Source organism: Nocardia sp. NPDC050799, assembly GCF_040654015.1.
Taxonomy (GTDB): domain Bacteria; phylum Actinomycetota; class Actinomycetes; order Mycobacteriales; family Mycobacteriaceae; genus Nocardia.
In genome coordinates this window covers 114,176-170,174 of the sequence record NZ_JBFAHF010000013.1, presented here as the reverse complement: position 1 = coordinate 170,174, position 55,999 = coordinate 114,176, and the positions used below count along the sequence as shown (strand labels likewise).

General features: G+C 68.8%; 56 protein-coding genes, 3 pseudogenes and 1 riboswitch (1 of these 60 only partly in view). Of the genes and pseudogenes, 24 read left to right on the top strand and 35 right to left on the bottom strand.

Translation table 11 applies throughout. The features are described 5' to 3' along the window. The 9 genes from AB0H42_RS16165 to AB0H42_RS16125 form a co-directional block, all read right to left on the bottom strand. Positions 1–272, bottom strand: partial view of a hypothetical protein gene (locus AB0H42_RS16165; RefSeq protein ID WP_357056011.1) — the beginning only. Its footprint begins 652 nt before the window's first position; only the first 272 of its 924 coding nucleotides appear in the window; it begins with the start codon at positions 270–272; the stop codon falls past the left edge of the window. Beyond that, entirely contained in the window at positions 269–940 is a 672-nt protein-coding gene (locus AB0H42_RS16160) for a hypothetical protein (RefSeq protein WP_357056008.1), read from the bottom strand. The genes AB0H42_RS16165 and AB0H42_RS16160 overlap by 4 nt, the downstream gene beginning before the upstream one ends. Before the next feature lie 88 nt (positions 941–1,028). Then, positions 1,029–1,856 (bottom strand): enoyl-CoA hydratase/isomerase family protein, encoded by an 828-nt coding sequence (locus AB0H42_RS16155; protein WP_357056050.1) that lies wholly within the window; start codon positions 1,854–1,856, stop codon positions 1,029–1,031. A 30-nt stretch (positions 1,857–1,886) separates the two neighbouring features. Further along, positions 1,887–2,657: an SDR family oxidoreductase gene (locus AB0H42_RS16150; protein WP_357056005.1), complete on the bottom strand. Its 771-nt coding sequence runs from the start codon at positions 2,655–2,657 to the stop codon at positions 1,887–1,889. 390 nt (positions 2,658–3,047) lie between these two features. Next, a complete protein-coding gene (locus AB0H42_RS16145; RefSeq protein WP_357056002.1) occupies positions 3,048–3,677 on the bottom strand; it encodes a class I SAM-dependent methyltransferase in 630 nt (209 codons plus the stop codon). 60 nt (positions 3,678–3,737) lie between these two features. Beyond that, complete coding sequence (locus tag AB0H42_RS16140; protein ID WP_357055999.1) at positions 3,738–4,454, bottom strand: MBL fold metallo-hydrolase; 717 nt, start codon at positions 4,452–4,454, stop codon at positions 3,738–3,740. A gap of 190 nt (positions 4,455–4,644) precedes the next feature. Continuing rightward, complete coding sequence (locus tag AB0H42_RS16135) at positions 4,645–5,232, bottom strand: hypothetical protein (protein WP_357055996.1); 588 nt, start codon at positions 5,230–5,232, stop codon at positions 4,645–4,647. 560 nt (positions 5,233–5,792) lie between these two features. Next, positions 5,793–6,485 (bottom strand): SGNH/GDSL hydrolase family protein, encoded by a 693-nt coding sequence (locus tag AB0H42_RS16130; RefSeq protein ID WP_357055993.1) that lies wholly within the window; start codon positions 6,483–6,485, stop codon positions 5,793–5,795. Further along, positions 6,482–7,885 (bottom strand): MFS transporter, encoded by a 1,404-nt coding sequence (locus AB0H42_RS16125; RefSeq protein WP_357055990.1) that lies wholly within the window; start codon positions 7,883–7,885, stop codon positions 6,482–6,484. The genes AB0H42_RS16130 and AB0H42_RS16125 overlap by 4 nt, the downstream gene beginning before the upstream one ends. Positions 7,886–7,977: 92 nt before the next feature. On the opposite strand from AB0H42_RS16125, the gene AB0H42_RS16120 reads away from it, so the two are divergent. Beyond that, the gene (locus AB0H42_RS16120) at positions 7,978–8,586 is read left to right on the top strand and encodes a TetR/AcrR family transcriptional regulator (RefSeq protein ID WP_357055987.1); all 609 of its coding nucleotides are present in this window, start codon (positions 7,978–7,980) and stop codon (positions 8,584–8,586) included. A gap of 41 nt (positions 8,587–8,627) precedes the next feature. Here the strand turns inward: AB0H42_RS16120 and AB0H42_RS16115 are convergent, their stop codons facing one another. From AB0H42_RS16115 to AB0H42_RS16105, 3 genes are all read right to left on the bottom strand, one after another. Then, positions 8,628–9,761 (bottom strand): NAD(P)-binding domain-containing protein, encoded by a 1,134-nt coding sequence (locus AB0H42_RS16115; protein WP_357055984.1) that lies wholly within the window; start codon positions 9,759–9,761, stop codon positions 8,628–8,630. A gap of 112 nt (positions 9,762–9,873) precedes the next feature. After that, on the bottom strand, positions 9,874–11,481 hold the full coding sequence (locus AB0H42_RS16110) for a HAMP domain-containing sensor histidine kinase (RefSeq protein WP_357055981.1): 1,608 nt from the start codon (positions 11,479–11,481) through the stop codon (positions 9,874–9,876). After that, positions 11,474–12,151, bottom strand: coding sequence for a response regulator transcription factor (locus AB0H42_RS16105; RefSeq protein ID WP_357055978.1), 678 nt, complete (start codon positions 12,149–12,151; stop codon positions 11,474–11,476). The genes AB0H42_RS16110 and AB0H42_RS16105 overlap by 8 nt, the downstream gene beginning before the upstream one ends. 120 nt (positions 12,152–12,271) lie before the next feature. Here AB0H42_RS16105 and AB0H42_RS16100 point away from each other — a divergent pair, with 120 nt between their 5' ends. Both AB0H42_RS16100 and AB0H42_RS16095 read left to right on the top strand, forming a co-directional pair. Further along, on the top strand, positions 12,272–12,649 hold the full coding sequence (locus AB0H42_RS16100; protein ID WP_357055975.1) for a PepSY domain-containing protein: 378 nt from the start codon (positions 12,272–12,274) through the stop codon (positions 12,647–12,649). Positions 12,650–12,818: 169 nt separating this feature from the next. Further along, complete coding sequence (locus AB0H42_RS16095; RefSeq protein ID WP_357055972.1) at positions 12,819–13,520, top strand: dienelactone hydrolase family protein; 702 nt, start codon at positions 12,819–12,821, stop codon at positions 13,518–13,520. 546 nt (positions 13,521–14,066) lie between these two features. On the opposite strand, the gene AB0H42_RS16090 is transcribed toward AB0H42_RS16095, so the two are convergent. From AB0H42_RS16090 to AB0H42_RS16070, 5 genes and pseudogenes are all read right to left on the bottom strand, one after another. Beyond that, the gene (locus AB0H42_RS16090) at positions 14,067–14,231 is read right to left on the bottom strand and encodes a hypothetical protein (RefSeq protein ID WP_357055969.1); all 165 of its coding nucleotides are present in this window, start codon (positions 14,229–14,231) and stop codon (positions 14,067–14,069) included. A 126-nt stretch (positions 14,232–14,357) separates the two neighbouring features. Then, positions 14,358–14,681 (bottom strand): winged helix-turn-helix transcriptional regulator, encoded by a 324-nt coding sequence (locus AB0H42_RS16085; RefSeq protein WP_357056048.1) that lies wholly within the window; start codon positions 14,679–14,681, stop codon positions 14,358–14,360. Between the two features lie 59 nt (positions 14,682–14,740). Continuing rightward, on the bottom strand, positions 14,741–15,706 hold the full coding sequence (locus AB0H42_RS16080; protein ID WP_357056046.1) for a carboxypeptidase-like regulatory domain-containing protein: 966 nt from the start codon (positions 15,704–15,706) through the stop codon (positions 14,741–14,743). Positions 15,707–15,796: 90 nt separating this feature from the next. After that, positions 15,797–17,332, bottom strand: a pseudogene (locus tag AB0H42_RS16075) (MFS transporter); the annotation flags it as partial. After that, a complete protein-coding gene (locus AB0H42_RS16070; protein WP_156058617.1) occupies positions 17,325–17,816 on the bottom strand; it encodes a MarR family winged helix-turn-helix transcriptional regulator in 492 nt (163 codons plus the stop codon). The pseudogene AB0H42_RS16075 and the gene AB0H42_RS16070, both read right to left, overlap by 8 nt. Before the next feature lie 197 nt (positions 17,817–18,013). On the opposite strand from AB0H42_RS16070, the gene AB0H42_RS16065 reads away from it, so the two are divergent. The 3 genes and pseudogenes from AB0H42_RS16065 to AB0H42_RS16055 all read left to right on the top strand — a co-directional run bounded on the left by AB0H42_RS16065 (position 18,014) and on the right by AB0H42_RS16055 (position 21,477). After that, complete coding sequence (locus AB0H42_RS16065; RefSeq protein ID WP_357056043.1) at positions 18,014–18,664, top strand: nitroreductase family protein; 651 nt, start codon at positions 18,014–18,016, stop codon at positions 18,662–18,664. A gap of 323 nt (positions 18,665–18,987) precedes the next feature. Next, a pseudogene (locus tag AB0H42_RS16060) lies at positions 18,988–19,895 on the top strand (cyclase family protein). A gap of 184 nt (positions 19,896–20,079) precedes the next feature. Continuing rightward, a complete protein-coding gene (locus AB0H42_RS16055; protein ID WP_357055966.1) occupies positions 20,080–21,477 on the top strand; it encodes an AMP-binding protein in 1,398 nt (465 codons plus the stop codon). Between the two features lie 206 nt (positions 21,478–21,683). Here the strand turns inward: AB0H42_RS16055 and AB0H42_RS16050 are convergent, their stop codons facing one another. From AB0H42_RS16050 to AB0H42_RS16025, 6 genes and pseudogenes are all read right to left on the bottom strand, one after another. Next, the gene (locus tag AB0H42_RS16050; protein ID WP_357055963.1) at positions 21,684–23,054 is read right to left on the bottom strand and encodes a phosphotransferase family protein; all 1,371 of its coding nucleotides are present in this window, start codon (positions 23,052–23,054) and stop codon (positions 21,684–21,686) included. Beyond that, a complete protein-coding gene (locus AB0H42_RS16045; RefSeq protein ID WP_357055961.1) occupies positions 23,045–24,223 on the bottom strand; it encodes an acyl-CoA dehydrogenase family protein in 1,179 nt (392 codons plus the stop codon). Before AB0H42_RS16045 ends, AB0H42_RS16050 begins: the two co-directional genes overlap by 10 nt. Continuing rightward, entirely contained in the window at positions 24,220–24,594 is a 375-nt protein-coding gene (locus AB0H42_RS16040) for a nuclear transport factor 2 family protein (protein WP_357056040.1), read from the bottom strand. Before AB0H42_RS16040 ends, AB0H42_RS16045 begins: the two co-directional genes overlap by 4 nt. 59 nt (positions 24,595–24,653) lie before the next feature. After that, positions 24,654–25,574 (bottom strand): annotated as a pseudogene (locus AB0H42_RS16035) (hydroxymethylglutaryl-CoA lyase). After that, complete coding sequence (locus tag AB0H42_RS16030; RefSeq protein WP_357055958.1) at positions 25,571–26,830, bottom strand: CaiB/BaiF CoA-transferase family protein; 1,260 nt, start codon at positions 26,828–26,830, stop codon at positions 25,571–25,573. The pseudogene AB0H42_RS16035 and the gene AB0H42_RS16030 overlap by 4 nt, the downstream one beginning before the upstream one ends. Positions 26,831–26,945: 115 nt before the next feature. After that, a complete protein-coding gene (locus AB0H42_RS16025) occupies positions 26,946–27,578 on the bottom strand; it encodes a TetR/AcrR family transcriptional regulator (RefSeq protein WP_357055954.1) in 633 nt (210 codons plus the stop codon). A gap of 109 nt (positions 27,579–27,687) precedes the next feature. Between AB0H42_RS16025 and AB0H42_RS16020 the strand changes: the two genes are divergently transcribed. The 5 genes from AB0H42_RS16020 (at position 27,688) to AB0H42_RS16000 (ending at position 31,961) form a co-directional block, all read left to right on the top strand. Beyond that, positions 27,688–28,254: a VOC family protein gene (locus tag AB0H42_RS16020; protein ID WP_357055952.1), complete on the top strand. Its 567-nt coding sequence runs from the start codon at positions 27,688–27,690 to the stop codon at positions 28,252–28,254. 18 nt (positions 28,255–28,272) lie between these two features. Further along, positions 28,273–28,911 (top strand): carboxymuconolactone decarboxylase family protein, encoded by a 639-nt coding sequence (locus tag AB0H42_RS16015; protein WP_357055949.1) that lies wholly within the window; start codon positions 28,273–28,275, stop codon positions 28,909–28,911. An 85-nt stretch (positions 28,912–28,996) separates the two neighbouring features. Continuing rightward, positions 28,997–29,821, top strand: a complete 825-nt coding sequence (locus AB0H42_RS16010; protein ID WP_357055946.1) for an NADPH-dependent oxidoreductase — start codon at positions 28,997–28,999, stop codon at positions 29,819–29,821. 274 nt (positions 29,822–30,095) lie between these two features. Further along, positions 30,096–30,833: an SDR family oxidoreductase gene (locus tag AB0H42_RS16005; protein ID WP_357055943.1), complete on the top strand. Its 738-nt coding sequence runs from the start codon at positions 30,096–30,098 to the stop codon at positions 30,831–30,833. Between the two features lie 96 nt (positions 30,834–30,929). Continuing rightward, positions 30,930–31,961: an aldo/keto reductase gene (locus tag AB0H42_RS16000; RefSeq protein ID WP_357055940.1), complete on the top strand. Its 1,032-nt coding sequence runs from the start codon at positions 30,930–30,932 to the stop codon at positions 31,959–31,961. Positions 31,962–31,976: 15 nt separating this feature from the next. Here AB0H42_RS16000 and AB0H42_RS15995 read toward each other — a convergent pair whose 3' ends face one another. Beyond that, entirely contained in the window at positions 31,977–33,056 is a 1,080-nt protein-coding gene (locus AB0H42_RS15995; RefSeq protein WP_357055937.1) for an LLM class flavin-dependent oxidoreductase, read from the bottom strand. A gap of 256 nt (positions 33,057–33,312) precedes the next feature. Then, a riboswitch (SAM riboswitch) is annotated at positions 33,313–33,426 on the top strand. A 45-nt stretch (positions 33,427–33,471) separates the two neighbouring features. Between AB0H42_RS15995 and AB0H42_RS15990 the strand changes: the two genes are divergently transcribed. Further along, positions 33,472–34,785 carry an aminotransferase class V-fold PLP-dependent enzyme gene (locus AB0H42_RS15990; protein ID WP_357055934.1) on the top strand — a complete coding sequence of 438 codons (1,314 nt, stop codon included), beginning with the start codon at positions 33,472–33,474 and terminating at the stop codon, positions 34,783–34,785. 99 nt (positions 34,786–34,884) lie between these two features. Continuing rightward, a complete protein-coding gene (locus tag AB0H42_RS15985; RefSeq protein WP_357055931.1) occupies positions 34,885–36,081 on the top strand; it encodes a GNAT family N-acetyltransferase in 1,197 nt (398 codons plus the stop codon). Here the strand turns inward: AB0H42_RS15985 and AB0H42_RS15980 are convergent. Next, positions 36,062–36,949 (bottom strand): polysaccharide deacetylase family protein, encoded by an 888-nt coding sequence (locus tag AB0H42_RS15980; RefSeq protein WP_357055928.1) that lies wholly within the window; start codon positions 36,947–36,949, stop codon positions 36,062–36,064. The genes AB0H42_RS15985 and AB0H42_RS15980 overlap by 20 nt on opposite strands. A 62-nt stretch (positions 36,950–37,011) precedes the next feature. Between AB0H42_RS15980 and AB0H42_RS15975 the strand changes: the two genes are divergently transcribed. Together AB0H42_RS15975 and AB0H42_RS15970 are read left to right on the top strand one after the other, a co-directional pair. Continuing rightward, positions 37,012–37,386 carry a MerR family transcriptional regulator gene (locus tag AB0H42_RS15975; protein ID WP_357055925.1) on the top strand — a complete coding sequence of 125 codons (375 nt, stop codon included), beginning with the start codon at positions 37,012–37,014 and terminating at the stop codon, positions 37,384–37,386. A gap of 150 nt (positions 37,387–37,536) precedes the next feature. After that, the gene (locus AB0H42_RS15970; RefSeq protein WP_357055922.1) at positions 37,537–38,058 is read left to right on the top strand and encodes a YdcF family protein; all 522 of its coding nucleotides are present in this window, start codon (positions 37,537–37,539) and stop codon (positions 38,056–38,058) included. Between the two features lie 21 nt (positions 38,059–38,079). On the opposite strand, the gene AB0H42_RS15965 is transcribed toward AB0H42_RS15970, so the two are convergent. Together AB0H42_RS15965 and AB0H42_RS15960 are read right to left on the bottom strand one after the other, a co-directional pair. Then, the gene (locus AB0H42_RS15965) at positions 38,080–38,373 is read right to left on the bottom strand and encodes an MTH1187 family thiamine-binding protein (protein WP_357055919.1); all 294 of its coding nucleotides are present in this window, start codon (positions 38,371–38,373) and stop codon (positions 38,080–38,082) included. Between the two features lie 144 nt (positions 38,374–38,517). Next, entirely contained in the window at positions 38,518–39,447 is a 930-nt protein-coding gene (locus AB0H42_RS15960) for a DMT family transporter (RefSeq protein ID WP_357055916.1), read from the bottom strand. Between the two features lie 268 nt (positions 39,448–39,715). Here AB0H42_RS15960 and AB0H42_RS15955 point away from each other — a divergent pair, with 268 nt between their 5' ends. The 4 genes from AB0H42_RS15955 to AB0H42_RS15940 are packed head-to-tail and all read left to right on the top strand — an operon-like array spanning position 39,716 to position 41,757. Beyond that, positions 39,716–40,108 carry a hypothetical protein gene (locus tag AB0H42_RS15955; protein ID WP_030519775.1) on the top strand — a complete coding sequence of 131 codons (393 nt, stop codon included), beginning with the start codon at positions 39,716–39,718 and terminating at the stop codon, positions 40,106–40,108. Further along, complete coding sequence (locus AB0H42_RS15950) at positions 40,098–40,892, top strand: hypothetical protein (protein ID WP_357055913.1); 795 nt, start codon at positions 40,098–40,100, stop codon at positions 40,890–40,892. Before AB0H42_RS15955 ends, AB0H42_RS15950 begins: the two co-directional genes overlap by 11 nt. After that, positions 40,889–41,359 (top strand): roadblock/LC7 domain-containing protein, encoded by a 471-nt coding sequence (locus tag AB0H42_RS15945; protein WP_357055910.1) that lies wholly within the window; start codon positions 40,889–40,891, stop codon positions 41,357–41,359. Before AB0H42_RS15950 ends, AB0H42_RS15945 begins: the two co-directional genes overlap by 4 nt. A 26-nt stretch (positions 41,360–41,385) precedes the next feature. Next, the gene (locus AB0H42_RS15940) at positions 41,386–41,757 is read left to right on the top strand and encodes a hypothetical protein (RefSeq protein WP_357055907.1); all 372 of its coding nucleotides are present in this window, start codon (positions 41,386–41,388) and stop codon (positions 41,755–41,757) included. Between the two features lie 19 nt (positions 41,758–41,776). On the opposite strand, the gene fadD11 is transcribed toward AB0H42_RS15940, so the two are convergent. From fadD11 to AB0H42_RS15905, 7 genes are read right to left on the bottom strand one after another with little or no spacing between them, the layout of a single operon-like run. Next, positions 41,777–43,603, bottom strand: coding sequence for a fatty acid--CoA ligase FadD11 (gene fadD11, locus AB0H42_RS15935; RefSeq protein ID WP_357055904.1), 1,827 nt, complete (start codon positions 43,601–43,603; stop codon positions 41,777–41,779). 17 nt (positions 43,604–43,620) lie between these two features. Next, the gene (locus AB0H42_RS15930; protein ID WP_357055901.1) at positions 43,621–44,553 is read right to left on the bottom strand and encodes an alpha/beta hydrolase; all 933 of its coding nucleotides are present in this window, start codon (positions 44,551–44,553) and stop codon (positions 43,621–43,623) included. After that, positions 44,550–45,428, bottom strand: a complete 879-nt coding sequence (locus AB0H42_RS15925; RefSeq protein WP_357055898.1) for a short-chain dehydrogenase/reductase — start codon at positions 45,426–45,428, stop codon at positions 44,550–44,552. Before AB0H42_RS15925 ends, AB0H42_RS15930 begins: the two co-directional genes overlap by 4 nt. Beyond that, positions 45,425–46,891: an NAD(P)/FAD-dependent oxidoreductase gene (locus AB0H42_RS15920; RefSeq protein WP_357055895.1), complete on the bottom strand. Its 1,467-nt coding sequence runs from the start codon at positions 46,889–46,891 to the stop codon at positions 45,425–45,427. The genes AB0H42_RS15925 and AB0H42_RS15920 overlap by 4 nt, the downstream gene beginning before the upstream one ends. Further along, on the bottom strand, positions 46,888–47,394 hold the full coding sequence (locus tag AB0H42_RS15915; RefSeq protein WP_357055892.1) for an SRPBCC family protein: 507 nt from the start codon (positions 47,392–47,394) through the stop codon (positions 46,888–46,890). The genes AB0H42_RS15920 and AB0H42_RS15915 overlap by 4 nt, the downstream gene beginning before the upstream one ends. Before the next feature lie 21 nt (positions 47,395–47,415). Further along, entirely contained in the window at positions 47,416–48,408 is a 993-nt protein-coding gene (locus tag AB0H42_RS15910) for a PDR/VanB family oxidoreductase (protein ID WP_357056037.1), read from the bottom strand. A gap of 32 nt (positions 48,409–48,440) precedes the next feature. Then, complete coding sequence (locus tag AB0H42_RS15905) at positions 48,441–49,322, bottom strand: metal-dependent hydrolase (RefSeq protein ID WP_357055889.1); 882 nt, start codon at positions 49,320–49,322, stop codon at positions 48,441–48,443. Between the two features lie 97 nt (positions 49,323–49,419). On the opposite strand from AB0H42_RS15905, the gene AB0H42_RS15900 reads away from it, so the two are divergent. Next, positions 49,420–50,031 carry a helix-turn-helix domain-containing protein gene (locus AB0H42_RS15900; protein ID WP_357055886.1) on the top strand — a complete coding sequence of 204 codons (612 nt, stop codon included), beginning with the start codon at positions 49,420–49,422 and terminating at the stop codon, positions 50,029–50,031. A 33-nt stretch (positions 50,032–50,064) separates the two neighbouring features. On the opposite strand, the gene AB0H42_RS15895 is transcribed toward AB0H42_RS15900, so the two are convergent. After that, positions 50,065–50,832, bottom strand: a complete 768-nt coding sequence (locus tag AB0H42_RS15895) for an IclR family transcriptional regulator (protein ID WP_357055883.1) — start codon at positions 50,830–50,832, stop codon at positions 50,065–50,067. Between the two features lie 284 nt (positions 50,833–51,116). Between AB0H42_RS15895 and AB0H42_RS15890 the strand changes: the two genes are divergently transcribed. The 4 genes from AB0H42_RS15890 to AB0H42_RS15875 are packed head-to-tail and all read left to right on the top strand — an operon-like array spanning position 51,117 to position 55,973. After that, positions 51,117–52,178: an aldo/keto reductase gene (locus AB0H42_RS15890; RefSeq protein ID WP_357055880.1), complete on the top strand. Its 1,062-nt coding sequence runs from the start codon at positions 51,117–51,119 to the stop codon at positions 52,176–52,178. Positions 52,179–52,213: 35 nt separating this feature from the next. Further along, positions 52,214–53,674: an NtaA/DmoA family FMN-dependent monooxygenase gene (locus tag AB0H42_RS15885; RefSeq protein ID WP_357055877.1), complete on the top strand. Its 1,461-nt coding sequence runs from the start codon at positions 52,214–52,216 to the stop codon at positions 53,672–53,674. A 3-nt stretch (positions 53,675–53,677) separates the two neighbouring features. Next, positions 53,678–55,105, top strand: coding sequence for an LLM class flavin-dependent oxidoreductase (locus AB0H42_RS15880; RefSeq protein WP_357055874.1), 1,428 nt, complete (start codon positions 53,678–53,680; stop codon positions 55,103–55,105). 13 nt (positions 55,106–55,118) lie between these two features. Continuing rightward, positions 55,119–55,973 (top strand): ABC transporter permease, encoded by an 855-nt coding sequence (locus tag AB0H42_RS15875; RefSeq protein WP_357055871.1) that lies wholly within the window; start codon positions 55,119–55,121, stop codon positions 55,971–55,973. The last annotated feature ends 26 nt before the right edge of the window (positions 55,974–55,999 follow it).

Sequence of the window (55,999 nt, the reverse complement as noted above, 5' to 3'; positions counted from 1 at the left end):
TCGGCCGGCGGGACGTGGCCGTCCAGTGGTGCCGTGGATATCACGTCGTAGCCATCGCTCAGCAGCTCCGGTAGCACGCTGCCCGGTATGTCCGCGGCGATCTCGGTGAACGTCGGCACGTAGACGACGCATGCCGTGCCCTCCGGGGGGGACCGCAGGGTTTCGATCCGCGCGGATACCTCGAGATGTGCTCGCGCGCGGATCCGGTCGGCGATCCGGTCGGCGAAGGGGCCGGTGCCGAGCACCGCGACCGCGAGCGTGGGTGAACTCATGACGACTCCAGAAGGTAGTGAGGACGCAGGTCCGGCGTGACCACACCGGGAGGTGCGGCACACAACTCGGGAACCACGCCCGCCATTGCGGCGACCGAGATATCGGTAACAGCGGACCAATCTCCGCTATAGGCCTCGTCGTCCATTTCGTTACGCATTTCGATGACACCGGGGTTGCCGTCGCGAGTGATCACATGGCCGCCCGCCGGGCTGCGCGGATGATCCTGCCCCAGATGGGCATTGCCGGCCCCGACATGCCGGCACTCCTCGTTGGTCATGAAGAGATCGTCACCGATGGATTCCCGGTAGGTCATATGGATCGCGCCGACCGTGCCGGGTTCGATGACGGTGCCGCCGGCCTGCACCCGGACGCGCGCCGGAACCGGGTAGAGGTGGCGAACGACTCGGACCGCGTCCGATCCGACCCCGTACAACGTGTGCGCGACATTGCCCAGCACGGCATCGAAGTAGAAATGCTGCATCAGTCCGATCGCGTGGTCGGAGTCCACTGCCGCCAACGGCATTCCGAATCCGAGACTTTCCAGACCACCCCACATACCGTCGGGCGCGGCGGACAGGTCGCCGACCTCCAGGAAACGCACCTCGTGTACCTCGTCGAGCGTTCCGGCCAGGCGGAGCAGCAGTTGTTTCGAGCAGCGCGACGCCATCGTCGTCGGCGCCCTGGATCAGCGCCGGAGTGGTCGGCGTGTGGACGACACAGTCGGCGTCCAGGGCCAGAATATGCTCGTCCTGTAATCAGAGCGGGCCCGCGGTGGGTTGGGTGCCGGCGCGGAAGGCCGCGAAGGAAGCGTCGAGTTCGCCGGTGGCGCTGCACATCACCTGGGTGCGGTTCTCCAGGTCGAGCGCATGACGCAGACTCGGGGCGTCCACGGTCTGCCACATCGTCTCTTTCGTCATCCACACCGCGAGCGGGGAATTGCGGGCGATCTCCTCTGCTTTGGCGACGGCGCGCGCGAGCAGATCACCGGACTCGACGACCTCGAGTACCAGCCCGATCCGCGCGGCCTCCTCGGCGTCGAAAACACGGCCGGTGAGCAGCAGTTCGGCCGAGCGCGCGGCGCCGACGAGTCGCGGCAGATGATAGCTGGTACCCATATCGCACGCCGAGATCCCGTGCCGGATGAACACCGCGCCGAAGCCGGCGCCGCGGGCTGCGTAGCGGATATCGCAGGCCAGCGCCAGCGCGAACCCACCGCCGACCGCTGCCCCGTCGACGGCGGCGATCACCGGCTGGCGCAGCCGGTGGATCTTCTCGAACGCCGAGGCCATCAGTTCCTGCGCGGCGTAGATCCGGGCGATCGGGGAGTGGACCGCGCCCAGCAGCGCCGCGGCCGGGGCGGACCCGGTGGCGGTGAAGTCCTCCGGCTGCGCCTTCAGATCGGCGCCGGCACAGAACGCGCCGCCGGCGCCGGTGATGACGAGCGCCCGGACCTCCGGTTCGCCGTTGATCTCGTCGAGCATGGTGTGCAGTTCGGCGACCGTCTGATTATCGAGCGCATTGCGCCGGTGCGGGCGGTCGATCGTCAGCACGACGACCCCGGAGGGCAGGTATTCGGTGGACAGCGCGGACACGGTAACTCCTTCGGATCGGGTTCAGCGGGCGACGGTACCGCCGTCGATCAGGAAGGTCTGACCGGTGACGAAACTGCCGGCGTCCGAGCACAGCAGGAGCGCGGTACCGACCATCTCGTCGGGTTCGGCGATCCGGCCCAGCAGCGTGGCTCCGGCCATGGCCGCGACGAATTCCGGCGGATTCTTACGGACCATATCGGTGTCGACGGCGCCGGGAGCCATGGCGTTCACCCGGATGCCGTCGGCGGCGAATTCGGCGGCCATGGAGCGGGTGAACGACAGCAGGGCCGCCTTGCCCGCCGCGTACATCGACAGCGCGGGCGCGAACTGCAGGGCCGCGACCGAGCCGAGATTCAACACCGCCGCGTGTTCGCTGGCCCGCAGATACGGCAGGGCCGCCTGGACCAGGAACAGCGGTCCATGCACATTGACACCGAAGGATTTCTCGACCGCCGCGGGTTCCATGGTCGCCAACGGCTGGGCGAGGGCGTTGGCCGCGTTGTTGACGACGATATCGATCCCGCCGAAGGTGTCGGCGGCGGTCTGCACCAGCGCGCGCAGTGCTTCGACGTCACCCAGGTGGGTCGGTACACCGATCGCTTCCGCGCCGAGTTCCCGCAGCCGGGCCGCCGCCTGCTCGCACGCCTCCGGTTTACGGCTGGCCACCACGAGTCGCGCCCCCGCACAGGCGAACCCCTCGGCGATGGCGAGACCGATGCCCCGGGTGCCGCCGGTGACGATCGCGGTCCGCCCGCTCAGGTCGAACAACTTCTGAAAGGAGTTGCTGTCCACTGGATCAACCTTTCGATCGGCGGGCCGCGACCCGCTCGGCGGCCATAGGGTTCACTACGGCCGCAGGCATTTGTATCAGTACTCGGAGCGGTGCCGAACGAGCGGTCCCGGTCGGTGCGACCGCGCGACGCCCGGCTTCCGGCACGGTCCCGCGGTGCCGTGCCCGGTTCACCACACGAGCCGCGAGGTAGCGGCGGGAGTACTCGCGTACCGCAGGATGGCGCCAGGAGACGCCGATCTCGACCTCGGCCGCCTCGGGTGGTAGCAGCGCCGAGCGCATACCGAGCCCGGCCCAGTACATCGGGAAGGACTGCCCCCGGACCCGGCGGACGCGGTCACCTTGCCGATGAAGTAGCCGATCGCGCCGCCGGGCCGCGACCGGCGCGGCGCTCAGTCCGCGCGGGAGAACACCGCGACCAGGAACTCCGAGGAGTCGGTGAACGGCCGCAGATCCCAGGTCGACAGCAACAGATCGGCGGTGAGGCCCTGCTCGGCGGCATCGGCGCGGAACTCCGCGAAGTCGTAGCCGCGGCCGGCGCCGAAACCGGTGACCACGCGGCCCTGTGGTGCCAGATGCCGGGCGAAACCGGACAGCACCGCGGGCCGGGTCGGCGGCGCCAGGAATGTCATCACATTGCCCGCGCAGACGATCACATCGAAACCGGCGGTCACGCCCCGGGCCGGCAGATCCAGTTCGGCGAGATCGCCGACCAGCCAGGTGGGGCCGGGGTAGTCGGCTTCGGCGGCGGCGATCAGCACCGGGTCGACATCGACGCCGACCACGGTGTGACCGGCATTGTGCAGGTGGCCACCCAGGCGGCCGGGTCCGCAACCCGCATCGAGTACCCGGCCGCGCCGGCCCAGCATGGCGTCGATCAGCCGGGCCTCGCCGAATATGTCGTGGCCTTCCGCCACCAGCGTCCGGAACCGCTGCACATACCATTCGGAATGCGCGGGGTCGGCCGCGGTGAGTTCCTCCCAGCGGCTCCGTATGCGGCCCGGCGGGATGTTCGCGCTCATCCAGTTCCTCTCGCGTCGGCTCACCCGGGGCGGTGGCACCGGATCGAACCATACGTGCCGTCAGCCCGCCAGCCGGCGCTCGTAGACCGCCGCGAGGTCGCGCAGGGCGGCGGACCCGTCACCGGTGAAGCTGGAGCCGTGCATCACGGCCAGTGTGGTCGGCTGTAACCCGGCCAGCCGGCGCAGTGTCGCGGGTACGGCCGGCCCCAACGACGTGGCGTGGAAAACGTCCTCGGCCACCTCGGCCGGTCCCACCAGATCGGTGCCGGTGAGGGCCGGTCCGTCGCCGAGCTGGGTCATCAGGTCGCCACAGAACAAGACGCCGGTGGACTCCTCGTACAGCACCCGCGCCTCCCAGTTGTGCGGTGCGTGTGGCGTATCGAAGTGCTGGATCCGGCGGTCACCGAGATCGATGATCTCGCCGTCGGCCAGGCGCCGCGGCCGCCGATCGGCCAGATCGTCCAGCGAGACCTGGCAGCCCACGGCGCCGTGGGCCACCTGGGCGTACGGCGCCGCGCCCAGGAACAGATTCATCGCCCCGCTCTCATCGGCCTCCACATGGCCGAAAGTGATCCAGCGGAGATCTGCCACGGGTCGTATGCGCCCGATCGCCGCCGACACCGAGGGGAACAGTGCCCGCATACCGGTGTGGAACAGCAGGGGTTCCGCGGCGTCGACGAAGAACTGATTGAACGTGAAACCGGTGGGGCCCACCTCGGGGACGAAAGTGGAGAAGCGGTAGACGCCGTCGGCGATCTCGTCTGTTCGGATATCCATCACAGCAGTCCTGGTAGCGCCATCCCCCGCCGAGTCTCGGACAGAACGCGTATTCGAGCAGCGGATCCCAGTGTATCTCCGCTGGTCGGCATCGAACAGGGCCGGAATATCCGGTCCGGGGCCGGGCAGGGCGCGCGTGGCCTCACACCCGGGGTGAGGCCACGCATGCCGGTAGCCGGACGCGGTGCCGCTACACCTCGGCGACGCAGGTGACGAGCTGACGCTCGTCATAGGTGTAGTAGCTGGTGGCCTCCGCGGGGCACCCGGATTCGTCGGTGGTACCGGTCAGAATTTTCAGCACATGCACGGTATCGGGCTTACCCGGCGTACAAGGGCTGTGCGTGGGGCTGTCGCTACCCGACGGAACGGTCATGCACTGACCTTCGACCCAGTCGATGTCCAGGCACAGCGCGCCCTGTTCCTGGCCGGCCAGGGTCACATAGTAGGTCTGGTCGACGTCGGACGCGCAGTCGTCCTGGGTGGGGGCCTTGGCGACCACCTTGTAGTTCGAATTCTCCGAACCGCACACGGCGTGGTCGATCTCCGCGTCCATCATCGTCCCCGACAGCGTGACACAGTCACCGATGGCGGCGTCGAAATCGACATCCCCGCCCTCGTCGGTTCCGTTCTGTCCGGGCACGGTGGATACCGCGCTCGCCGACGAACTCTGCGCCGAGTCGTTGCCGGTACACGCCGACAGGGTCAGCACCGCACAGCCGAGTACAACGAGGCCTGCCAGCACACCGGGGATCCGGAACCCGGGCGAACGTCTGGACATGCGAACTCCTTCATGGAAATACGTGAGGGTAAACAGTGTTCGGGCAGTACATGATTCGGAATGGGTACCCGGGAATGCGGTGTCCGCGGGAAACGGAGCCGGGCAGGCTCCGGCCCCGGTGACCGCCGCCGGGAGTACCGGCCGTGCCGGGTTGCCCGGACATCGCGACCCGCCCCCGGCGGCCGATGACGGTCACCCGGGGGTCGGTTTACTTCGGTGCCGCACCGCCGGACGACGGCGGTGCGAGTGATGCCCGGCCGGCGTGGCCGAACGCGGCGGCGACGAGATCGCCTGTGGCGGTATGCCGTTGTCCCGATGGACCGGCCACATGCGAATGCTCGCGTGAGCTTACCGGTCGACCCCCCGACCCGCGGTGACCTCGGGGACGGTTACCCGTGCCCCGAATCCCCGCCGCGCCCGTGACCTACGGCCGTAGCTTCCCACGTCGGTACCTACTCCTCCTCGCTGGTGCCCGGCGCAGATCTTAACCGTTCGCGCCGACAAAGTGGATCCCCCGGGCAGAGTCGTCTGTCCGGGGCCGGAGGAGGGATCGCCGATCGTCAGAACGATCCGGCGGCGGCCGAGATCCGCGCGGCCAGGGCGCGAATCATCTCCGTCGCGACAACCGCGTGCCCGCTGGTCGTGAAATGAATGAGGTCCGTGCTCATGAGATCCGGGCGCAATCGCAGCGGATGCTCCCAGAAGTCGACCAGCACCGCGTCGTACCGGCCGGCCACATCACGGACGATCGTGTTGAGCTCGGCCATCCGCGGCCGCATCGGCCGCATCGGCGCCATCCGTTCGGTCTCCCAGACATCGGCCACGGTGAACGCGCACAGTTGGGCGCCGGTAGCGGCCAGCGCGGAGAAGGCGGTGTCGAGATTCCCGCGCAGCCGATCGGGATCGCCGCCGGGATGGAACAGGTCGTTGCCGCCGCACGCTACGTGCACGAGGTCGGGCCGGAAGTCCAGTACCGGCGCCAGCTGTTCGGCGAGCAGCTGGTCCGAGGTGGCGCCGATCCGCCCGGTGTTCAGATAGGCCGCCTCGGGGTGCACCGAGGCGAGGACCTCCGCGACGCGGTCGGCCCAGCCGATGTCGCGGTAGCCCGCAGACGCATCACCCACTCCCTGGGCGATGGAATCACCGAGCACGGCGTAGCGCCGCCAGGGCGCTTCACGCAAGAGGGCGCGGGCACCGGCGGAGGAGATCAGCATCGGGTCGTCGGATTCGGTACGGCCGTGGTGGTCTGTCATATCGACTCCTGTCGGGACGGAACGGCGATCAGGCAGGCCGATACGGCGGCGAACCCGGCGCACAGCAGGAACAGGGTGTGGAACCCGGCGAGCGGGTCACCGGGATGGGCGGCGAGCACCGCCGCCAGTACAGCGATACCGAGCGCGCCGCCGAGCTGGCGCGCCGTCAGATTCATCCCGGTACCGGCCGCGAAGCGATGGGGCGGTATCGCATTCGCCGCGGTGGCGCCCAGTACGGTCACCACGATCCCGACACCGCCGCCACCGAGTATTCCGGCCGGTATCCATGCCGACCACAGTGCCGGAGTGGGGCCGAACATCCCGGTGCTCATCCAGGCGAGCGTCGCGAGGAACATCAGTACTCCGAGGACCCCGGTCCAGCGCCGGGGGCCGGGCGCGGTGACGCGGCCGGTGAGCGTCGCGGTCACCATCGAGGCCACCGCGCCCACGCTCAGCGCCGCGGCCGCACCCAGGACGGAATATCCCCACATCGCGTCGAGGAACATCGGCCCGGCCAGCAGCCATGCGAACATGGCGGCGCCGAACGCGAACGAGGCGGCATTGGTCAGCGCGAACGACCGGTTCCGCCAGAGATCCACGGCAAGAGCGGGATTCGGGTGCCGGAGGGACCGGCGTAGAGCGGCGACCGTGAGCAGAGCGCCCAGGCCGAGGGCCCCGAGCGTGCCGGGCGAGGTCCAGCCCCAGCGCTGCCCCTCGGTGAGTCCCGCGACGAGCCCGCCCAGACCCGAGGCAAGCATGATCGTGCCCACCGGGTCCGGCAGGGCGCCGCGTGTCTGCTCGGTGTCGGGTTCCAGAATGCGGAAGGCCAGGCCGGCCAGAGCGAGCGCGATCGGCACATTGATCACGAAAATGGAGCGCCAGCCGAACAGTTCGACCAGCGCGCCGCCGAGCGCGGGACCCACGACTGCGGCGAAACCCCCGGCCGCCGACCAGGCCGCGATGGCGCCGCCGATCCGTGTGCGTGGGGTGACGGCGAGCAGAGCGCCGAGGGCCGAGGGCACCATCAACGCGGCAGTCGCCCCCTGGCCCACGCGGGCGGCGATGAGCAGGCCCGCGTTCGGTGCCAGCCCGCACAGCAGGGAGGTGAGCGCGAAACCCGCCAGGGCGGAGAGGAAGACCGTGCGTCGTCCCACCGCGTCGGCGAACCGGCCGCCCGGGGTGAGCAGTGCGGCGAACGCGACCGCGTAGCCGCTGACCACCCAGGTGAGGGTGGTCGTCGAGGTGGCCGGATGGTCGCGGGCGAGGGAGGGGAAGGCGATATTGACGACCGACAGGTCGAGGAAGGCGAGGAAGGCCGCGCCACTGGCGACGAGAAGTACGCCGGGGCCGCGTGCGGGGGTGGACTGCGGGCCGGGGGCCCGCACAGGCGATTCGGTCATGGGAATCCTGGAAGCCGAGGGAAACAAAACGTACGAACGTTCGTAAAGAAAATACGACCGATCGTTCGTATTGGCAAGAGGGCGGTGTCAGAATGGGACGTATGACGGAGGCGATAACGGATCAACGGCTGGTCAAAGGGGCCCGATCCCGGGCGGCGATCGCACGGCGCGCCGCCGATGTGGCATCGGTCGAAGGGCTCGCGGGCGTCAGCCTGGGCAAACTGGCGACCGATCTGGGCATCAGCAAGAGCGGCATCGCCACCCTGTTCAAAACGAAAGAGGCGCTCCAGCTGGCCGCGATCCGGGCCGGCCGCGACGTCTTCGTCGAACAGGTCATCACACCCGCCCTGCGCGTACCGCGCGGTCTACCCAGAGTGCACATGCTGGTCGAACGCTGGCTCGGTTACATCACCGACCCGGTGTTTCCCGGCGGCTGCTTCCGGGCCGCGGTGCTCGCCGAATTCGACAGCCGGCCGGGGCCGGTCCGTGACGCCGTCGCCGCGGACCACGAGGACTGGATGACCTTCCTGACCGGGGAGATCCGCAAGGCTCAGGAACTCGGTGAGCTGACCGGTCGGAACGCGGCGGCGCTGGCCTTCGAGATCGACGCGATCGTCGGCGCCGCCAATGTCGCCCGCCAGCTCGGCGACGACGAACGGGTCCTGATCGCGCGCCGGATCGTGGAGGATCTCCTGCGCTGACCGCTCGGGAAGGGCCGGTCGTGGCGTTGTGGCGGAAGCCCTTACTCGTGGAGAGCGCCCCGTGGGAGGCCCAGATAGCCGGTGAGTTCGGCCACGGCGGCCCGTCCGGCCCTGTTCGCGCCGATCGTGCTGGCCGACGGCCCGTATCCGATCAGATGGATTCGCGGATCCACCGCGACCCGGGTGGCGAGCGCGCCGTTCATGGAGATTCCGCCGCCCGGACCACGGAGCCGCAGTGGGGCCAGATGGTCCAGCGCACTGCGAAAACCCGTGGCCCACAAAATAACCTGCGCGGCCTGGAAACTACCGTCGCCCCAGCGCACACCATCGGGCTCGATATGGTCGAACATCGGCCGCCGCCGCAGGACGCCGCGGTCCCGGGCGGCGCGGAGCCGGTCGTCCAGCGGGAGACCGGTCACCGAGACCACCGAGCCGGGCGGAAGCCCCCGGCGTACCCGATCCTCCACGATCGCCACCGCCCGGCTGCCCGCGTCCACGTCGAACGGCGCCTCTCGGAAGGCGGGTTCCGAACGCGTCACCCAGGTGGTGCCGGTGACCCGGGAGATCTCGTCGAGCAACTGGACCGCGGAGATCCCACCACCGACGACCACCACGTGCTGTCCCGCGAACTCCGCCGGATCACGGTAATCGCGCGTGTGCAGTTGCCGCCCGGCGAAGGTCTCCGCGCCGCGATAGTGCGGTACGAAAGGGTGCTCCCAGGTCCCGGTGCCATTGATCAGACCGCGCACCCGAAGCGTGCCCGCCCGGTCGGTCTCGGCGTGCAGGAGGCCGTCGTCTCCGGATCGATCGCACACCACCCGCACGCTCACCGGCCTGCGTACCCGCAGCTCGAAATGTTCCTCGTAACGCTGGTAGTAGCGCGGCACCGCGGTCGCCGCCGGAACCTCGGCGCCGGCGGCACCCGGGTCGGTGTGCTCGGCGAAGGACATACCGGGCAGGTCGTGTATCCGGTTCACGGTGCTGAGGGTCAGTGACGGCCAGCGGAACTGCCAGGCGCCGCCGGGGCCGGGCGCATGGTCGACGATGAGGAAATCCTGCCCCGGCACGAGCCCGTGCCGCCGCAGGTGGTATCCGGCCGACAGACCGGACTGTCCGGCCCCGATCACCAGTATCGGGAAATCCGGTGTCGCCGGATGCACTGCCTGCTGCGCCATGGTCGCCGATGCTAGTGCGCCCGCGACACCGGGGACCGCCGGCCGCACACCCGGTGGCCCGTCCCCGCCCGAGCCGGCCGCTCGCCCGCCACGATGGTGGACATCCGGGCCCTCAGCGGGCCACCGGGAGTTCCACCACGAATCGCGCACCACCGGAGTCCGCGGGCTCGACCCGGATCGTCCCCTCGTGCCGTCCGACCACATCGCGCACGATCGCCAGGCCCAGGCCCGCACCTCCTTCGTCCCGGCTGCGGGCGTCGTCGAGGCGCACGAAACGCTGGAATATCCGCTCCCGATCGGCCTCGGGCACCCCCGGGCCGTCGTCGGCCACCGCGAGTACCGCCCGGTCACCCCGCCGTTCCAGCGTCACCCGCACCGTCGTCGCGGCATGCCGTTGCGCGTTGTCGACGAGATTGCCCAGCACACGGGCCAGTTGGGTCCGGCTGCCGGTGACGGCGAGTTCATCCACGCCGAGACCGGCGCCGACCGATAGGCGGTCACCGACCCGGTGGGCCAGTTCCTCGCGGACCAGCGCCGGGAGCTCGATCCGGTCCGCCCGGGGCTGTTCGCCCGCATCGAGCCGGGCCAGCAGCAGCAGATCGGCGGCGAGATGTTCCAGCCGTACGGTGTCGCCGAGCAGGCCGTCGAGTTCGAGCAACCCCGGATGCGCCTGCGCCACTTCGAGCTGGGTGCGCAGACTCGCGATCGGGCTGCGCAGTTCGTGTGCGGCGTCGCCGATGAACCGGCGCTGACGTTCCGCGGACTGCTCCAGCGCCGCCAGCGTGTCGTTGGTGGTGACCGCCAACCGGGCGATCTCGTCACGGGCGGCGGGTTCGGGAACCCGGCGCGACAGGTCGCCGTGCATGATCTCGGCGAGCTCGGACCGGATGGACTCCACCGGCCGCAACGCCCACCGGGTGACCAGCCAGGTCATCGCGGCGACCACGGCGAGCAGCACCGGCAGGCCGATCAGCATCGCCCGCCGCACATCGGCGACCGCGCTGTCGGCGGTATCCAGCGACGCGCCCGCGTAGATGGTTACCGGTTGCCCGTCGGGGGCGGTGCCACCGAATGCGGCGACGCGATAGCTGTCGGGCCCCGAATCACCTACTGCCAGTTCGATCTGTCCGAACACCGGTTCGGTGGCCGCGGAAGCGCCGACGGCCCGCGGGGTTCCCGCCTCGCCGGCGCCGGCCGCGCTGCCGGTGCCGAAGCCGGACGCGGCGTCCCCGGAGTGGGACGACTCGTCCTCGGCTGCGTCCTCGTCCTCGTCCTCGTCCTCGTCCTCGTCCTCGGATTCCGATTCGGATTCCTGGTCCTCGTCCGCTGCTTCGCCGGATTCGTCGTCCGCGGAATTCGCGCCGTCTCCGGACCGTGCCTCCGTATTCGGCCCGAAGTCGGCCATCGGGTCCCGGCCCCGCAGTTCCTCGTCGGAGGCGAGTACCCGCCCGTCCGCCGAAACGATCTGCACCGGGTCGTCGTCGGGATCCGGCAGCCGAAGTTGTGTAAGTGGCGTTCCCGCCTCCAGCTGCCCGGCGATATCGCGCGCGGTGTTCGCGGCCTGCAGATCCGCACTCTCGACGAGATTGCCGCGCAGGGCCGCGAGCAGGATGAGCCCGGTGGCGGTCAGGGCGATCGCGACCACCACGGTGGCCGCGGTCGTGGTCCGCGCCCGGACCGAATTCCACCAGGCGCCGCGGCGGCGCGTCCGCTCACCCACGCTCGGCCGCCATGCGGTACCCCGCGCCGCGCACCGTCAGGATGGTCCGGCAGCCGAAGGGCGTATCGATCTTGCGCCGCAGGGTGCTGATGTAGACCTCGACGATATTCGGGTCGCCGTCGTAGGCGAAATCCCAGACATGGTGCAGGATTTCGGCTTTGGACACGACCTCCCCGGCGCGCACGGCGAGGTGCTCCAGTACCGCGAATTCTTTGGCGGTCAACACTATTTCGCGGTCTCCGCGCCGGCAGCCGTGGGTGGCGGGGTCGACCACCAGATCGCCGACCCGCAGGACGCGCACACCGCCGCGGGTGCGGCGGCGCAGCAGCGCCCGGATCCGCGCCACCAGCACCACATAGGAGAACGGTTTGCTGAGATAGTCGTCGGCACCGGTGTCCAGGCCCTCGGCCTCGTCGTACTCACCGTCCTTGGCGGTGAGCATCAGCACCGGTGTTTCGTGACCCGCGGCGCGCAGTGTCGCGCACACCCGGTAGCCGTTCATACCGGGCAGCATGATGTCCAGGATGATCAGATCGTACTCGGTGGTGGTGGCGCGGTGCAGTCCCTCGGCCCCGTCGTGTACGACGTCGACCGCGAAACCTTCGGCCGACAACCCTTTCGCCAGTGCGCGGGCGAGCCGTTTCTCGTCCTCGACGATGAGCAGACGCATCCACCCAGAGTGTCAGACGCTTCCTGAAATATTCTTCAGGTGACTTCAGGTCACCTTCAGTATCGGCTTGCCACAGTGATGACCGTATTCGGGACGTACACCCACCCAGGAGGTTTCACCATGGCAAGCGTTATTCGTCACGCGGTCGCCGGTCTGCGCTGGATTCTGATCGGTGCCGCGGTCGTGGCCGTGGTCGCCGGCGCCGCCGTCGGCGTCGCCACCGTTGCCCTCGGGCACACCCCACCGCCCGGCACCGTCGCCCTCGATCGCCCGCTCGCGGAGTGGTCTCTCGTCGCCGATCCCGGGATCGATCGCATCCAGGCGATGGATGCCGCCGTGGCCGCGGTACCGGACAGCAGGGCGATCGCGGCCGAGTTCGAGACCGAGCACCGCGGACCGGTGTGGGAGGTTGAAGTCGTGACCTCGGCGGGCGTCGAGTACGAGGTGACGGTGGACGCGAACACCGGTGAGATCATCGGTGCGGCCGAACACGATTGATCTTCTCGGTGCGTGTCCGGGCACCGGGTACGGGCCGGGTGCCGCCCCAGGGTGGCAGCCGGCCCCGCCGCACAGGGAGGTGCGTGAGCAGGCGGCGCGGCGATGCGACACTGGACCCGCTGTCGCTGTGGTCTGCGAGAGTTCCGAATCGAACAGGAGGTGACCGCCGATGACGATGATCGAGTTGCCCGCGCCCGACGGCGAAATCAAGGCCGTATGGGAGACGCCCGAGGGCTCGGGACCGTGGCCCGCGGTGGTGCTGCTGCACGACGCCGTGGGCCTGACCGCCGATCTGCGTCGCAATGCCCGCATGCTGGCCGATCACGGCTACTTGGTGATCGCGCCGGACCTGTTCTCCCGCGGGCCGCGCTGTGTGCCCGGCGTATTCCGTGATCTGCTGTTCACCGGTGAGGGCAGGGCGGTGCGCGATATCCTCGCCGCACTGCGGCGAATACGCGACGATTCCTCGTGCACCGGCCGGGTCGCGGTGGCCGGTTTCTGCATGGGTGGTGGTTTCGCCTTGCTCACCGCGCCCCGCGGATTCGCCGCCGCCGCTCCCTTCTATCCGACCAGCCGGGGCAACTACGCGGAGATGTTGCGGGGGAGCTGCCCGATCGTCGCCAGCTACGGGCGGTTGGATCCGATCAATATCGGCCGCGCGCACCGGCTGGAACGGGTACTCGACGACTACGGCGTCGCCCACGACGTCAAGACCTATTCCGGGGTCACCCACGCGTTCGCCAACCGGCTGCCCGCCGAGCCCGTACTGCGGGTCGCGGGTCTCGGTTACGACGAGGAGGCCACCGAGGACGCCTGGCGACGTGTTTTCGCCTTCTTCGACGCACACCTGAAAAGCCCTTCGCCGCACTGACTGCCGCTGCCGCGGCCGACGGCGGAACCGATGCCGCGCAGCCGGTTTCGTGTTCCCGGCAACGGGAAGTCACCGGCCGGAAATTTAAGCCGTTGAATATCGTACCGTTCAACAACGGCATAGTTGCCGCTGCTGCGTCCGGCGTAGTGTCCGGGCGGTTCGGTTCGACGGAAGCAGGTTCGATATGTCCAACAACTTTTTCATGACCTTCATGATGATGATGATCATGATGATGATGTTCTGAGGTCCTCGCGTGGCCGACCGGGCTCGTCGCCGGTCGATCGGCCGGGATACCCGAAAGCTTTCGCCTCGGCGCCACGTCGGCGCGACGATGGGCGAGCCGGCCCGGTGAAACGGATGAGCAGGTCACCCGGGGCGGCGACCTGCTCATCCCGGCGCACGCTCCTCGACGAGCAACGTGCGCTCTTCCGGTTGGTTCGGTGATCGATACCGGGGTCATTCACCCGGACCCGCCGGAGTGCATCGGAGATGCCCGACGGTGCGAGTACCGGCCGGTCGGCGCATGAATTCCGGAAGTGCGAACGCTCAGATACAGACTGTGGCGCTTCCGAGGGGGATACACAGGATGATGGCAGAACCGGTGATCGGGGTGGCCGACGGGGTGGCGGCCGAGGCGACCGGGGCGCCGAGGGCGCCGAGGGATAGGGCGATCGCAGTTGCGGCGAAAATCTTGGTCATTCTGGTAGACATTGCATATCCTTCGGTCGGGGTGAAACCAGGGACATCTTTCGCGCAGCATCATCAGTTTTCGCTGCGGGCAAGGCAGACACCAGACAAGAAATCATCAAATTTTCCGGGGCCGAGGTCACAAGAGGGTCACCGGAATCCGCAACGGGTCGTGCCGAGATCGCGGTGAACGCGGGATGGGTCAGGAACGCCCGGCGTCGAATTCTTCCCGGCTGCGCACGATATCCGAGTCGTTCGCGCGTGTCCGGTCGGCGATGGCGGTTCACCACCACCGCGCGGCTTCCGCCCTGTGGCGACAGGGAGTGTCCGGCCTGAGGTGGTGCGGCCGGGGTACATTCGGCGGCTGGTCAGCCCGTCCCGCAGCGGGTTTCGGGTGCTGACGGTGAGCATGCGCCGGGACAGGCCGGGAACCGCCCGCGGCAACTCGCTGAGACGCCGTGGCCCGGAATACAAGCCGTAGCCGAAGGGCTTGTCGGTGAGGAGCGACAAGCCCTTCGGGGTTACGCGGCGGGTTACTCCTGCCCGTCGGTTCCGTACCCGAGTTCGACGTCGTAGCCAACCTCTTCGCCGGAAATATCGATCTGCCCGGTGACCGGCGGATAACCGCGGGCCACGATCGTGTACCGGCCCTCGGGGAGATCGGGCACGAGGTAGCGGCCCTGCTCGTCGGTGCGCGCGGTGGCGGCCACATCGCCGGTGGCGTCGAGGACGGTGATCTGGATATCGGTCACCACCCGGCCGCCATCGGCCCGGGCCGACCCGGTCAGCACGGCCATCGGCGCGAGGTCGATATCGTGCCGCAGCCGGCCGCTGTCGGGCACGGTCAGCGCGGTCGCGCTCGGGCGCATGTGCTCGGCGACCGCCACCAGTGTGTAGGTGCCGGGAACCACGCCGTGGCAGAGGTAGGCGCCGTCCTCGCCGGACGCGGCCGATGCGACGACTTCGCCGTACTGGTCGGTCACCGTGACCGTCGCGCCGGCCAGCGGCGCACCGCCGCGGGTCGAGCGGACGGTGCCCGACAACTCGCCGAGCCCGGAGAGAGTCAGGTCCATGCGCTGTGGTTGCGCCGCGTGCGCGACATTGACCGCGGTCGGCCGGTGACCCGGCGCCGAGACGATCAGCACATAACTACCCGGCCCGGGGGCGTTGACGGTGTAGCCGCCGTCGCCGGCCCCGCTCGCCCGCGCGACCTGGTGTCCGCGCTGGTCGATCAGGGTGAGTGCCGCACCGGGGACCGGGCGTCCGTCCTCGCGGGTGATGTGCCCGTGGAACAAGCCGCTCTCCTCACCGGCCCCGGAGTAGCGGGTGGTCGGCAGCGAGGCCTGTGCGGTGAGGGCCGGGCCGTACACGCCGTGACCGTTCTGTCCGGCCGGCGCCTGCGCGGTGAGCGCGCCGACAGGTACGGGTGCCGGTTCGGTTCGCGGATCGGCGGCGGCCTCGGTCACCGGGGCGTGGTGCCGGCCCACCGGCTCGGCCATCGCGGGGGTGCGTTCGAGATCGGCCAGATCATCGGGCACCTGTGCCTTGGGCTCCCTATCGGTGGCGGCCGCGGGATCGGCCGTCGGCTCGATATCGATCGTGCGCCGCAGCGGGCGGTTCGGCAGCAGCGCCGCGGCGATGAGCGCGACCACACAGGTCACCGCGGCGATCAGGAAGATCCGGCCGGTGGCGTCACCGTAGGAGAAGCGCACGATCTCGGCGATCGGAGCGGGCAGCGCCTTCAGATCCAGATTGCCGCTGCCCGACGACGTGGTGTGGATGCCGAGTTCGGCGAAACGGGCGGTGGACAGTTCACTCACCCGGGTCGCCAGGACCGAACCCAGGACCGAGACGCCGATGGCGCCACCGAAGGTGCGGAAAAAGGCGACGCTGCTGGACGCGGCGCCGATGTTCTGCACGCTCACGGTGTTCTGAACCGCCAGCACCAGGTTCTGCATCATCATGCCGACACCCGCGCCGGTCACGGTGATGAAGCCGCCGATCAGCCAGATGTTCGTGGCATGGTCGACGGTGGAGAGCAGAGCGAATCCGACCACCAGCAGGGCCGCGCCGGTGACGACGAAGCTCTTCCACTTGCCGAATCGGGTGATGAGCTGACCGGAGATCACCGAGGCGACGAGCATCCCGGCCACCATCGGCGACGACAGCAGACCCGCGGCGGTGGGGGAGTAGCCGCGGGCGGTCTGCAGGTACTGACCGAGGAACGTGGTGGCGCCGAACATGCCGACGCCCACGGCGACCGAGGCGAGGATGGCCAGCGCGGTGGTGCGTTCGGTGATGATCTTCAGCGGGATGACCGGATCCTTCACCCGCGATTCGACGAGCACCGTCAGTGCCAGCAGCAGGAGACCGCCACCGACATAGAGCGCCGATTCGGTGGACCACCACTCGTAGTACCCGGCCTTACCGGCGAACGAGACCCAGATCAACAGGACCGAGACGCCCGCGGTGAGCAGGGTGGCACCGAGCCAGTCGATCCGGACGCCCTCTTTGCGGGTCGTCGTCAGCCGCAGCGTGCGCTGCAGGAGCAGCAGGGCGATCACGGCGAGCGGGATGCAGATGAAGAAGCACCAGCGCCAGCCGAGCGGGCTGTCCACGATGACGCCGCCCAGGATCGGTCCGCCGGTCATGGAGACCGCCATGACCGCACCCATGTAGCCGGAGTACCGCCCGCGTTCGCGCGGCGGAATGATGCTGCCGATGATCGCGACGACCAGCGCGGTCAGCCCGCCCATGCCGACGCCCTGCAACGCGCGGGCGGCCAGGAGCAGTCCGACATTGTGGGCGAAACCGGCGATCACCGAGCCGACCACGAAGATGATGATGCCCAGCTGCACCAGCGTCTTCTTGTTGAACAGGTCGGCCAGCTTGCCCCAGATCGGCGTCGATGCCGCATTGGTGAGCAGGGCGGTGGTGATGACCCAGGCGTAAGCGGTCTGCGAAGCCTGTAGATCACCGATGATGGTCGGCAGGGCGTTGGCGACGATGGTCGTGCTGAGCAGCGCGGTGAACAGCGCTGCCAGCAGACCGGTCATCGCTTCGAGGATTTCGCGATGGCTCATGGCGAGCGGATCGCGAGAGGCTGGCGCCTCGGTGTCAGACATCGGCTCTCTCTTTCGAAACCTGCGGGTTTTCGTCCGCCGTGCCACAGCGGTCCCGGGAGTTGAGGGAATTCCGGAGGCGGCGCATCACCTGATAGGCCTGTTCCACGTCGTCCTCGGTCCAATCGCCGAGGGTTTCCTGAAGGTGCCGGGTGTGCAACGCCCGGACGCGGTGCAGCAGATCCTGGCCGTCCGGGGTCAGCCGGACCAGGCTGGCGCGGCCGTCGCTGGGATCGGCCTCGCGGCTGATGTATCCGGCGGCGGCCAGTTCGGTGATGTGCCGGCTCATCGCCGACGGGGTGATGCGGAGGTCGGCCGCGAGGCCCACCTGCCGGCAGGGGCCCGCCGTCTCGAGGGTGGACAGGACGCCGAGCCCGCCGGGGAGTAGCCGGCCCGCGTCGGATTGGGCCAGCGTGCTCCGGAGGGCACGGCCGATGAGGAACATCTCACCGAGGAGGTTCTGGGTGGTATCCGCTGAGACTGGCACGGTGACTCCAAACAATGATTAGTTCACTACGCTAACTAAAAATAGATCAGTTGCTTGCGGTAATCAACTATCGCAAATCGGACACGGTGCTGCGGGTCGGGCGCGGCTCCCGGGGGGTCGCCTCGGTTAGCCTCGAGGTGGAACCGAATATCCGACCGGATGCTGTATCCGGTCCGATCGAAAGGGTAATTGTGCCGATTGAGCTGGACCTGTCGACCGACGAACTGCTCTCCACCACCCGGGCGGTACGCAAGCGCCTCGACCTCGAGCGCGAGGTCCCGCTCGAGGTCGTGCGGGAGTGTATCGAACTGGCGGTCCAGGCGCCCAGTGGTTCGAACCGGCAGGGCTGGCACTGGGTCGTGGTGACCGATGCCGAACGCAAGCGTGGGCTGGGGGAGTTGTACCGAAAATCCTTCGAACGCTACGCGGCGTCGAAGTACTTCCCCGGAAATCAGGCCGGTTCCGGCTCGTCGGAAGATGCCGCCCGGCAGCGTATTGCGAGTTCGGCGACGTACCTGGCGGAGAAGATGGGCGAGGTGCCCACCCTGCTCGTGCCGTGCATCGAGGGGCGTGTGGACGGGGCCTCGGGTGCGCAGAGCGCCTCCCACTGGTCGTCCCTGTTCCCGGCGGTGTGGAGCTTCTGCCTGGCCGCGCGTTCCCGCGGGCTCGGTACCGCTTGGACCACCCTGCATCTGAGCTACGAGCGTGAGGCCGCCGACATCCTGGGAATTCCGTACGACACGGTGTCCCAGGGGGCGCTGCTCCCGGTCGCCTATACGAAGGGGACCGATTTCAAGCCGGCCGCGCGCACGGATCTGGACCGGGTCGTGCACATCGGAGGCTGGTAGGCCGGCCGCTCGCGATCTCGCGCGAGTCCGGCCCGGGTAGGTGCTCCGGCGCCCATGGGCGAACCCGGGCCGCGCCGAACTCGATCCGGCTGCGGTGCCGCGTAGCTGCACGCCCGCCGGGAGGTGACCACATCCTCCCCGGCGGGCGTTCTGCGTAGGGGCGATGGGCATGCCGCCGGGAGCTGCGGCGTCCGGCGCTGACCTGGGCGGAGATCGGACTATTGACAGGTGGCGTGTCAGCGATCACGCTTGCCACGGAAGTTGACATGACTGTCACGTCAGTATCAGTGAGTCAGGAGGCATCGGTGCCCGCAGTTCCCGATATGCGCGCGCTCGGGCGAGAAGTGAGCAACTGGGGTCGCTGGGGGAGCGACGACGAGCGGGGGACCACGAATCTCATCACGCCGGAGCGGGTTGCCGCCGCGGCCGGCCTGATCCGGACCGGTGAGGTCTTCCCTCTGGGGATTCCCCTCGATGGTGACGGTCCGCAGCCCGGCGGTCTGCGTATCAACCCCATCCGGCTCATGTCCAAGAATGGTCAGGAGCAGGTGCTTCCCGGCGGATTCAAATGGGCCGACGACTACGTCTTCATGCCGCTGCAGGCAGGCTCGCAATACGATTCGCTCGCCCACGTGCACTACGACGACCAGCTCTACAACGGCTTCGCCGGGGACGGCGTCTCGGTCAAGGGCGCCGACAAATGCGGTATCCACACCCACGCGGGTGGGATCGCCGGGCGCGGTGTCCTGCTCGATATCGCCAAGCACGCGGTGTGGACTGGCTCGAGGCCGGTACCTCGATCGGCCCCGAGGAACTCGACGAGGTCGCCGCGGCCCAAGGTGTCACCGTCGATGCGGGCGATATCCTGCTGATCCGGACGGGCTGGCGCAAGAAGTTCCTCTCCGACGGCGATGCCGCCGGGTTCATGGCGGGAGAGCCGGGACTGAGCCTGAACTGTGCGACCTGGCTGCGGGAGCGTGATGTGGCAGTGGTCGGCTCGGATAACTGGGCCGTCGAGGTGATGCCCGGCGAGAATCCGGGCTCCGCGTTCGAGCTCCATATGGTGCTCATCCGGGATATGGGCCTGACCCCCCTGGCCGAGATGCTCGACTTCGAGGATCTCGCCGGGGCGTGTGCCGCCGACGGCCGCTACGACTTCTTCTACGCAGGCCCGCCCCTGCAGTTCACCCGCGGCATCGGCTCGCCGATCAATCCGCTGGCGATCAGATGAGAACGGGCATGGACGCGATCGCGATGCCGCGGTGGAAAGGAAGCAGGACCCGTGCTGGTCGGTGACATCGTCGAATACGGCGCACGTAAACATCCGGACCGTATCGCGTTGCGGTTCGAAGACGAACGGATCGGCTACCGGGAGCTGCGCGATCGCAGCCGACGGCTGGCCAACGCCCTGCTGGGTGTGGCCGCCCGGGGACCGGGTCGCCGTCCTCTCCGCCAACTGCACGGAGTACTTCGACTGCTACTACGGCGTGCCGATGGCCGGTATGGCGCTGACCATCCTGAATTTCCGGTCCCATCCGGATCAGGTGGCGGCGCTGCTGCGGCACTCGGGCGCCGGGGTACTGATCGTCGCCGCGGAATTCGCCGAGCTGGTGACCCGGATACGGGACGAGATCCCCGGCGTGCACACCGTGGTATCGATCGGCGGTCCCGTCGAATCGGCTACGGCATGGGAGGAATTCGTGGGCGGGGCGGAGGCCGTGGAGCCGCCGGTACGCCCGGCGGCCGACGACACCGCCTGGCTGGTTTACACCAGCGGGACGACCGGCACCCCGAAGGGCGTGCTGCTCAGTCATCGTAACCTCCTCGCCGGGGTCACCTCGTCGGCGCTGCAGTGGGACCTGCCCGAGGACACGGTGTTCCTGTTCTGCTTCCCGCTGTGCCATGTCGGCGGATATGTCACGTTGGTCAACCATCTACTGGGCGCCACCGTCGGCTTCCTCCGGACCTACGACAACGCCACGTTCCTCCGGTTGGTGGACGAATGGCAGGTCACCCAGACCGGTTTGGCGCCGACGATGATCAGCTTCCTGCTCCGGGACCCCGCGCTGGAGGCCGGCGCGCTGAGCTCGTTGCAGGCGGTCGGATACGGGTCGGCGGCGATTCCGGCCGCGGTGCTGCGGGAGGGGTTGCAGCGGTTCGGCTGCGACTTCTACCAGGGCATGGGCATGACCGAACTCGCCGGCAATGTGCTGCATCTGGATGCCGCGGCGCATCGCCGGGCGGCCGCCGGCGAAACGGGCCTGCTGATGTCGGCGGGTAAACCGATGCGCTTGGCCGATATCCGGGTCGTCGACGACGAATTCGCCGATGTCGCGGTCGGTGAGATCGGCGAAATGGTCGTACGCGCCGATCAGGTGACGGTCGGTTACTGGAACGATCCGCAGGCCACGGAGACCGCGTTCACCGACGGATGGTTCCGCACCGGGGATCTGGTCCGGCAGGACGACGAAGGTTTCGTCTACATCGTCGACCGGAAGAAGGATCTCATCATCAGCGGCGGCGAGAACGTCGCCTCACTCACCGTGGAGCAGGCACTGTACCGGCATTCCGCGGTCGCCGAAGCCGCCGCCGTCGGCGTACCCGATGAGACCTGGGGCGAGGTGGTCTGCGCGGTTGTGGTGGCGCGGGCCGGAGTGACCGTATCGGCCGCCGATATCATCGCCGGCTGCCGGGAGCACCTCGCCGGGTTCCAGGTGCCGCGGCGCGTCGAGTTCGTGGACGCGCTGCCGAAGAATGTGACCGGAAAGATCCTCAAACGAGAGCTGCGCGAGCGGTTCTCACCTGCGAGATGAGGGAACGGGGCCGGTCGGGTGGGCAGACCACCCGGCCGGCCCCGCAGCAGGGGTGATCCGGTGCGCAGAAAGACGAAGGACCCGGTTCTTGGCTGTACAGCCGGGAACCGGGTCCTTCGTCGTGAGGTGCGCGGGGGTCCGATCCGACGACGCGCTGCCGGACGGCCCCGGGCGTGGGGCTCGTCCGGCAGCGCGCGCCGGGTGGGTCAGCCGAGCCGGCGTGGGTTCGACACCCGCAGCCTCGCCTCGACGGCGGCGTTCACCGCGGCGCGGACCCGCGGGTCCCGGCCGGCGAGAGCGCCCGCACGCAGTCGTTCGGCCAGCGCCGCCTCGGACGGACAGTCCAGGGCGCGCAGCAGATCGTGCACCCGGTCCGTGTGCCCGGCACCGGCTCGCAGTTCCCGGCCGCCGATCTGCAGCAGGGACACGCAGATACGCAGCAGATATCGTTGCGCGCCGGCGTCCTCCGGCAGGGCCGGGCCGATCTCCCCGGCGAGTGTCTCGGCCACGAGATCCAGGATCTCGGTGAGATCCGGGCGATCGTGGACCGTCGACGCCGGGGCCTGCGGTGCGCTGTCGGCGGGAACGGCTTCGAGCAGGCCGAGAACGTCGAGCAGGTCGTACTCGGATTCGCAGACCCGGCGCCCGATGGCGGCCAATTCGAGCGAATGTTCGGCGCCCCCGAGATGGCGTTCGGCCTGGAACCGGCTCAACACCAGCCATTTCAGTGTGCCGAAGACCTCCCACCAGTGCAGTTCGGCCGCCGACGGCCGGTCGCCGGTGGCGCGCTGATAACCGTCCAGGAGCTGGTCTCTGGTGCCGAGCCCGCCCACCGGTGCCGCCGCGCCGAAACGCCAGGCGCGAACGCAGAGCCAGCCCAGGTCCTCGATCGGGTTGCCGAGATGGGCGAGTTCCCAGTCGAGTACGCCACGGATGCCGTCGGCGTCGATCAGCAGGTTACCGAGCCGGAAATCGCCGTGCACCAGGCCGGCCGCCCGACCGGATGGCCGGTTGTCCCGTAGCCAGCGCAGGCCGATTTCCACCGCGGGCCGGGGGTCGGCCAGGTCCCGATAGGTGTGCTCGAGGGCGTCGAGGGGGTCGCGGTCGTCGAGGGCGGTGAGCGTCGTCACCGGTGTGCGGTGGACCAGTCCCAGGACGTAGCCGCAATCCTCGGCGAGATGCGCACGGACGGCGGCGAAGCCGGGATCACGCTGCAGCTTGCGCGGGATCGACTCGCCGGGAACGGTGTTCATCAGCAGGTACGGGGCATCGATTCCGGGCGCGGTGTCCCCGGAGGCGAGTACCTCGGGAACCGGCACCCCGGCTGTGGCCGCGGCGCGCAGACACGCCACTTCGGCGCGCATCCGATCGATCTCGCCCCGGCCGGGCGGATCCCGGCGCAGCACCGCGGTGATCTCGCGGCCGGTGTGATCGGTGGCGCGCACCGCGTATATTTCGCGGCTGGCGCCGCCGGTGAGCCGGCGCACCTCGGCACCGGCGAGCTCGGTGCCGGTGGCGGCGGCCAGGACGGCACGTACTCCCTCGGCGAGCGTCGCCGAGGGCGTCGTCACAGCCACGGTGCGGCCCCGGGGTCGCGCAACAGGCGCCGCGCGGTGGACATCCGGTGCACCTCGTCGGGGCCGTCGTAGACGCGTGCGTACCGTGCCTGCCGGTACATCCGCTCCAGCGGAGTATCGGCGGTGAGGCCGAGCGCACCGTGGACCTGGATGGCGCGATCGACGACATCGTGCAGCATCCGCGCGCCCCAGAACTTCACCAGACCGACACGTACGCGGTAATCCTCTCCGGCGTCCATCGCGCGCGCGGCATCGAGGGTCATGAGTCGTGCCGCGTGGATCTGGGCGGCGGATTCGGCGATATAGCGGTGGATCTCGCCTTTCTCCGCGAGCAGTGATCCGTGTGCGAAGCGGGTGTTGGCACGGGCGCACATCAGTTCGTAGGCGCGCTGGGCCTGGCCGAGCCAGCGCATACCGTGGAAGATCCGGCCGGCACCGAGCCGGTCCTGGGCCACCGCGAAACCCTTGCCGCGCTCGCCGAGCAGACTGTCCAGGGGGACGCGGACGTCGGTGAGGCGGACCTCGTAGTGATCACTGGGGTCGTGCCCCATCGTCGGGATCGAGCGGACGATCTCGAAACCCGGCGTATCGATCGGCACGATGATCGCGCTGATCCGGGCGTGCCGGGGCTCGCTGTCGGGTTCGGTGCGGGCGAACACGGTGCAGAACGCCGCCTGTTCCGCTCCGGTGGTGAACCATTTGTGCCCGTTGATCACCCAGCTGTCGCCATCGATTACGGCGCGGGTTTCGATCAGCGTCGGGTCCGAGCCCGCGACCTCGGGTTCGGTGAGCCCGACCGACGGCAGGATATCCCCGGACACCAGTCCGGGGATCCAGTGCCGGCGCTGCTCCTCGGTGCCGTGCAGATGCAGCATGATCGTGTCCTGCATCGTGACCGAACCGACCGCCAGCTGCCCGAACTCGGAGCGGCCGATGATCTCGTTGAGGTAGACGAAGTCGAGGAACGGCAGGCCGCCACCGCCCACCTCGGCGGGATGGCCGAGCGCCCAGATACCGAGTTCCTTCGCTCGTGCGCGCAGACCGGCGAGCGCCTGCCCGGCGGTGTCGTCGTCCCGGGCAAGCACCGGTTCCCGCGGGATGACCTCGTCGTCGATGAACCCGCGCATCCGCGCGGTGAGTTCGGTCAGCCGGGTGTCCATCGTCGTCATCCCTTCCGGCCGGTGGTGAACTCGCGCAGCGGCCGGGTCGCCGCCGAGTCGACGTATTCGTCGATACGGGCGATGCGTCCGTCGCGGACCTCGACGAACAGGCACGCGGCTACCTCGAGCGGACCGTATCCGGGCAGTTCGCCGCGCAGGACGTGCTGCTGGGCGAAACCGGTGGGTAGCGGGTACCGGCGGATGTCCTCGTAGCGCATACCCACGAGCGTGCGCGAAAGCCAGCGCAGGACCCGCAGATTCTCGGTGACGGTCTCCTCGGTGCCCTTGTCGTTGTGCCAGATCCGGGCTTCGGGAGCGTACAGCTCGGTGAGAGTCGCTTCATCGCCCGCGCTGACGGCGGCGAAGAAACGATCGGCCAGGTCGCTCGTCGGGTGTCCTCTTCTTTCGGCATGACCGGTGGTATGGCCGCCGGCGGTGTTCAGGGTCCGGGCGCGGACGAGGGGTGCAGGCGTCCCCCGGCGCGGAGCAGATTGCTGTCGGCGGCCCGGCCGAGCAGATCGGCGGCCAGGGCCGCGGCGGCGAGGGTCGCGGGCAGGTCGATGCCGGTGGCGATACCGCTGTCCTCGAACAGGTAGACCAGTTCCTCGGTCGCGATATTGCCGCTGGCACCCGGCGCGAAGGGGCAGCCGCCGAACCCGCCTGCCGCGGCGTCGAATCGGCGGACACCGTGCAGATAACCAGACCACGCGTTGGCCAGGCCCTGCCCCCGGGTGTTGTGCAGATGCAGCCGATCTCCACGCCGGGGACCGCGGCGTGGACGAGGTCGACGACCTCGGCGGTCCGGCCCGGGGTGGCCGTGCCGACCGTATCGGCGACAGAGAGACTGTCGGCGCCGGCCGCCCGGGCACGCGCCGCGATCTCGGCGACCCGGTGCGGCGGGGTCGGTCCGTCGAAGGGGCAGTCGAAGGCGATCGCGATGATCACCTCCAGCTCGCCGCCCGCGCCGTGGACCACCTCGGCGATCGGGCCGATCAGTGCGATCGACTCTTCGCTGGTCCGGCCGACATTGGCGACACTGTGCCCGTCGGAAGCCGACACCACGTACTCGAGCCGGGGTCACGCCCACGGCGAGTGCCCGCCGGACGCCGCCGAGTCCGGCGACCAGGGCCGAGAACGCCACGTCCGGCCAGCGGTGCAGCCGGGCCGCGATCAGTTCGGCATCGGCGAGCGCCGGTACGGCGCGCGGGGACACGAACGAGGTGACCTCGATCCGGCCGACTCCCATGGCCGCCAGCGCCGCGATCAGTTCGAGTTTGGCCTCGGTGGTGATGGGCGCCTCGATCTGCAAGCCGTCGCGCGGGCCGACCTCGCGGATATCGACCTGTGCCGGGGCGGTCATGCGATGGTTCCCTGCGCGTGCAGTGCGCCGAGCCGGTCCGGGGTGTAGCCGAGGATTTCGCCGAGGACCTCATCGGTGTGGGCACCCGGGCGGCCGGGCCCACCCCAGCGGACGCCGCCCGGTGTCGCGCTCAATCTGGGTACCACGCCGACACCTTTGACCGGCACCGGGTCGTATCCGGGGTCGGCGGGTTCGACCGAGGGATCGCGATGATCGACGAACAGGTCGCGGGCGAGGAACTGCGGGTCGGCCATCACCTCGGCGACCGTGTTGACCGGTCCGGCCACGACACCGGCCGCGGCCAGCAGGTCGATGAGTTCGGCGGCGGTGTACTCCACCGCCCACGCCGCGATGATCTCGTCGAGCTCGTCCTGATTGCGGCCGCGCGCGGTGTGGTCGACATAGCGGGGGTCGGTCGCGAGTTCGGGGCGGCCCATGGCTGCCGTCAGCCGCCCGAACACGGTGTCCTGGTTGGCCGCGATGATGACCCACAGACCGTCTTTGGCGCGGTACAGATTCGAGGGTGCGATCCGGTCCAGCCGGGTTCCCGACGGTTGCCTGATATGCCCGGTCTTGTGGTAATCGGGCACCGTGGATTCCTGGATCGCGAGGGATGCCTCGGTGAGCGCCGCATCGACGATCTGCCCGCGGCCGGTGCGTTCCCGCACCAGCAGGGCGGCCAGGACGCCCTGGAAGGCGAACATCCCGGCGAGGCTGTCACCCAGCGACAGGGCGATGCGAGGTGGGGCCTGGCCCGGAAACCCGTTGAGATACCGGAGACCGCTGACGCCCTCGGCGACCGAGGCGTAGCTCGGCCGGGAGGAATAGGGTCCGGTCTGGCCGTAGCCCGAGACCCGGGCGAGTACAAGCCCCGGAGAGATCGCGGTCAGCACGTCGTAGCCGATTTCCCAGCGCTCCAAGGTCCCCGGCCGGAAACTTTCCACCACCACATCGGCGGTGCGGGCCAGTTCGAGGAAAATCTCGCGGCCCGCGTCGGTCCGCAGGTCGATACCGACGCAACGCTTGTTGCGGGCGTGGACCGTCCAGAAATACTGGTGGCCGCCTTCGGCCTGACCCCATTCGCGTAGCGGGTCGGGCCGGTCTGGTGCTTCGATCTTGATGACGTCCGCGCCGAGGTCACCGAGTAGCCGGCCGCAGTAGGGCCCCGCGATGAGCGTGCCCAGTTCCAGGACGCGATAGCCCTCGAGCGGGCCGCGCGGCGGCGCGTCCGCGCCGGGTCGCGAATCCGTTGTCATTATTTGCCTCCTCGGACGGCAGGGGGTGGGGCTGTCGTAGGGAACGAGGTGTCGGGTCGGACGGGGAGATCCCACCAGGAGGCCGGGTTGGTGCGGTACGACGCGCCGACGCCGGTCAGGGCGCTCGGTCGAGCTGGAGTGCGCCGACACACATCTGATCGAGGGTCGCGAGCAGCGCCTCCTCGTCGGCGTCCTCGCCCTGGATCAGCCACAAGTACAGGGTGTGGTCCACCATGGCGGACATGGCGCGGGCGGCCAGTTCGGGGTCGAGGCCGGTGGGAGCCAGGCCTTCGGATTGCCAGCGGGCGATCGCGCGGGCCGTGCGGTCGATCAGCTGGCGGCGGTGCTCGTGCCGGAGCAGCCGGAACTCCTCGTTGAAGGTGGCGACCTGCTCGATGATCGCCATCAAAGGTGCGTTGCGGCGGTAGGCCTGATAGTAGGACCGGTTCGAGGCGATCAGTCGCTCGGCGGGGGAGAGATCGGCCGCCGCGGGCTCGCGTCGGTGCATATCCTCGAAGAGCCGGTTGCTCAATTCTCCGAAGACATCGTCCTTCGACTCGAAGTACCGGTAGAAGGTGCCGTAGGAGACCCCGGCCTCCTGGGCGATCAGTTCCACCCGTGCGTCCAGGAATCCCACCGTCTCGAAGACGCGGCGGGCCGCGTCCAGCAGAGCGTCACGCGTCTTGCGTCCCCGCGGGGTCAGCGTGTCGACCGAGGCGGGGGAACTGTTGACAGATGACTTCGCCACGGGACAGACTATTCCCGAAGCTGACATGACTGTCAAGTCATGTTTCGCTCCTGCGGCGACCGCCGGAACGGCCGCTCACGCGACATTGTCGCCCAGAGAAAGGATCGCGATGAACGCCCCCAACCCGAGGTACGAACTACGCGGGATCAACCATCTCGCGCTGGTCTGCTCCGATATGCGCCGGACCATCGATTTCTATACGGGTGTACTCGGTATGCCGCTGATCAAGACCATCGAACTGCCCGGAGATCTGGGGCAGCATTTCTTCTTCGACTGCGGGAACGGCGATACGCTCGCCTTCTTCTGGCTCGCCGACGCACCCGACGCGGCGCCGGGCGTGGCGGCACCCAAGGGCCTGCCCGACGCCGGCGAGCTCGTGAGTGCGGTGGGTTCGATGAACCACGTCGCCTTCGCCGTACCGCCGGAGAAGTTCGACGAGTACTACGAGCGGCTGCGGGGCGAGGGGATCGAGGTCAGTCGCGTGCTCAATCACGACGACAGCCGCGCCGGCGTCTCCCGGGAGGTGCACCCGGGCACCTTCGTGCGCTCGTTCTACTTCCAGGACCCCGACGGCGTACTGCTCGAATTCGCTTGCTGGACACGCACCTTCACCGACGCCGATATCTCGCACGAACCGAAGACCGCCGCCGACCGCCGCGTCCCCGCGTCGCACTGAGCCGAAAGGAGCGCCACCGTGCCCAGGTTGCGTGAAGTACCCCGTGCCGAAGTCACCGACGAGCGGATCCTGTTCTATTACGACCGGCTCTTCGGTCCGGACAAGGATCCGGCCGTCGACCACGGCACCGTCCATGCCACCCCCGGCGACTGGTGGACGGTTTTCGCCCAGTCACCCGAGGTGTTCCGGCACGCGGTACGGGGTTTCGCCGTCTACCGCAACGCGACGCTGGACCCGGCCCTGCGCGAACTCGGCCAGAGCCGGGCCGGTTTCGCCCGCGGCAGCCAGTTCGTCTTCTCCCAGCACTGCAAACAGATGCGTTCGCTGGGGATGCCCGAGGAGAAGATCTCGGCCATCCCGCACTGGCAGGTCAGCGAGGTCTTCTCCCCGCTCGAGCGGGCCGTGCTGGCCTACACCGACGGGCTCGTCTACGACGGCGGCCGGGTCCCCGACGAGGTGTTCGAGGTGCTGCGCGGTGCGCTGAGCGATCAGGAGATCCTCGAACTCACCTACATCACCACGCTGTACGACATGCACGCGACGATCTGCCGGGCCCTGCGACTCGAGTACGACGATCGGCCGGAGCCGATCGAGGAGGTTCAACTGCCGGAGGGTGCCGAGGCCAGGGATCTGTCCGCGGATCTTTCGGGGGCCTGAGCGACGGTCTCGGGGTGCGGCGGGGTTTCGGCTCGAGCTGCGGCCAACCGCTGACCGCGGCCGCCACGGCGGCGACGATGGCAGCATGACTCAGACCGCCCCCTCGCCGGACCAGGTGGTGGCGCAGCGCTACCGTGATCCCGTACCGGCGGCCCCGGCCGAGTGGAATCCGGTGCTGCGGGTGCTGCACGAACACCGATCGGTACGCCGCTACCTGCCCGATCCGCTGCCGGACGGCGTGCTGGAGCTGCTGATCTCGGCCGCCCAGTCCGCCCCCACCTCCTCCAACCTGCAGGTGTGGAGTGTGGTCGCGGTCCGCGACCCGCAGCGCAAAGCCCGACTTGCCGCGCTCGCCGGGGACCAGGAACAGATCCGGCAGGCGCCGCTGCTGCTGGTGTGGACCGCCGACCTCGCCCGGCTACGCGGTCTGGCCGCCGAGCGCGGCGCGCCACTGGACGGCGCCGACTACCTGGAATCCAGTTATGTCGCGTTCCTGGATGCGGCGCTGGCCGCACAGAACGCGGTGGTCGCGGCCGAATCGCTGGGGCTGGGCACCGTCTACATCGGCGCGATCCGCAACAACCCGGAGCAGGTGGCCGCCGAACTGGAGTTGCCCTCCGGGGTGTTCGCGGTGGTCGGCCTGGTGGTGGGCCGGCCCGATCCGGCGGAGAACGCCCGGGTCAAACCGCGCCTGCCGCAGGCCGCGGTGCTGCACGAGGAGACCTACGCACCCGCTCGGCTTGCCGATATCGACGACTACGAGCAGCGCATCGCGCAGTTCTACGCCGAACAGGATCTGGCGCATTCGTGGACCGACCGGGTGCTGGCCCGGCTCGAGTCGGCCGCGGCGCTCAAGGGACGTGACCGGCTGCGCGAATCACTGGCGGCCCAGGGGTTTCCGTTGCACTGATATCCCGCTGCGGACCGCTGCCGCACCGGGTCGCCGGTATTCCGCTCGTAGCGGGAATTGTCCGCCGCTCACGATGGTCGCGGTCCGAACTTGTGCCGGTGTCCGTGGGCAAGGCCGGCGCACCCGGTGCGGCCGGACAGGACGGCACGGTGATCGCGGGGCGCCCTGCCCGCGTGTCGGAGGTCGATCGCGGCGGCCGGTGCGAGGATCGACGCGGAACTCGTGCGGGCCGCCGCCCCGGTGCCGCACTCTGGTGTCGTCCCAGGAGGTCCTCGTGCCCGCGTCGTCCGATCGCATCGCCCTGGTCACCGGCGGCTCCGGTGGTATCGGCCGGGCGGTGGCCGAGCGCCTCGCCGCAGCCGGGACGACGGTGGTGGTCCACTACGCCGGAAACGCCGGCCGGGCCGAGGAGGTCGTCTCCGCCATCACCGGTGGCGGCGGCACCGCGGTCGCGATGGGCGGGGATGTGGCCGACCCCGCCCGGATGCGGCAGCTGTTCACCGAGATCACCGACCGTTTCGGTGGGATCGACGTAGTGGTCAATACCGCGGGCATCATGCTGCTCGGACCGGTGGCCGAATTCGATCTCGACGCATTCGACCGGATGCACCGCACCAATGTCCGCGGCACCTTCGTCGTCTCGCAACTTGCCGCCCGCACACTGAACCCCGGCGGCGCGCTGATCAATTTCTCGAGTTCGGTGATCCGGCTCCAGCAACCCGGCTACGCCGCCTATGCCGCCAGCAAAGGGGCGGTGGAAGCGATGACCCTGGCCCTGGCGCGGGAGTTGCGCGGCCGCGATGTGACGGTCAATGTGGTCGCGCCGGGTCCCACCGCGACTCCGCTGTTCCTCGACGGCAAGGACGATGCCGATATCGAACGGCTCGCACAGCTGTCACCCCTGGAACGTCTCGGCGAACCGGCCGATATCGCCGAGACGGTGGCCTTCCTGGCGGGCCCGGCCCGCTGGGTCGACGGACAGGTTCTCTACGTCAACGGCGGCCTGGCCTGATCCACTGCCGCGAGCCGCTGGCGGCTCGAGCGGGGATTTCGATCAGGGTGAGCCGACCCGTCGCACCCGGTGCCGCGTGGGTGATCAACTGTCCGGATGAGCTATGGCCCCTACGACCTGACCCATACCGCCGCCGCGCAGCGTTACGAGAGAGTCCCGTACCGGCGCACCGGCGACTCCGGCCTCGACCTGCCCGCGTTCTCGTTCGGACTGTGGCAGAAGTTCGGTACCGACTACCCCTTCGTGACCCAGCGTGAGATCATCCTGCACGCCTTCGACCTGGGTATCACCCATTTCGACAATGCCGATCGTTACGGCCCGCCGCATCGGGCCGCGCAGCAGAACTTCGGCCGGGTGCTCGCCAAGGATCTCGCGCCCTACCGGGACGAGCTCATCCTGTCGACCAAGGCCGGGAATCCGATCGGGCCGAGCCCCTATCTGAAGGGCGGCTCCCGCAAATCACTGCTCACCTCGCTCGACCACAGTCTGCGTGATCTCGGCACCGACTACGTCGATATCTTCTACCACCACAGCCCCGACCCCGGGACTCCGCTGGAGGAAACGGTGGGTGCGCTGGTCAGCGCGGTACAGCAGGGCAAGGCGCTCTATATCGGCATCTCCAACTATCTGCCCGACCGCGCCCACGATGCCGCCGGACTGCTCCAGGCCGCGGGCGTGCCGTTGCTCATTCATCAGGCGCGGTATTCGATCTACGATCGCCGTCCCGAACAGAACGGTCTGCTGGACACCGCACGGCGCGACGGGTTCGGCGCCATCGTCTATTCGCCGCTGGCGCAGGGGTTGCTGACCGACAAGTACCTCGAGCGCATCCCCGAGGGTGCCCGGGCGGCCGACAGCACCTTCCTGTCCCCGGATGCCATCGACGAAACCTATCGGCAGCGCACCGCCGAACTGAACAAGATCGCCGCGGCGCGGGGCCAGTCACTGGCCCAGCTCGCGCTGCAATGGGTGCTGCGGCGGCCCGAGGTCACCTCGGCGCTGATCGGGGCGAGCAGCACGGCGCAGCTCGACCACAACCTCGCCGCGCTCGAGTTCCCCGAACTCACCGATGCCGAGCTCGCCCTCATCGACGAGCACGGCATCCACGGAACCGGGCTGAATCTCTGATCCGGTGCGCCCGGTTCAGCCGCGCAGCAGCGGCAGGAGCTGGGCGCCCTGGCGCCGGATTTCGGGCAGGTAGGGAGTATCGGACAGCACGAAGTGGGTGATGCCGAGATCCTGGTATCGGCGCAGTGATTTCGCGACATCCTCGGCGGAACCCACCAGCCACGTGGTGCCCGCGCCACCGCCGCCGACGGTGCCCGGGGTGGTGTAGAGGTGCTCGTCGAGCACTTCGCCGCGCGCCGCGAGATCGAGCAGGCGCTGCTGTCCGACCGCCGCACGCCGGGATGCGCTCCGATCGTGCGTTTTCGCCATCTCGGCGACCTTGGCTTCGGCATCGGCCCATGCCTGTTCGGTGGTGTCGCGGACTACTGTGGTGATCCGCAGGCCGAATCGCAGCGGCGGCAGGGCCCGGCCGAGTTCGTCACCGAGCGCGCGCAACCGTTCGATGCGTTCCCGGACGCCCGCGAGCGGCTCACCCCAGAAGAGCTGGACATCGGCTTCGGTCGCGGCGACTCGTTCGGCGGCCGCGGACGCGCCACCGAAGTAGAGCAGCGGGTGCGGGCGGTCCTCGCGCACGGCGATTCGCGGCATGACGGTGGAATCGGTCACCCGGTAGTGCTCACCCCGGTAGGTGACGTTCTCCTCGGTCCACAGCCGCCGGACCAGTTGGAGGAACTCCCGGGTGCGGGCATACCGATCGGCCTGGTCCTCCTCGGCTTCGCCGTAGGCCGCGAGATCGTCCTTGCCGGAGACGATGTTGATCCGCAGTCGGCCACCGGTGAGATGATCCAGGCTCGCGGCGGCGGAGGCGAAATGGGCCGGCCGCCAATACCCGGGCCGGACGGCGACGAGCGGTTCGAAGGTCGTGGTCCGGGCCGCGAGCGCGGTGGCGACGGTGAACGTATCCGGGCGACCCCAGCCGGTGCCGATCAGCGCCCCCTGCCACCCGTATTCCTCGAGTGCGCGTGCCTGCGCGGTCAGTGTCTCCAGGCTGTTGTGGTCGGCGGTGACGGCGTCACCGCGATGCCCGGGAATCACCTGGTTGGGGATGTACCAGAGGTATTCGGCCGTCGGGGCGGTTCCTGTTCGGTCTGGCATCGCGGATCTCCGTTCGGGGCCGGGTGGATCGGGACAGGCGCACCGGATGGCCGGAGGATCACCCGGGCAAACACATTGCGCCGCCAACCGTTTCCGGGCTACGGACCGGATCACGGTGATTCGAAATCAGCGGAAGCACAGCGAATCTGCGGACCGCGAAGGGCAGGTGGTTCCCGGGACGAGACACGCATCGGACCGGCGGACGTGGATCGGGGGCGAGTTGACAAGCCGGTGGCCGTCTGCCAACCTCACAGCAGGTCACGAGTGCCAGCGTGAAGCCCCGGCTTGCTGGCCGGCAACCCTCCTCCGCGGTGGGGTGCCCCGGGTGACGACCTGGCCGCTGCTCGACCGAGCGCGGCAAGCGCGGACTCCGTCGAATCGAAGCCCGGAGTCCCTCGATCGAAGGGATTGCGTGATGACCGCTGTACTCGACCCCACCCGTGCCCCGGCCCGTGTCTCCGGCGACGACCTGCGGGTTCCGCTGGTACAGGGCGGTACCTGTAGTTACGCCAACTTCGACTACGCGGCCAGCGCTCCGGCTCTCGCGCAGGTCACCGCACGGGTGGCCGATCTGCTGCCCTACTACGCGAGTGTGCACCGCGGCGCCGGGTATGCCTCGCGTATCTCCACCCGCCGCTACGAGGCGGCCCGTGAAACGGTCCGCGAGTTCCTGTGCTGCGCCGCCGACCAGGAGGTGGTGTTCACCCGGAACACCACCGACGCGCTCAACCTGCTCGCCGCCTGCGTCCCCGGCGATACCGTGGTGCTCGATATCGAACACCACGCCAACTTCCTGCCCTGGGCCGGGCGCGGACGCCGGGTGGTGCCCGCCGCCGGCACGCTCACCGAGACCGTCGAGCGTCTCGCCGCCGAACTCGGCGCGAAGCCCGCGGCGCTGCTCGCGATCACGGGCGCGTCCAATGTCACCGGGGAGGTGCTGCCGCTGACCGAGCTGGCCGCGCTCGCTCATCGCCACGGTGCGCGGATCCTGGTGGACGCGGCCCAGCTGGCGCCCCATCGGCGTATCGACCTGTGCGCCACCGATATCGACTATGTGGTCTGCTCCGGGCACAAGCTGTACGCACCGTACGGCGCCGGGGTGCTGGCCGGTCGCCGCGACTGGCTCGACGCCGCACCGCCGTACCTGGCCGGTGGGGGCGCGGTCACCGAGGTGACCGCGGACACCGCGGCCTGGGCGGCCGCACCGCATCGGCACGAGGCCGGTTCACCCAATGTGCTGGGCGCCGTGGCGCTGGCGGCCGCCTGCGAGGCGCTCACCGAACTCGCCGCCCCCGCCGAGGTGCACGAACGGGCGCTCACCGACCGGTTGCGCACCGGGCTGGAGGACATCGCCGGTGTCCGATGCCTCCGGATCTTCGGCGACAGCATCGACTGTGTGGGAATCGTCGCCTTCACCGTGAACGGTTTCGAACCGGGCCGGGTCGCGGCCTATCTGTCCGCCGAACATGCGATCGGCGTGCGGGACGGCCGCTTCTGCGCCCACCCGCTGCTGGCCCGGTTCGGGCTCCACGCCGCCCTGCGCGCCAGTATCGGACTCGGCACCACCGCCGGTGACGTGGATCGGCTACTCGACGCCGTGCGGACTCTGGTCGCGGCCGGACCGCAGTGGGATTACGCCTGTTCGGACGGCCGCTGGGACCCGGTTCCGGAGACCCGTCCCGGCCTGACCGAGGGGCCGGGCACCGGATCCGCACCGTGCACGGTGTGACGGACGGCGCGTCATATGAGAGAAACTAACCGTGTCCCGTGGCGCCCTGCGGCTTCGCCGGATTCCCGCACCGATCCCGAACCTCCGGAGTGAGCCGAGATGACCGTCGAAATCGACATACTGACCGACGCGGCGGATGCACGTGCCGCGCAACAGGTGTTCCGTACCGCGATGGTCGGGGGCCCGCCGATCTCGGCCGAGGCCGCGGACGGGTTGAACGAACCCGGACGCACTCTCGGCGCCCGGGTCGGCGGTGAACTGGTCGGGACGGTGAATTCCTACACCAGCTGGCTGATCGCGCCGGGCGGCGCGCGCCTGCCGCACGCCGCGGTGACGCACGTCGGTGTCCTGCCCACCCACGCGCGGCAGGGGATCGCGGCCGGGCTGCTGCGCCGCCAGCTCACCGAGATCGCCGCACGCGGGGAGGTCGTCGCCTCGTTGCGCGCTACCCAGGGCGGCATCTATGAGCGCTACGGGTACGGCGTCGCCGGCTCGTCGGCGCGCTGTGAGATCGATGTGCACCGGGCCCGTTTCCGCGAGACCGTACCGGCCGCGGGTCCGGTCCGGTTGCTCGCGCCTGCGGACGGCTGGGAGATACCGGCCAAGATCTACGCGACAGCGGATGTGACGTGGACCGCGGCGGTTGATCGCCCTTCGTACTGGTGGCGGCTACAGGGGCTGCTGCGGCCCCTGGGTCATGTCGCCGTGCACGGGGAACCCGGCGCGGAGGACGGGTTCGTGCGCTACCATGCCGCCGAATCCCTGGAATGGGTGCGCGGCCCGCGCCGGACCGTGGTGGTCGACGATCTTGTCGCCACGACCCCCGCTGCCTTTGTCGGTCTCGTCCGCCATCTGCTCAGCGCCGATATCGTCGACGTGGTCGTGCTGTCCGCGATCTCGCCCGACACCCCGCTGCGGCATCTGCTGACCGACGAGCGGACGGTCCGGGTCACCGATATCCACGACGAGACCTGGTTGCGGCTCGTCGATGTCCCGGCCGCACTGGCCCGGCGCGCCTATCGTCCCGGCCGGCCGCTGGTTATCGCCGTCACCGATCCGATTCTGTCCGCCAACACCGGCAATTACCGGATCGAGGACGGCGGGGTCACCCGGGTGGACGAGCCCGCGGACCTCGGCACCGATGTGACGGCCCTGGCGGCCGCCTACCTCGGCGGTACCCGCTGGCGCCACCTGGCGCTCGCGGGCCGCGTCACCGAGCACCGGCCCGGCGCCGCGGCGACCGCGGACGCGCTGTTCGAGGTGGACGAGCATCCGTTCAGCGGGACGTACTTCTGACCTCCTGCCCGGCCCGGGTGGCCGCGTAGTGCGCCGCGATCTCGTCACTGGTGGTGACCCATACGCCGGGATGCTCGACGATGTAGGCCAGCGCCTCGTCGAGGTACCGGGCCCGGAACGCCTGCCCGGTGACGAAGGGATGCAGGGCCAGGGCGAGGACGCGGCCGCTCGTTTCGGAGTCCGCCCACAGCCGGTCGAGCTGGTCCCGCACGATCCGGACGAAATCGGGACCGGTGAGCCCGGTGCCGAGGAACAGGGTGTTGTCGTTCAGCTCCACCGAGTACGGCACGCTGAACAGGCCGGGGACGCGCAGCGGGTAGGGCTGGTCGTCGTTGGTCCAGTCCAGGACGTAGTCGACGCCGAGTTCGCGCAGCAACTCCGGAGTGCGAAAACTCTCGGAGAGGGCGGGGCCCATCCAGCCGCGTGGTCGCTTGCCGGTGCCGCGTTCGATGGTGCTGAGCACGTCCGCGAGGTAGGCACGCTCGTCCGCGGCGGCGATCTCGGCCTGCAGGACGGAATTGTTCCGGCCGTGTGCCAGCCAGGCCCAGTCGCGTTCCCGGCCCGCGGCGATGATGCGCGGGTAGCGCTCGACCACATCGGAATTGAGCAGAGCGCTGGCCCGGATGCCGTGCCGGTCCAGCGATTCCAGGATCCGCCAGAACCCGACTCGGGGGCCGTAATCGCGCCAGCCGTAGTTGAGCGGATCCGGGACCTGCCCGGCGGTCCCGGCGAAGATACTGGTGGAGGGCCGGTCCACCTGGTAGTGCTCGATATTGAGTCCCACGTAGAACGCTACGCGGGCCCCGCCCGGCCACCGGATCGGCTCGCGGTCGACGATGGCGCTGTAGTCGAACAGTTCGTTGTCCATTCGGCTATGGTCGAACCATCACACAGATGTGAAGGTCAAATCGTTCGGACGAGGTCGGTGGAATGCGGATCGGGGAACTGTCACAGCGCACCGGCGCGTCACGCCGGTTACTGCGCTACTACGAGGAACAGGGCCTGATCGCCGCCCAGCGGTGCGCGAACGGCTACCGCAGCTACGACGAGCGGTTCGTCGACCGCGTACTGCAGATCCGGGGCCTGCTCGACGCCGGGCTGCCGACCCGGATCATCAAACAGATTCTCCCGTGCCTGGACAAACCGCGCTCCATCTACTTCCCGGACGCGACGCCCGAGATGCTCGCGACCCTCGAGGGCGAACGGGACCGGATGAACGAACGGATCCGCTGCCTGGAACGGAACCGGGACGCAATCACCGAATACCTCGGCGCGGTACGCGAATACGGCGAACAGGGGGTGTAGTCGGCCACGCGTGCGTACTCGCTCGGGACGGAACCGTTTCCCTGGCGTATCGCGGAACAGCCGCGCGCGTATGGGTACGCTCCGATGCTCGTGAGGACATCACGGATAGTGCTCGTTGCCGGTGTCGCCGTGTTGGCCTGGGGAGAGTGGGTGAACTGGCGGTCGTCGCGGCGGCTCGTCGGGTCCGCGACCGGTGCGAGCGAAGCGGTCGTCGTACTCGGGTTCCGCAACGCGGCGCCGACGGTCAACGCGCTGAACAGATGGCGGGTGCGCGCCGGACTGCGCTCCTGCGATCCCCGGCTCGACACCCGGATGGTCTTCTGCGGCGGCGCGGTCGGGGGCGCGCGGTCCGAAGCCGAATTGATGGCCGCCTATGCGCGGGAACGCGGCTGGTCCGGACCGGTCGCGCTGGATACCGCCTCGCGGAGCACCCGGGAGAACATCGTTAACGCTCTCGCACTGATCGACACCGCCGACCGGATCAAAATCGTCTCGAATCCGCTGCACGCGGAGCAGGCCCGGCGCTACCTGGCCGTTATGCGCCCCGATCTCGCGGACCGGCTGGTGCGCGGCGCGGAATACCGCTTCGGCGAGTGGACCTTCCTCAAACCGCTGTTCGCCGTTCTCGGATACGCGAAGCGGGGCCGGGTATCGGCGCCGCTCGCGCGGTAGACCCGGAGCCGCGGGGCGGGATCACTCGGCGAGACGGCGTTCGACCGACTCGACCTTGGTGTGCAACGTATTCGTCCGGCCGGGCCGGATATCGGCCTTGATGACGATGCTGCACCGATCGGATTCGGCCAGTACCGCATCGGTCGCGGCCTTGATGACACCCATAACCTGGTCCCATTCGCCTTCGATCTCGGTGAAACCGGCGGCGGTCCGGTACGCGAGTCCGCTGTCCCGAATGACCCGGACCGCGGTGGCGACCTGATCCCCGACGCTCTCGCCGGTGCCGATAGGGGTGATCGAGAAGGCCGCGAGCATATCCCACTCTCCTTGGTCGTGGTGGAGGATGCGCTGATCTCCCTCACCGTACGCAGGTCTGCGCGAACCACCCCGCTACCGCGTGGCGGGTCGGCCCGCGAGCGCAGTCGCCACCGGGACGGTCCGCCTGCCGCCCCGCGGCCGTCACACCAGATCCGAGTCGAGGTCGCGGTCGGGGGATACGGCCGGACCCCGGCGTGCGCGCGGTTGCCACCGGGTGATCGCGACTCCCGCCAGGCACAGAACCCCGCCGGCCGATGCCACCGGGCCGGGCACTTCGCCGAGGAGGAGCCAGGACATCACGACCACGAGTGCCGGTACCGCGTAGGTGGTCGCGCCCACCTGCCCCGCGGTCATCCGGGCCAGAGCGTATGCCCAGGTGGTGAAGGCGACGGCGGTTGGGAATACGCCGAGATAGACCAGGCCGAGGGTGGCGGACAGCGGTGCGGTGGCCACCTCTCCGATCAGCTGCCCCGTGAACGGCAGGCACGCGATCGTGCCCACCACACATCCGCCCGTGGTTACCTGCAGGGCCGAAGCGCGGGCCAGCGCGGGCTTCTGGACGAGCACCGCCACCGCCCAGGCGGCGGCCGCCACCACACACAGCAGTACGCCGAGCACGGTTGCCGCGCCCTCGAAACTGGACAACCCCACCACGGCCGCTCCGGTGCACGCCACCGCGATACCGGCCATGAGCCGTTTCGGGAAACCTTCGCCGAGGAAAAGTCCGCCGAGCAGTGCGATCATGACCGGCCCGGTGTTGATCACCAGCGCGGCGGTGCCGGCGTCGACGTACTGCTCGGCCCAGTTCAAGGCCACCATATAGATCCCGAACCACAGCACTCCGGATACGATGATCCCGCGCAGTGCCGAACGCGGGGGGAAGCCGGTGCCGGTCAGTAGCAGCAGCGCCACCAAAACCACCGAACCCGAGGCCAATCGGCCCAGCGCCAGCGCGCCCGGCGAGAAATCCGCTCCGGCGGTGCGGATGACGACGAACGCCGAGGCCCACAGGACGACGGTGACGGCCGCGGCGAGCAGTGCGCGCCCCCGCCCGGGAGACAACTCGGTCATATGTTGAACGTAGTTCGCCCGCTGCCGCTCGATCTAGAAAATTTCTCGCATGCGTGCGCAAGTTTGAGAAAACATCGATCGGCGGCCCCGGTCCGGGCGCAGGCTGCCAACCGTGCTGCCGTGCTGGGCATCTCGTATGCAGGTGCGGCACCGTTTCGGATCCGGACGACCCGGGTAACCGATCAGGTCATGCGTTCAGTCGGCGGCGAACGCCTTGTATGTGTAGTGTTTCCAGGGATCTGAAACACGCATGAACGGGCAGGGGTGCATGAGCGGAATCGATGGATGTCTGGAACGGATCATGGACATCCCCGGTGCGCGCAGCGTGACATTGGTGGACGGGGCGAGTGGGCTGGCGGTGGCCGCGGCGGGCCGGCACGACGTGGTCGATCAGCACGAGGACGCGGCGACCACTACCGATGTGGTGCGCGCGGTACTCGACTGTCCGGCGCTGACCACGGGCCCGACCGGGGACGACGTCGACGAGATCATCGTCTGCGGGACCGGGGGATACCACCTGCTCAATCTGGTGGACGGGGATTTCGGCGGCCGCCTTTTCGTTCATGTGCTGTTCGACGAGGAGTCCGGCAATCTGGCGATGGCCCGGTTCCGGCTACGCGGCATCCTCGCCGAACTGGCCGAGGACGGTCATGCGCGTTGAGCTCGCGGACGAACTGGAGCGATTGGAAGACGAAGGCCGGACCGGTGTCCTGCGTGTAGGCGACGGGGAGTTCCATCTCGCCGACGGCGCCATCGCCTCCGCCACCTGCTCGCGCACCACCGGGCTGGACCGGTTGGTGGTCGAGGCCGGGGTGGCCAGTGCCGAGGACTGGGAGCGCGCGGGTACCGGTGATCCGGGCCCGCTGCTGGGTCGGCCGCTGCTGGAAACCCTGGCGTTGCTGGCCGTTTTCGACGCGGCCTATTTTCTGCTGCCGACGCCGGTGGTGCCGGAGTTCCGGGCGGCCCCGGCGCACTGGCTGTCGGCCGTCTGCACCATCCGGCCGCGGGCACTGGTCCGCGAATGCGCGCGCCGCGGTGACCCGGACTCGGGGCCGTGGCCGGCGGAACTGGTCGACCGTGCCGCGGTGGTCCCGGTGCGCCGGATCCGGCGGCGCCGGGTATTGCTCACCGGCGGCCAGGCCGAGGTGCTGGCCGCCGCCGACAATCGCCGTAGCGTCACCGGAATCGCCCGGGACCTGGGCCGCACCGCCTACGGCTGTCTGGAGGCGGTCCGGGATCTGACCATGGCCGGGTTGATCGAACCACCAGTGGGCGCACCGGCTTCCGCGGCCGGCCCGCCCGCCGCCGATCCGGCTACCGGAGCGGAGCCGCCGCTGCGGCGCCGGGTCCGGAACGCCACACCGGTTCCCGATGGCGACGAGTGGGAACCGGTGGATCGCGAACTGCTCACCCGGCTTCGAGCGGCTCTGGAGGACCTCGCGTGACGGCGCGCAAGAATCTGCTCGGTGAACTGATGGGAAGGCGTACCAAGGTGCCGATGACCGTTTCCGATCCCCACGCCGCGGTGACGGCGGAACTCCGCGCGCTGCGCGAACGCGTACCCCGGTTGACCGGGGCGCTGGTGGCCTCCAGCGACGGCCTGCTGGTTACCCATGACCTACCCGCGCATATCGAACCGACCGGGTTGGCCGCGCTGGCGGCGGCTCAGCTGTCGCTGTCGGATCGGCTCGCCCAGACGGCGCAGGGCGGTGGATTCCAGGAGGTCGTGGTGGACGGCACCGGGGGACACGTGGTGATCTACGCGGCCGGCTGGGCGTCGTTGACCGTGCTCGCCGCCCCCGAGGTGAATATCGGCCGGCTGCACCTGGAGTCGCGGCCGGTGGCACGCCGGATCGCCGAACATCTCTCCGCCGTGGTGAAGGACGCCGGCGGTAACAGAAGAACGCAGTAAACGAAAACCATCGAGAGGAACGACCTGTGTCCGATATGGATTTGGCACTCAAGGACATGATGTCGATCGACGGCGCCCTCGGCGCGGCCGTCGTGGATTACAACAGCGGTATGGCACTGGGCACGCTCGGGAGTTCGAAGGCGCTGGACCTGAACGTGGCCGCGGCCGGCAACACCGAGGTGGTGCGCGCAAAGCTGCGCACCATCGAACAGCTGGGCCTGCAGGAGGACATCGAGGACATCCTCATTTCGCTCAGCAGCCAGTACCACCTCATCCGGCCCATGACCGGCCGCAAGTCGAGGGGCCTGTTCCTGTATCTGGCCCTCGATCGCAGCCGGGCCAACCTCGCACTGGCCCGGCACCGGCTGCGTGGGATCGAAGAAGAGCTCGAGGTCTGAGCCGGACCGGGCGCCGGCGTCAGGTCGCGGCGGCGAGCTGCGGCCCGTCGGCGGGTTCGCGAATATCGCCGGCCGGCGGATCCCGGTAGAGGTCGGCGATCCGCGCCGCGTACTTCTCCGCGACGACCTTGCGCTTGAGTTTCATGGTGAGCGTGACCTCGTCGCCGCCCGCCTCCCAGAAGACCGGCAGTACGAGGAAGCGTTTCACCTGTTCCACCCGGGACAGGTGCGCGTTGCCGGCGGCCACGCCGGCCCGGATCGCATCGATCACCGACGGGTCGGCGGCCAGGGCGGCGGCCGAATCGTCGGCCAGTCCGTGCTGTTTCGCGTACGGGCCGGCGGTTTCGGCGTCGAGCACGATGAGCGCGGTGTTGTACGGGCGGCCGTCACCGATCACCGACATGGCGCCGATGAGCGGAGTCGCCGCCTTGATGGTGTTCTCGATATGCGTCGGCGACATGTTCTTGCCGGAAGCATTGATGATGATCTCTTTCTTGCGGTCGACGACCCTGAGGTATCCGTCCTCGTCGACAGTCACGATATCGCCGGTGTGCAGCCAGCCCTCGGCGTCGATCACCTCGCCGGTCTTGTCCGGCTGTCCCCGGTAACTCTTCATCACCAGCGGACCACGGACGAGGAACTCCCCGTCGGGCGCGATGCGGTACTCCATTCCCGGCAGCAACTTCCCGACCGTGCCCAGTCGCACCTCGGCCGGTGGGCTGACGCTGCAGATGCACGACAGTTCCGACATACCCCAGATCTCGGTGATCGGGACACCGAGTCCGGCGAAGAACCCCAGGGTCGCGGGAGGTATGGGCGCGGCGCCCGAGAGCGCCCAGCGCATCCGGTCGAACCCCAGTGCCGCGCGCAGCCCGCGTAGCACCAGGTCGTCGGCGCGCCGCCATTCGGCGGCGAGGTCGTCGGGCAGCGGAGTACCGGCCAGTTCGTGCTCGCCCCGGGCAGTGGCCACCGAGAGCGCCCACTGCAGCGCCGCCCGCCGCTCGGCGTCCGGTTCCGCGGCGGCCTTGTACTCGATGGCGGCCCGGAGTTTCTCCCAGACCCGGGGTACCGCGCCCCACAGGGTCGGCCGCAAATCCGCCAGCGCCGGCGCGATGAGCTTGGGATCGGCGACACAGGTGACCTGGATGCCGAGTACTTCCTGCACGTACAGGGCGGTGAGCCGGTCGGCGATATGGGCGCTGGGCATGAACGAGGTGATGGTGTCGCCGAATTCGATACCCAGCACCTCGGCGATCCCGTAGACCTGGAACAGCAGGTTGGCGTGGGTCGTCTCCACACCTCTGGGACTGCCGGTGGTGCCGGAGGTGTAGATGAGGGTGGCGACATCGTCGCCGCGCACCGCACGCCAGGCGGCATCGAAATCGAAATCGGCACGTGCCGCGGCGGTCACGTCGGATACGGAGAGAGTTCCCGCGGGGGCCTCGTCCAGACAGATGATGTGGTCGAGTTCCACCCCGCAGGAGCGCAACCGCGCGACATACTGCGGTTCGCAGATCACCACCCGGGCCCCGGCGTTACCGAGCACATGGCTCAGCTGATCGGCGGGCAGGGTGTTGTAGACCGAGAAGGAGGTCGCGCCGAGATGCTGTGCGGCCACCTCGAGCGGGTAGAACTCGACCCGGCTGCCCATCATCAGGGCGACGGTGTCACCTCGGCGCACACCGAGCCCGTCGAGGCCCGCGGCGAACTCGCGGACCTGGGTGGCGTAGTCGGACCAGGTCAGGGTCTGCGCGTCGCCCGGGGTCCGCAGCGCGACCGCGGCGGGTTCCACGGTGGCGATGTGCTGGAACGCGGCAGGGAGGGTGGGAAAGCGAGCTGTGTTCACTGCTGGGCCTTTCCGGATCAGACCGCGGCGGCGGTGGTGTCGAGGACCGAGGAGACGAAGCGGGCCGCCTCCCGGTAGGCGAGGCGGGATTCGGGCACGAGGGCGGGCAGCACCTGGAAGGCGTGCATCTGGTCGCGCCACACCCGCAATTCGCAGCCGGCGCCTGCGCCGGTCCAGCGTTCGGCGAGGGTGACGCCGTCGCCGCCGAAGAATTCGGTATCGCTGGTGTGGATCAGGGCCGGGGGCAGTGGCATCCCGCGCACGGGCCGCAGATCGTAGGGAGCCGGGGTGAAATGCGCGACCGCACGTCGCGACAGCCCCGGCGACAGCAGCCCTTCGGCCGCCGCCCCCGGGAACCCGGTGGCGAGCGCGAGACTCAGATCAGTCATCGGTGAGAAGAGAACCAGGCCCGCAGGCGGGTTGGACCTGTCGCGCGCGTGGGAGATGGCGAAGTCGGCGGCGAGGAAGCCGCCGGCCGAATCGCCCGCGACCACGATCCGGCCGGGGCGGTGCCCTCGTGACATCAGCCACCGGAAGGCGGCGGCGGTATCCTCGGGCGCCGCTGGATACGGATGTTCGGGCGCGAGCCGGTAGTCGAGCGTGAACACCGGCAACCGCGTCGCGGTGGACAGCCGCGCGGCCACCCCGCGGTACCCGGCGGCGGATCCGGCGACGAATCCGCCGCCGTGGAGGTAGAGGATCACGGCGTCGGTCCGGGTCGCCTGCGGGCCACGGACCCATTCACCGGTGATCGTGCCGTGCCGTACCCGGTCGGTTGTTGTGCCGCGCAGCGTGGGCGCGGCCGCGCGCAGCGCCTGGTCGATCAGGGTCCGGGCAGCGGGCAGAGTATAGGTGTTCACCGGCGTGAACTGCGCCAGACGGCGCGCGGTGAGCGCGGACAGTTGCCGGACGTACCGGGCCCGCAGCGATCCGCGCGCCGGTTCGCTCATCGGCGCCGCTCGATCGCGCGGACCAGTTCGTGCACTGTCGAATCGGCGGCGAGCCGCCGGTCCAGCACGGTGTTGATCGCCCCGCGCAGCAGTGCGTAGGGCTGCCAGCCGCTGGGGGCGATGGTCCGCGCGGCGCGGCGCGCGATGCCGTCGGCGATGGTCCGGGCGGCCTCTTCGGCGGTGATGCGCACGTTGAGCGGCCAGGGCAGCAGATCGTTGATCCGGCGGCCCAGATCGTCGGCGTCGAGCATGTCATGGGTCATCGCGGTCTCCACGACCCCGAAGTAGGCGATCCCGGCGGTGGCGCCGGCGGCGCCGAGCTCCACCCGCAGTGCCCGGCCCAGCTGCTCCACTGCGGCCTTGCTGACCATATAGGGCGAGCCGCCCATACCCGGTGCGAAAGCGGCGCAGGAGGAGACGACGACCACATGACCCCGGGACCGCACGATATGGTCGAGCGCCGGATGCACGGTGTTGAACACCCCGGTGAGGTTGATACTCATGACCCGGTCGAAATCGGCCGGATCCATGCTCCGGATGGTCGCGGGTACCGGGGTGACCCCGGCATTGGCGACCACCACATCGAGACCACCGAACTGCTCGGCGACCTCGGCGATCACCTCTTCCATCCGGCCGCGATCGGCGACATCTCCCGCCAGACCGACCGCGCGCGAACCCAGGTCGCGCGCCGTGCGCTCGGCGGCGGCCTCGTCGATATCGACCACGACCACCACCGCGCCGCGCCGGTGCAGGAGGGTGACGAGTTCGAGCCCGATGCCCTGTCCCGCGCCGGTGACCAGCACCGTCTTGCCCTTCACGTCGAAGGTCGCGGAAGGCGAGAGCCAGCCCAGCGGGTCGGGGAGCGTGGGTTTCATGCGGTCACCTCATAGGATTCGGCATCGAACTGCTTGGTGCGCCGCCGGTATTCGAAACTCCAATTCGGGTAGAGACCCGCATTGCCGCCGTCGGGGGTGGTGTAGTAGCTCTGGCAGCCGCCGGTCAGCCAGACCGTGTCCGCGCTGCGCCGGGCCATTTCCTCGACGAACGCGTCCTGGGTCTCCTGCCGCACCTCCACTCGGCGGGCGCCGCGGGCGCGCAGGGTCTGCAGCGCGTCGACGATGTAGGCGATCTGCGATTCGAGCATGAAGATGGCGGATTGGTTGCCGGCGGCGCCGAAGGGGCCGAGCGTGCAGAAGAAGTTCGGGAAACCGGCCATCGCCGCGCCCAGATAGGTTTGCGGCCGTTTGTGGTACAGGTCGGCGATCGAGAGATCGTCGCGACCGATGATGTGCTCGAAGGCGGTGGGGATGGGAGTGAACCCGGTGCCGTAGATGATGGTGTCGACCGGGATCTCCACACCGGTGCGGGTGCGGATCGAGTGCGGGCGCACCTCGGCGATACCGTCGGTGACCACCTCGACGTTCGCCCGGTCCAGCGCCGGCAGGTAGGCGTCGGAGAAGATCGCGCGTTTACAGCCGATGATGTAATCGGGGGTGGCTTTGCGGCGCAGCTCCGGATCGCGGATCTGGCGCAGCAGTTGGAGCCGGCCGAGCATCTCGTACGGGTGACGGAAGCGATTGTCGACAAACCCGACCAGGCCGAATCCTTCGATCAGGGTGTACCAGGTACCGCGGATCGCTTTCTGCGCAAGTGGGAGACGGCGCAGTAGAGTGCGCTCGACATTCAATGTCGGGCGGTCCATCCGCGGCACGATCCACGGTGCGGATCGCTGGAACACCGTCAGCGCGGCCACCTGTGGCGCGATCTCGGGAACGAATTGCACCGCGGAGGCGCCGGTGCCGATCACCGCCACCCGTTCACCGGTGAGGTCGTGCTCATGGTCCCAGTGCAACGAATGGAACGCGGTGCCCTCGAAGGTGTCGATACCAGGGAGTTCGGGGTATTTGGCCTCGGCGAAGACACCGGCGGCCGAGATGAAGAAATCGGCCGTGAGCGCACCGCGCGAGGTCTGGATCCGCCACAGGTGGGCCGCCTCGTCCCAGCGGGCCTCGGTCAGTTCGGTGCCCAGCCGGATATGGCGCACCACATCGTGGTCGGTGGCCACCCGGCGCAGGTACTCCAGGATCTCGCGCTGTTTGCCGTAGGTGCGGGACCAATCCGGGTTGGGCGCGAACGAGTAGCTGTAGAGCTGGGACGGGACATCGCAGGCGCAGCCGGGATAGGTGTTGGCCTGCCAGGTTCCGCCGAGATCGTCGGCGCGTTCGAGCAGCACCAGGTCATCGAAACCGGCCTCGCGCAATTTGATCGCCAGCCCGATTCCGCCGAATCCGGCGCCGAGTACGACGATGCTGTGGTGTTCCGGTGTGCGGTCGTTCATCGGGCCCCCACCGTCTCGGTGCGGACCCGGCGGCCGGTGCCGGCGGCGATGGTCTTGGTGACGAAACGGTTCACCGGGCTCGCCGCGGCCAGCAGCGGCCGCAGTACCGCGCTGCCCTCGAGGGCGAAGGTCCAGATGATCCGGGTCCCCGTGGCCAGGGGGAGCAGGGTGATGTCCTCGGCGAACCGGTTCAGCCCGGGCACCGAGGCGGCGTCCACGGTGAATGTCATCCGGGAACCCTCGTCCCACCGGTAGAAACGTTCCGCCAGCCGGATCAGGCCACCGAGTGTGACATTCCGGGTGGTGCCGACACCGAAGGGCCGCGGTGAGGTCCACTTCGCCGCTGTGACGACCGTCGACCACGACACCAGCGCGTCGTCGGCGATCAGCGTGTCCCATACCTGCGGCGGCGGGGCCGGGATATCGACGATATGGGTGTAGCGGTGGGCGGCGGTGTCCAGGAAGGCGTCGTCGGAGGGGGACAGGGCGAATCGTGGGCTCATGGGGCTGAGGGCCTTTCGGGATCAGAGATCGAGTACCAGCGGTCCGCCGGCCGACCGGGAGACACAGGTGAGCATGTGACCGGCGCGTTCGCTGTCGCTCAGCAGACGGTCGCGGTGGTCGACCGATCCGGCCGCGACGCCGATCTTGCAGGTGCCGCAGAAACCCTGGCGGCAGGAGTAGACGACATCGGGCCGGACCCGGCGGATGGCGTCGAGGGTCGTCTCGGTGGCGCCGACCCGGACCTGGCGTCCGGACCTGGCCAGGGTGAGGTCGAATTCGTGTCCGTCGCGCACCGGTGGCGCCGAGAACCGTTCGGTATGCAGCGATCCGGCCGGGTTCAGCGCGAACAGGGAACGCTGGGCGGCCTCGAGGACCGGTGGCGGTCCGCAGACGTACACCGCGGCGCCGGGCCGGGCGGTCGCCAGGAGCGCCGGGATATCGGGTGCACCGGCCTCGTCGTCGGGACGGATATCGCTGCCGGCCGGCAGTTCGCCGAGGAAGGGCATGGTTTCCCGGGAGCGGCCGAGATAGATCAGTCGCCCGCGCTTCCCGGCCGCATGCGCCATCGGCAGGAGGGGGGTGATGCCGATTCCGGCGGCGACGAAGAGGTAGGACGGCGCGGAATCGACGAAGGTGAACGCATTGCGCGGTCCGCGGATCCGCAGGGCGTCACCGGGTCGCAGGTCGTGGACCTCGAGGGAGCCCCCGCCGCCGTCCGGGATCCGGCGTACCGCGATCCGGTAGCGGTGGTGGTCGGCGGGGTCGCCGCACAGCGAGTACTGGCGTTGCCGCCCCGACGGCAGGAAGACGTCGATATGGGAGCCTGGCCGCCACGTTGGCAGCTGCTCACCGTCTGCCCGGAGCAGGGTCAGCGAGACCACATCGCGGGCCTCCTCCCGTACCGCATCCACTACGACGTCGAGGTCGAAGCCGCTGCGGCGCACCGGTTTCGGTGCCGAGAAGGCGGGATTGGTGAACACCTTCTTGTACACGTCCACCGCCAGACCGAGCATCCGCAGGCTCGGGGGCGCGGGGTGCGCGGCGGTCATGAGCGCGCGGCGGGGGAGTGCGCCAGATAGCGCAGGGCGTTGTCCATGGATCCGAGCTGGGAGGGATGGAAGCTCGGCCGCAGGTAGCGCGGCATCTCGGTGAAGAAGGTGGTGAAACTGGGAATCACACCGCGCAGCGTGGCGCTGACGAACTGCTGACCCCAGAACCGGCCCTTGGCCGGGCTCGGATCCTTGCGGTACAGGTAGGCGGTGGAGACCACGAACAGCGGCAGCAGCAGCCCGCTGGCGAGCAGGCCCGTGCGTACGCGCCGTGCGTACCCGCCGTCGACGTGCATATAGGCGTCGAAGACCACGCTGCGGTGCTCGACCTCTTCCGCGCCGTGCCACCGCACCAGATCGAGCATCGTCGGATGCATGCCTAGTTCCTCGAGCACGTCCGATTCGAGCAGCCACTCGCCGATCACCGCGGTGAAGTGTTCCATTCCCGCGAACAGCCCGAGGCGTTCCTTCAGCCATTCTTCTTCGGCGCGGCCGCTCAGTCCGTGTTCGCCCAGTACCCGGTCGACCAGCCAGGCGATCTTCTCTACGTAGGAGTCGACATCGAGCCCGATGGATTGCAGATGTTTGCGGGCGCCCTCGTGGCTGCTCGCGTGCATCGACTCCTGCCCGATGAACCCGGTCACCTCTTCGCGCAGGCGTTCGTCGTCGATCGCGGGTAGCGCTTCGGCCAGGCAGGCGGCCATGGCCCGCTCACCTTCCGGCAGTACCAGGTGCATCACATTGGTCACATGGGTCGCCAGCACTTCTCCGGGGATGTAGTGCATGGGAACCGTCGAGAAGTCGAAGCTCACATCGCGGGCGTGGATCGCGTGGGCTTCTTCCCGGTAGGTGCTCGTGGTGGCACTGTCGTCAGCCATACGTCGACCGTACAATGCAACAGATTGCCTTGCAATGTTGTCGCAACAAATTCTTTCTGATTGTTGCAGAAATAGGGATCGCTGCTAGCGTGGTCCTGTGTCCGCCCCTGCCTCTACCTCGCAAGACCGGTCCGCTGCCGACGGTATCGAAACCCGCATCCTCGATGCCGCGCGCGTGCAGTTCGAGACGTTCGGGGTGAAGAAAACGACCATCGGCGATGTCGCGCGGCAGGCGGAGGTCGACCGCGGCACCATCTATCGGCGGATCGGTTCGCGCGACGATCTCGTCCGCGCGGTGAGCGCGCGTGAGGTGGGCGCCCTGCTCGCCGAACTCGAGGACATTCCCGCGCGACATGTCGGCCCGGAGGCCATTGTCGCCGACATGTTCGTCACGGTGATCACGCGCTGGCGAACCCACGGCATGATCAAGCGGGTGCTGGCGCTCGAGCCCGGCCGGTTACTACCCCAGGTCACCACCGAGGGTGGGCCCTTCTTCATCATGGCCGTAAGTGTGGCCACCACCCTCCTCGCCGAGGCGATGCGCCGGCGGGGGCTCCCCGAGATCCCCGATCTCACGACCCGGGTCGAGATCGCGAGCCGGGTGGTCCACTCGCTGATCCTGCAACCCGTCAGCGCACTGGACCTCGAAACAGAGGCGCAGCTCGCCGAATTCGCGCGGACCTATATCGCGCCGTTGATCGTCGGCTGACGGCTGTGGGCCGGACCGGACCGTCAGGACACGTCAGTGGGTCGGTGTCGCGTCACGGAACAAAGTGGCGGCGATGGCGGTGGCGGTGACGCGCGCGAGATCGGCGAGGAACGGAATGCGCTCCGGGATCATGAGCTGGGTGGTCCCCCGGATACCGAGGGCGAATCGCGCGTTACCGGCCCGGTCCAGGACCGGGACCCCGATGATGCGGTAGCCCCATTCGGTCTGCTCGTCGTTGATCGTGTACCCGGTTTTGCGGGCGAGTTCGAGTTCGGCGGTGAGTGATTCCGCGTCCGCGGGCGTGCGGTCGGTGCCCTGATGGTAGGGCAGCGTCTCGAGTTCTTCCCGGGTCACCGGCGACCAGGCCAGCAGTGCCTTGCCGATCGCGCTGGCGTGCAGGGGAAACCGGACCTCGGAAAGATTGTGCCCGTGGGCTTCTCGCCAGCGGGTGAATACGAGATTGATGGCGTCGCTACCGTGCCGGGTCGCCAGCGAGACGGCGGTACCGGTCTCGGCGGCGAGTTGCTCGATATGGGGTTCGGCGAGGTAGACGAGGTGGCGCCGATAGGAGAGCTGGCCGTACTCGGCCAGCGCGACGCCGAGCCGGTATCGGCCCGTCCGCTCGTCCTGTTCGACGAACTCGGATTCCAGTAGCGCCTGCAGCAACCGGTGCGTGGTGCTCATCGGCAGGTTCTGCGACCGAGCTATCTCGGTGACACCCAGTTCGGCATCCCCTTGAAAACACCGCAGTACCGCGAGCGCGCGCGAGACCGTCTGCAGCCCGGACCGATTGACCGCCACGTGGTGTCCTTTCCGGCCGGCCGCCCTGGAATGGGAGGGGCCCAGATTCCGATAATCGGAATACTAGCCGCTGTCGCGAGCGGGCGGATGCGAGCGTAATCGAATCTTTGGCGCCTCTACCTGCGTGAGCACGAATTTCTGTCTCCGTCAACTATTCCGCTTTGTGGAACGAGATGTGTTGCTCGGAGTTGTCTGCGCTTCTAGCGTGACGGTGTTCGAAAAGTCAGTTCCGGGCCAGTTCTCGGGCCGCCGGGCCTGTGCTCCGGATCGTGGGAAAGAAGACCATGACCACAGCCGCCACCAGTACCTCCCTGCCCGGCGCACCGGTGCGCAGCGCGCTGCCGGAGGGTTTCCGCAGCGTCGGCCGTTCGGGACTGGTGGTATCGGAAGTCGGGATCGGGGCCAGTACCTTCGGCCGGACCGGGATGATCGCCGATACGCAGGAAGCGGTCGATCGGATCGTCGGCCGGGCGCTCGACCTCGGGATCACCTATTTCGATGTCGCCGATGTCTACGGTGACCGGCCGGGCCAGAGCGAGACCATGCTGGGCGCGGCGCTGGGCAACCGGCGTGACCGGGTCGTCATCGGTACGAAGTTCGGCATCGGGCTCGCGGGACTCAACGGCCCCGACTGGGGAGTGCGCGGTTCGCGCCGCTATATCCGACTCGCGGTGGAGGCGTCGCTGCGCCGGCTGCGGACCGATTGGATCGACCTCTACCAGATCCACACCCCCGACCCGGTCACTCCGATCGAGGAGACCCTCTCGGTACTCGACGATCTGGTGCGCGAGGGAAAGGTCCGCTACCTCGGCACGTCGAATTTCGCCGGCTGGCAGGTGGCCGACGCCGAATACCTCGCCCGGATCAACGGGCACACCCGGTTCATCTCGGCGACCAACGAGTACAACCTGCTGTGGCGGGAGCCGGCCAAAGAACTGCTGCCCGCGCTCGGCGCCTACGGGCTGGGGTTCTTCCCCTACTTCCCGCTGCAGAACGGACTGCTCACCGGCAAGTACCGACGCGATTCCGTACCGGCCGGTCGCAAGATCACCAATCTCAAGAAACATCTGCTCGACGCCGCGCCGTGGGAGGCGCTGGAGCGATACGCCGAGTTCGCCCGGGCCCGCGGTGTCACGCCGACCGCACTGGCCTTCGGCTGGTTGCTCGCCCACGACTCGGTGTCCAGCGTGATCGCCGGGGTGACCGCACCGGACCAGCTCGACGACAATCTCGCGGCCTCCCGCTGGCGGCCCACCCCGGCCGAGTCCGCCGAACTCGCCGCGCTGTTCGCCGGCGATCTCAGCGGAGCGCCCGGGCAGGTCACCGGTACCGCGGCGCGGCCCTGAGCTCCATCCATCCTTCGATCCACGCAGAGGCGGATATGTCCGACGAATCCGGCGCCGACCGGCAGCTGCACCTCGGTTACATGTACTGGTCCAACGGCACCCATCCGGCGGGCTGGCGCCTGCCCGAGGCTGTACACGACCGAGGTTTCGACGGGGGATACCTCGTCGAACTCGCGCAACTCGCGGAGTCGGCGAAATTCGATTTCTTCTTCTTCGGCGACCGGCTCGCCACCGGGCCGGAGTACCAGTTCACCAACACCTCGGTGCTGGCCCGGATCGAACCGTTCACGGCGGCGAGTTATATCGCCACGGCGACGAGCCGGATCGGGATTGTGGTCACCGCGAATCCGACCTACTACGAACCGTTCAATCTGGCCCGGCTCACCGCCTCGCTCGATCACATCTCGGCGGGGCGGGCCTCGTGGAATATCGTGACCGGCGCCGACCAGCGGGCCGCGGCCAACTACACCCGCACCGAACACGGCGACGCGTCGGTCCGGTACGACCGGGCCGACGAATTCGTCGGCGTGGTCCGCGATCTGTGGGACAGCTGGGAGGACGACGCCTTCGTCCGCAACGCGGAAACCGGCGAATTCGTGGTCGCCGATCGGATCCACCCGGTGAACCACCGCGGGCGGTCCTTCAGTATCCGGGGCCCGCTGAACATGGCCCGGCCACCGCAGGGCCAGCTGGTGATCCTGCACGCGGGTACCTCCGACCGCTCGCGTGATCTCGGCGCGCGCGAGGCGGATGTCCTCTTCGCCGCCGCCGCCACGATCGAGCAGGGCAAGGCCTACGCCGAGCAGATCCGGCGGCGCGCGGCCGGTTTCGGCCGGGCGCGGTCGTCGCTCGCGATACTGCCCGGCCTCACTCCCCTCGTCGCCGAGACGCGGCAGGCCGCCCGCGCCCTCTACGATCGGCTCAACGAGCTGCTCGTGCTGGACGACGATATCCGCTACGGCGGCCGCGACCCCGGACAGTGGGGCGCGGGCAGCGCCGCGCCGCGTGCGGCGCAGGGGCCGGGTCTGCGGAACCTGGGGGCGTTGTCGCAGCGCGTGGGTGTCGACCTCACCGCGCGGGAACTCACCGATCCGCTGGAGAACGCGACCGTCGAGCAGTTCGATCCGGCCGGCCGGGCCCTGCTGAACTCCACCGCGGCCCGGACCGGCCGCACGGTGGGCGGCGTGGATCCGCTGACCGTTCGCGATCTGCTCAACACCCATATCGTGGGCGGTCACGTGGTGGTCGGCGGTCCGGCCGATATCGCCGACTACATCCAGGCGTGGTTCGAGTCGGGCGCTTCCGACGGCTTCAATATCCAGTCCGCCTACCTCACCGAACAGTTCGAGGCGTTCGTCCGTCTCGTCGTGCCCGAACTGCAACGGCGCGGACTGTTCCGTACCGAGTACACCGGCCGGACCCTGCGCGAACACCTCGGCCTGAACCGGCCGGACAACCGCTGGGCCCGTGAGAACACCCGAGCGGGAGGACAGTGACCCATGTCCGGCACACGCAGAGAACTACATCTGGGGCTCATGTTCTGGGCCACCGGCACCCATACCGCCGGCTGGCGGTATCCCGGCGCCCGGGCCGACGGCGCTTTCGATATCGAGTTCATCCAGGAGGTGACCCGGCTGGTGGAGGCGGCGAAATTCGATTTCCTGTTCCTCGGGGACCGGCTGGCCACCGATCCGGCGCTGGCCAAGACCAACCCGGCACAGATGTCGCGGATGGAACCGTTCACCGTCGCCTCCGCCATCGCGGCCGCGACCTCCCATATCGGTATCGCGGTCACCGCGAACCCGACCTACTACGACCCCTACACCGTCGCCCGGCTCACCGCCTCGCTGGACCATCTCAGCCGGGGCCGGGCGGCGTGGAACCTGGTCACCGGCGCCGACGGCGCCGCGGCGTACAACTTCGGCCGGGACGGTCATTGGGATACCGAGAAGCGCTACGACTGGGCCGACGAGTTCGTGGACGTGGTGCGCGCGCTGTGGGACAGCTGGGAGGACGACGCGTTCACCCGGGACAAAACCGGTGGGCGCTATATCGACGAGACCAAGCTGCACACCATCGACCATGTGGGAGAACACTTCTCGGTCAAGGGACCGCTGAACGTGGCACGGCCCCCGCAGGGGCAGGTGATCCTGTTGCACGCGGGAACGTCGGATCGATCCCGGGAACTGGGTGCCCGGGAAGCCGATGTGATCTTCGCCGGCCAGCCCGATCTGGAGTCGGCCAAGGAGTACTACGCCGATGTGAAGGCGCGGGCGGCCCGATACGGCCGCACCGCCGACGAGATCCAGATCCTGCCCGGTCTGAGCGTGGTGGTGGCCCCCACCACCGCGGAGGCGGTGCAAATCTACGACCGGCTGAATTCGCTGGTACCGCTGGATCCCGCACACGAAACCGTCGATTCGGTGCGTTTCGGTGGTCTCGGGCAGGGATTGAAACGCAACCTCGCCTCGGTCTCCCAGGTCCTCGAGGTGGACGTGACCGGATACGGCATCGACGACCCGGTGTCCCGGGAGGTGTTCGACTCCTCGGCTCCGGCGGGTCGGAAGGTCTTTGCGGGTATCACCGAGACGACCCGGCGCACCGTCGACGGCGCTACGCCGATCACCTATTTCGACCTGATCAACGGCATCACCGTCGGCTCCCGCACCGTGGTCGGGAACCCCGTCGAGGTGGCCGACCACATCCAGCGCTGGTTCGAGGATGGCGCGGCCGACGGTTTCAATATCTTCCCCGATTTCGTGCCGGGCTCGGTGCAGGCCTTCACCGAGCTGGTGGTGCCCGAACTACAGCGGCGCGGCCTGTTCCGTACCGAGTACACGGGCCCGACATTCCGCGATCACCTGAGCCTCGAACGTCCGGGCAACCGGCACAGCGACCGGCGCCCGCTCCTGTCGGAACCGAACTGAAAGGACCATGACGGTGGCTCTCGACCAAGCCGAGGCAGTAGTCATACGCCCGGCCGCAGTGCGACCCCGGAAGCAGTCCGCGGGCCGGCGGCTGCGTGCGGCGGTGTCCCCGAAGAATCTCGCCATCGTCGCCGGCCAGCTCGCGGTGGTCGCCGTGGTGCTGGCGATCCTGCAGTGGCTGGTGGATTCGGGGCGGGTGGAATCGATCTACCTGGCCTCACCGACCCAGGTGCTCGGCGTGTTCCCGCGGCTCATCACCGAGGAGCACCTCTTCGGCAATCTGCTGATCACCCTGTACGAGGCTGTCGTGGGGACGGCCCTGGCGTTCGTATTCGGTGTCGCGACCGGAATCTATATGGGTCTGTCGCGTACCGCCGAGCGGTTCCTCAATCCGTTCGTGGGCGGGGCCATGGCCGTACCGAAGGTCACCATCATCCCGCTGCTCACCCTTTACCTGGGGGTGGGCGTCAACCACAAGATCGTGATCGTCTTCCTCTTCGGCTACTTCCTGTTCGTGTTCAACACGATCGCCGGGATCAAACAGGTCCAGGAGAGCCATCTCAAAGTCGCCCGGGCGAACGGGGCCTCCCGGTGGCAGACGATCGTCAAGGTGATCCTGCCGTCCGCGTCGCCCAGTATCGTCGCCGCCTTGCGGATCGAGGCGGGCACCGCGCTGGTGGCGGCCCTGTTCGCGGAGATCATCGCCTCCAAGGCGGGACTGGGCAATATGCTCAACCGCGCTATCGGCGTCTACGACACCGCGACCCTGTTCGCGCTGGTCCTGTCCATCACGGTCTTCTCGGTTCTCATCATCGCGGGCGTGAATCTGCTGGAGAAGAAAGTCCTTCTCCGCTGGAAGTACGCCTGACCTCCGGCATCGCCGACTCCCATATC

Coding starts and splice junctions, on each gene's coding strand:
- AB0H42_RS16160 (WP_357056008.1), bottom strand. CDS start 940: ATGGCGTCGCGCTGCTCGAAACAACTGCTGCTCCGCCTGGCCGGAACG.
- AB0H42_RS16145 (WP_357056002.1), bottom strand. CDS start 3,677: ATGAGCGCGAACATCCCGCCGGGCCGCATACGGAGCCGCTGGGAGGAA.
- AB0H42_RS16140 (WP_357055999.1), bottom strand. CDS start 4,454: ATGGATATCCGAACAGACGAGATCGCCGACGGCGTCTACCGCTTCTCC.
- AB0H42_RS16135 (WP_357055996.1), bottom strand. CDS start 5,232: ATGTCCAGACGTTCGCCCGGGTTCCGGATCCCCGGTGTGCTGGCAGGC.
- AB0H42_RS16130 (WP_357055993.1), bottom strand. CDS start 6,485: ATGACAGACCACCACGGCCGTACCGAATCCGACGACCCGATGCTGATC.
- AB0H42_RS16125 (WP_357055990.1), bottom strand. CDS start 7,885: ATGACCGAATCGCCTGTGCGGGCCCCCGGCCCGCAGTCCACCCCCGCA.
- AB0H42_RS16120 (WP_357055987.1), top strand. CDS start 7,978: ATGGGACGTATGACGGAGGCGATAACGGATCAACGGCTGGTCAAAGGG.
- AB0H42_RS16115 (WP_357055984.1), bottom strand. CDS start 9,761: ATGGCGCAGCAGGCAGTGCATCCGGCGACACCGGATTTCCCGATACTG.
- AB0H42_RS16105 (WP_357055978.1), bottom strand. CDS start 12,151: ATGCGTCTGCTCATCGTCGAGGACGAGAAACGGCTCGCCCGCGCACTG.
- AB0H42_RS16100 (WP_357055975.1), top strand. CDS start 12,272: ATGGCAAGCGTTATTCGTCACGCGGTCGCCGGTCTGCGCTGGATTCTG.
- AB0H42_RS16095 (WP_357055972.1), top strand. CDS start 12,819: ATGACGATGATCGAGTTGCCCGCGCCCGACGGCGAAATCAAGGCCGTA.
- AB0H42_RS16090 (WP_357055969.1), bottom strand. CDS start 14,231: ATGTCTACCAGAATGACCAAGATTTTCGCCGCAACTGCGATCGCCCTA.
- AB0H42_RS16080 (WP_357056046.1), bottom strand. CDS start 15,706: ATGGCCGAGCCGGTGGGCCGGCACCACGCCCCGGTGACCGAGGCCGCC.
- AB0H42_RS16045 (WP_357055961.1), bottom strand. CDS start 24,223: ATGACGACGATGGACACCCGGCTGACCGAACTCACCGCGCGGATGCGC.
- AB0H42_RS16030 (WP_357055958.1), bottom strand. CDS start 26,830: ATGACAACGGATTCGCGACCCGGCGCGGACGCGCCGCCGCGCGGCCCG.
- AB0H42_RS16020 (WP_357055952.1), top strand. CDS start 27,688: ATGAACGCCCCCAACCCGAGGTACGAACTACGCGGGATCAACCATCTC.
- AB0H42_RS16010 (WP_357055946.1), top strand. CDS start 28,997: ATGACTCAGACCGCCCCCTCGCCGGACCAGGTGGTGGCGCAGCGCTAC.
- AB0H42_RS16000 (WP_357055940.1), top strand. CDS start 30,930: ATGAGCTATGGCCCCTACGACCTGACCCATACCGCCGCCGCGCAGCGT.
- AB0H42_RS15995 (WP_357055937.1), bottom strand. CDS start 33,056: ATGCCAGACCGAACAGGAACCGCCCCGACGGCCGAATACCTCTGGTAC.
- AB0H42_RS15990 (WP_357055934.1), top strand. CDS start 33,472: ATGACCGCTGTACTCGACCCCACCCGTGCCCCGGCCCGTGTCTCCGGC.
- AB0H42_RS15985 (WP_357055931.1), top strand. CDS start 34,885: ATGACCGTCGAAATCGACATACTGACCGACGCGGCGGATGCACGTGCC.
- AB0H42_RS15980 (WP_357055928.1), bottom strand. CDS start 36,949: ATGGACAACGAACTGTTCGACTACAGCGCCATCGTCGACCGCGAGCCG.
- AB0H42_RS15975 (WP_357055925.1), top strand. CDS start 37,012: ATGCGGATCGGGGAACTGTCACAGCGCACCGGCGCGTCACGCCGGTTA.
- AB0H42_RS15965 (WP_357055919.1), bottom strand. CDS start 38,373: ATGCTCGCGGCCTTCTCGATCACCCCTATCGGCACCGGCGAGAGCGTC.
- AB0H42_RS15960 (WP_357055916.1), bottom strand. CDS start 39,447: ATGACCGAGTTGTCTCCCGGGCGGGGGCGCGCACTGCTCGCCGCGGCC.
- AB0H42_RS15955 (WP_030519775.1), top strand. CDS start 39,716: ATGAGCGGAATCGATGGATGTCTGGAACGGATCATGGACATCCCCGGT.
- AB0H42_RS15950 (WP_357055913.1), top strand. CDS start 40,098: ATGCGCGTTGAGCTCGCGGACGAACTGGAGCGATTGGAAGACGAAGGC.
- AB0H42_RS15930 (WP_357055901.1), bottom strand. CDS start 44,553: ATGAGCGAACCGGCGCGCGGATCGCTGCGGGCCCGGTACGTCCGGCAA.
- AB0H42_RS15925 (WP_357055898.1), bottom strand. CDS start 45,428: ATGAAACCCACGCTCCCCGACCCGCTGGGCTGGCTCTCGCCTTCCGCG.
- AB0H42_RS15920 (WP_357055895.1), bottom strand. CDS start 46,891: ATGAACGACCGCACACCGGAACACCACAGCATCGTCGTACTCGGCGCC.
- AB0H42_RS15915 (WP_357055892.1), bottom strand. CDS start 47,394: ATGAGCCCACGATTCGCCCTGTCCCCCTCCGACGACGCCTTCCTGGAC.
- AB0H42_RS15910 (WP_357056037.1), bottom strand. CDS start 48,408: ATGCTCGGTCTGGCGGTGGACGTGTACAAGAAGGTGTTCACCAATCCC.
- AB0H42_RS15905 (WP_357055889.1), bottom strand. CDS start 49,322: ATGGCTGACGACAGTGCCACCACGAGCACCTACCGGGAAGAAGCCCAC.
- AB0H42_RS15890 (WP_357055880.1), top strand. CDS start 51,117: ATGACCACAGCCGCCACCAGTACCTCCCTGCCCGGCGCACCGGTGCGC.
- AB0H42_RS15885 (WP_357055877.1), top strand. CDS start 52,214: ATGTCCGACGAATCCGGCGCCGACCGGCAGCTGCACCTCGGTTACATG.
- AB0H42_RS15880 (WP_357055874.1), top strand. CDS start 53,678: ATGTCCGGCACACGCAGAGAACTACATCTGGGGCTCATGTTCTGGGCC.